Genomic DNA, 54,273 nt, shown 5'->3' with positions numbered 1-54,273 from the left:
CCGCCCGCGCCTGTGTGCCGCAGACACGTCCGCGTGTTCTCAATTACCAGGAGCATCTATAAGTAAAGCTAATATAAATGTGTTAAAAATATAATGAACACGGGACCGGCCTGCGGTTGCTATCTGTAAGGAAGTATGTTATGATATTCCCCGTCACTGTAAAAATGACAAACTCTGGAGAGTCTCAGTAAATGAGCGCCGAAGGTGTAACACAGAAGAGCCGGCGGGGATTTCCCCAAAGCTTTTTTGTCTATCTCTCAGGCAAAAGGACAGGGCTGAAAATGCAAATGTTCTACTCTTTGGAGGAGCTGATTTTTATATCGGCTCTTATTTTTTGCGCTGTAATGAGCCGGGCAGGGCGGCAGATTTTCCGGACATGTAATCCGGATATCGGATATCAGATATTAAGGCCATGCGGAAAGTTTGCGAAAAGCGGCCGCGAGCCTGCCAATGTGGAGCCTGCACACAGCGCAAAACATCATAATTGTATTAATATTATGTGAAAGAGGGAAAGAAAAATGTTGGAACTGATCAAAGCGGTAAATGAATGGATGTGGAGCCTGGGGCTTCTGATTATTCTGTGCGGTACGGGAATTTATTTTACAATCCGCCTGAAGTTTATTCAGGTTAGAAAATTCGGAGAGGGACTGCGTCTGGTGTTCGGTCATTTCCGGATGAATGGCGAGAAACGGGAGCATGGCGAGATGACGCCTTTTCAGTCTCTGGCGACGGCGATTGCGGCCCAGGTGGGGACAGGAAATCTGACCGGCGCGGCGACGGCCCTTGTATCGGGAGGTCCGGGAGCTATTTTCTGGATGTGGGTCAGCGCCTTTTTCGGCATGGCGACCATTTACGGAGAGGCCGTGCTTGCGCAGGAATATAAGACGACGGTAGACGGCGAGGTGACAGGAGGCCCTGTCTACTATATCCGCCAGGCTTTTAAGGGGACGTTTGGAAAGATCCTGGCTGTAGTATTTGCAGTGTTTATTATTCTTGCTCTGGGCTTTATGGGAAATATGGTACAGTCCAATTCTATCGGAGCAGCCTTTGGGCAGGTGTTTGAGGCAAGAAATATCAAGATTCCTCCGGTGGCAGTCGGAATTCTGCTGGCAGTAACTGCGCTGTTTATCTTTGTAGGAGGAACGAAGAGGCTGGCAGCTGTGGTGGAAAAGATGGTTCCCTTTATGGCGGCTGTCTATATTATCGGAAGTCTGATTCTGATTGGGATGAATATTACGGCTCTTCCGGGAGCTCTGAAAATGATTTTCGTAGGCGCTTTTCGTCCGGAGGCGATTCTGGGAGGTGCAGCAGGAATCACGGTGCGGGAGGCGATTCGCTACGGTGTCGCCAGAGGTCTGTTTTCCAATGAGGCAGGCATGGGCTCCACGCCCCACGCCCATGCCCGCGCGGCAGCGAAAAATCCCCATGAGCAGGGTATGACGGCTATGATCAGCGTATTTATTGATACATTTATTATTCTGAATCTGACGGTATTTACGATTCTGACTTCCGGAGTTCTTTCTTCCGGGAAAGAAGGAATTGCTCTGACGCAGGAAGCTTTTGTAAGCAATTTTGGCGGTTTTGGAGATATTTTTGTGGCAGTCTGCCTGCTGTTCTTTGCGTTTTCTACGATTCTTGGCTGGCATTTCTTTGGGGAAATCAACGTCCGGTATCTGTTTGGAAAGAAAGCGGTAAAGGTATATTCTGTGATTGTAGCAGCGTTTATCATTGTGGGTTCCACCCTGAAGGTAGACCTGGTATGGGAGCTGGCAGATTTCTTTAACGGCCTGATGGTGATTCCGAACGCGCTGGCTCTGTTAGCCTTAAGCGGCGTGGTGGTTACGATCAGCAAGAAATTTGGAAAGAAATAAAAGGCAGGAAGGCGGCATTAAGGAGGCGGCGATATGCCGCAGATCAGACCGATTACTGACCTTCGCAACACCAATGAAATTTCGGACATCTGTCATGCCCGGCGTGAGCCGATATTCATCACAAAGAATGGATATGGAGATTTGGTTGTGATGAGTATTGAAACTTATGAAGCAATGGTGGAAAACGCAGCGACGGATACTGCGATTTCAGAGGCAGAGGCTGAATTTGAACGGGATGGACAGCTCCATGATGCAAGAGAGGCGCTTGCTTCTTTAAGGAGGAAGCACTTTGGATAAATACAGCGTTTTCCAAGTGAATTTTGAAGTGAATCATAGATAGCGTCGGTGTACCAAGGGACAATACGGTCAAAAATGGCTGAATTTGCGCCCCTGCTGCGTTACTTTCACTCCGCGTACGCCCTGTACGCGTCGTTCAAGTGCCTTGCAGGGACACAAATCAGCTCATTTTTGACTCTGCGACCTCAGCCCTCGGGAATTCGCCTGTTTTCAAGGCAGACGATGGAAGCGTACTGGACGTACGCTAACTGAGGATAACGCAGAAAACAGGCGAATTTACAGGGCTGAGGCGTATTGCCCCTTGTACACCGACGCTAAGAAGAAGAGCAGCCTGCGACAAACAGACTGCTTTTTTCCTATGTTCCATAAGGCCGGCCCTGCGGCAGCTGAATCGTAAACGTGCTTCCCCCGCCGGGGGTGTCGCTGACGGCCAGCCGGCCCCGGTGGGCTTTTACGATCTCAGACGCGATACAGAGGCCAAGTCCGAAGTGCTCCCGGTCGCTGCGGGAGGGATCAGAGCGGTAGAAGCGCTCGAAGATATGCGTTTTCTCTTCGTCCGGGATGCCGGGACCGTTGTCAGCCACAGAAAAAGAGAAAAGGTTCTGGGAAAAGGAAAGGCTTAAATCTACCCGGCCGCCGGAGAGAGTGTAGCACAGCGCGTTGTCAAGCAGGATTGCGAGTACCTGGCGGATACGCTCCGGATCGCAGAAGCAGGGAGGAAGCAGGTCTTCGGGCAGCCTGACGGAGAGCTGTATCTGACGCTCCTTTGCCAGCGGCAGAAAGGACTCATAGGTGTCAAGAAGCAGGGTATCGATCTGTGCAGGCTCCGGCCGGATGCTCCAGGACTGAGTGTCCGCCTTTGAGAGAAGAAGCATATCTTCAATCAGCCGGGACATCCGTTTTCCTTCTGATTCCGCAGCTTCCAGAAAATGCTGTCGTTCTTCCGGCCTTCCCTTCCGGGAGGCAGAGATACAGGACAGCATCACAGAGAGCGGGGTGCGGAGCTCATGAGAGGCGGAAGCGACGAACCGTGCCTGCTGTCTCTGGCTTTCCTCCAGTGGAAGCAGGAGCCGTTTGGTGAAAAACCAGGAAAACAGCAGCAGGGCGGCGGCTCCGGCCAGGTCGAGGCTGAGAAACAGAAGGCGCTGTCTTCTGATCTGCGCTTCCAGCGAGGTCAGCGGGGCCAGAATCAGCGCCTGGAGCTCGCCCTGTCCCCGTGACAGGGAAGCGCCGCAGACATAATAGTCTGCGCCGGTACTGGGAGAGCGGAAGGTAAATTCTGTATGCGCTGCGGAAACGGAGCCTGTGCTGTCCGCGGCGGCCAGTTTCGGTTCACAGGAAACCCAGGCTTCCTCGTACAGGGTCTGGGCGCTCTGATTCTGGCGGTTGTGGAGGAAGGGCACGCCGTTGTCCAGAAGCCAGATCAGATATTTTCCGTTGTCTTCCATGTTTTTCAGCCATCCGCCTGAGATGACAGGCTGCTGTTCCAGATTTCCCACAAGCGTGTTCATATCATTCTGAAAGGAGATGAAACTGTTGTCCCGCAGGCTTTTTTCCGATACATACAGCCAGCCGCAGGACATGATCAGCAGGATGAAAATGGTGATTCCTGCGCAGAGAAGTGTCAGTCTTATCCGTACTTTTTGAAACATGATGAATGATTCTCCTGTAAGAGGTTTTTGTCCGGTTTCAGCGTTCCAGGCGGTATCCTACGCCCCGCACAGTCTGAAGATGGACGGAGCTGTTCAGATTTTTCAGCCGGCGTCTCAGAAAATGGATGTAATTATCCAGGTTGCCGTCTTCCACGTCGCTGTCCATTCCCCAGACTTTCGTCAGCAGCAGCTCTCTGGAAAGCGTCTGACCGGGATTGCGCAGAAATGCTTCCAGAAGGGCGGCTTCTCTTCCGGACAGGGTACAGCTGCCGGACGGCCCGGTCAGACTGAGCTCGTTCGTGGAAAAGGCCAGATCTTCGAAGAGAAGGGCGGAGGAATCGGAGAGCTTCCGCGGGCGCCGCAGAATCGAGCGGATGCGGGCCATCAGTTCCTCAAAGGCAAAGGGCTTGACCAGATAGTCGTCCGCGCCCAGATCGAGACCCTCGATTTTATCCTCCAGCGCGCCGAGGGCCGTGATGAGAATCACAGGAGTCTGAAAGCCTTCCCTGCGCATCTGAGCGAGCACAGACGCCCCGTCCAGAAGAGGAAGCATCCGGTCCAGCAGAATCAGATCATAGATGCCCTGCCGGATATAGTAAAGGGCTTCTTCGCCGTCCGTACAGGAATCTGTCTCGATTCCTTCCTTCTGAAGCTGGAAGCAGAGGGCTTCCTTCAGTTTTTCATCATCTTCTACCAGCAGTATTCTCATTGCAGGGCCTCCTGTAAACAGTTTTCTATCCTATTATAAACAATGATACCACAGAAGTCTTTAAAAAATCTCTAAAACAGAAGATATGGAACATAAGGGGCATATGAAGGAAAGGGTCAGTTAAAGGTTCCGTTTTACAGAAGAATTTTTCTTTAGAGATTCTTTAGAGACTGCCCTGTTATGATGTGAGAAAATCAGGAAATGAGGAGAATGAAAATGAAAGACAAAGTATGGAATCAAAAAATGAGAACCCGGCTGATGGCGGCAGGACTTGCAGGAGCTCTGGGCCTTGGCATCTGCGGATGCGGAACAGGGGATGCGTCTTCTGCTTCCGGAAGTACAGGCCAGCAGGAGGCAGTACAGGAAGAGACGGCGCAGGAAGACATGACGCAGGGGCTTTCCGGGCAGCAGGAAGAAAAGCAGGCAAATAGCGTTTCTGAAAGCGGAGAGCCGGACCTGTCCGGGGAGATCCGGGAAATATCGGATCAGACCTTCGTCCTCAATGAAATCATAGAAGAGGAAGGAGAAGGCGGCACGGAGATCGCGGCTCTGCCTCTGGATGAGGCGGAGATGAATCTGATTACAGCCGTCTGGGATGAGAATACAAGATTTACCCGGAGAACCATAAAAAACGGCGGAGCGGATTATGAAGACAGTGAAAGCTCTCCGGAGGCCCTGGAGACCGGGGCAATGGTGAATCTGTGGGGCAGCTATGAGGGGGATGTCTTCCGGGCCTCACAGGTGCGTCTGACAGAGGTAGAATAGAAAGGAGAAATGGGAAGACATGAAAAAGCATTCCGTGATTCATAAGATAACAGCCTGGCTGCTGCTCGGGGCCCTTCTGCTGGCCTGCGGCTGTTCCGGAGCTGGTACGGCGGAGAAAGCCGGGGAAAACAGCGGAAACGGTTCTGATGATACGATTATGGGGCGATACGTGGAGCAGGAAACAGCGCTTCCGGAAGCGGTTTCCTCTCGGGAAGAGGGCAGCGCCCCGGTGATGGCGGTGATGGAGGACGGCTCTGTGGGACTTCTGGATCAGCTGTCGGGCCTTTACCGTTCGCAGGACCAGGGAGAGACCTGGGAGCTCCAGGAGACAGCGCAGCTTACGGAGCTTGCCGCCGCAAACTATATTGCCAATTTGGCTCTGGCTCCGGACGGAAGCATTGCAGCGGTATACACCCCTCCCATAGACAATGAGGAGCAGGAGCTTTCCTATCAGTATTTTTATCTGGACGCGGGCGGAGAAGAGCGTGCGGTGCCCTATGACGACGGGGAAGATTATCTGCACCAGCTCTGGTTTGGAAAAGACAGCCGCCTTTACGGCATCAGCATTGGCGGGAAGGTTTATGAACTGGACTGTGAAAACGGAACCGCGAAACAGATTTTTGAGATTACAGGGGTCTCGGATTATGTCTGCTTTACGGATCATTATATGGTGATTCTCGGCTCCCAGGGGCTCAGCCTGTATGACACGGCAAACGGAACGCAGGCACAGACGGATCAGGTGCTGGAGGATTTTGTGAAAGCCCACTATGACACCGGGTCCTTCAGTGCAGACACCCACAATATGGTAGCGGCTTCCAGTGAAGGCGACGTGATTTATCTGGCCTTCAGCGATGGAATCTACCGCCATACCATCGGCGGCTCAGCTATCGAAGAGGTGGCGGATGGAAGCCTGAATTCTCTGGGAAATCCCATGATGCAGCTTCGCGGCATGACGGTGCTGGAGGATGAGGTATTTCTGATTCTCTATTATGGACCGCAGCTTATGAAATATGTGTATGACGCGGATATTGCGGCGACGCCGGAGGAGGAGATCCGTATCTACAGCCTGTATGAGGACTATACGATCCGTCAGGCAGTGAGTCTGTACCAGAAGGAACATCCGGAGGTCTACGTCAATTATGAGGTAGGAGTCAGCGGGGATGACGGCATGACGGAAGAGGACGCCATCCGAAACCTGAATACAAGGCTTGCGTCGGGCAGCGGACCGGACCTGCTTGTGCTGGACGGTCTCCCGGCAAGCTCCTACGAGGACAAAGGCCTGCTGGCAGATCTTACAGAGCTGGAAGCCGGGTTTACCGGGGAGAACAGCCTTTTCTCCAATCTGGTGGATGCTGTACGGACGGGAGATAAGCTCTATTCCCTTCCTGTACGCTTCAGCCTGCCGCTTCTTGTGGGAAGTCCGGAGGTATTAAGCCAGATTTCGGACCTGGCCTCTCTGGCGGCCGCGGCAGAAAATGTCCGCGCGGAACAGCCGTCGGGCGGAATTCTGGGACTTCTGACAGAGGAACAGGTTCTTGAGGCCCTGATGCCCACCTCCTCCGCTTCCTGGCTTACAGAAGACGGGGAGATAGACGAGGCGGTCCTGACCGAGTTCCTGACCCAGGCAAAACGGATTTATGAGGCGGAGCTTGCGGGATACACCGAGGAAGAACTGTCCATACTTCAGGAAACGGACCGGCAGACGATATCCAGCGGGGGAACTGCTGCCAGCAGCAGCGTACTGGCTTCCTCGGAGGCTCTGGACATGGCCATGGGCGGGCAGCTTATGGGAGCCGGTGTGGTGAACAGCATGGAGACAGATTTCAACCTGCTGGCCACGCTTGCGGATCAGGAGGAATCCATGGACTATATGCTTCTTCCGGGACAGACGGCAGACAGCTTCCTGCCGGTGGCCAGTGTGGGCATTCTGGAGACGTCTTTTGACAATACGCAGGTGACCGATTTCTTCTGCTATCTGTTTGGACGGGAGTTTCAGGATCTGGACCTTCCAAACGGCCTTCCGGTAAACAGGGCTTCCTTTGAGCATCTGCAGGAAGCCGGTTCCGGGGACGACAGCGCAGTATCCTTTGTCATTATGACGGAAGGGGGAAATGGGGACGCTTTTTCTGTGGATGTTCAGCAGGCTTCCGCAGAGCAGTTCGCCCGTCTGAAAGAAATGGCGGAGACAGTAACGGCAGTGGGCTCCGGAGAATCTGCGATAGAGGATGCCGTTCTGGAAAGCGGGCCGAAAGCCCTGAACGGCAGTCTGTCCGTGGAGGATACGGTAGCTGAGATTGTACAGAAAGCGGCGATTTATCTTGCGGAGCAGTAGAAAACAGCATGTGCTGCGGAGAAGGAGAGGAGCCGGGAAACGGGCCTGGCTGTGCTTCCTGGCTCCCAGCCTTCTGGGGGTTCTGGTCTTTGTCTGCCTTCCTTTTCTGGATGTGGTGCGGCGGTCGTTTACGACCGCCGTCACCGGCAGATGGACCGGTTTTTCCAATTACCGGGCGGTCTTTGAAAATGAAGCTTTCCGTCTTGCGGTATGGAATACCTTCCGCTTTACGGCTGTCTGCCTGCCGCTTCTGGTGGGACTTGGACTGTTCGTGGCGGTTCAGCTTTCCAGGCTTTCGAATAACCAGAGATTTAAGACCATGTTTCTGTTTCCCATGGCAGTTCCGGCCGCCGCCATCGTGCTGGTCTGGAAAATGGTGTTTTCCTCCGGCGGTTTTCTGAATCTGTTTCTGAACAGAATGGGGATTCTGGCAGATGGAGTGCAGCCGGATTATATGGCCTCGGGAGCGGCCTTCTGGGTGCTGGTATTCAGCTACGTGTGGAAAAATCTCGGCTATACGGTGGTGCTCTGGCTGGCAGGCCTCTCAGCGGTGCCGGACAGCATTCTGGAAGCCGCCCGTGTGGACGGGGCTTCCCAGTGGAAATGCTTCTGGAGGATCACGCTGCCGAATCTGAAGGGAAGCCTTTATACGATCACCGTTCTTTCTTTTTTGAATTCGTTTAAGGTATTCCGGGAGGCTTACCTGGTGGCAGGCTCTTACCCGGACAAGAGTATGTATCTGCTGCAGCATCTGTTTAACAACTGGTTTGTAAACCTGGATCTGGACAAAATGGCTGCGGCCGCAGTCTGTGTCGGCATGGTGCTTTTTATGGCGATACTGCTGCTGCAGAGACTTTGGGACAGGGAGGATTAAGAAATGCGCAGATTCATGAGATATCTGATACTTGCAGCCCTTGGAATTCTTTTTATTGCCCCTGTTTTTCTGCTGGTCTCCGGATCGTTTATGAGCCGCTGGGAGCTGGGGGAATATCTGGGGCCTCTTGAGAGCGGAGAAGGGTTTCTGCGCTGGGCGTGGTTCCCCATGTACCCGACCTTTTCCCATTATGCCAGGCTGCTGTTTGAGACGCCGCAGTTTTTCACCGTGTTCTGGAATTCCATGAAGATAGCGGTGTGTTCTGTGGGCGGCCAGCTCCTTCTTGCGGTTCCGGCGGCCTGGGCCTTCGCGGTCTACCGGTTTCCGTTCCGCAGGCTTTTATTTACGCTTTATGTGGCGCTGATGCTGCTTCCGTTTCAGGTGACGATGCTTTCCAGTTATCTGGTGCTGAATCAGCTGAATCTGGTCAATACCCACTGGGCGGTGATTCTTCCCACAGCGTGCTCCACCTATCCGGTCTTTCTGATTTACCGGGGCTTCTCAAGTATTCCCGGAGCGCTTTTGCAGGCGGCCCGGATTGACGGAGCCGGAGAATGGCGCATTTTCTGGAAAATCGGCCTGCCGCTGGCCTCCAATGGAATCCTGTCGGCGGTGGTGCTGGGCTTTCTGGAATACTGGAGCCTGATTGAACAGCCGCTGGCGTTTCTGGAGGAGCAGTCTCTCTGGCCTCTGTCCCTTTATCTGCCGGAAATCAGTCTAAGCCAGGCCGGATATTCCTTTGCGGCCTCTGTGATTACGCTGATTCCGCCAGCTTTTGTCTTCCTGATAGGACAGGATTATCTGGAAAAGGGAATCGCGGCTTCGGGGCTGAAGGAATAGGACAGGACGTATGGAAGAAGAAAATCGGAGTAGGGAATTATGGAATTGCTGAGACGACAGAAGAACAAAATCAGGGCCTTTGGGATGTTTCTGGCATTTATGCTGCTGTGTACGCTGATTTCCAGATCGGTCTATGCTTCGGGCCTTCCGCAGGTAAGCACGAAGACGCCGGAGGCCTCTGCTCTTTCCCATGAAGTAGAGGTGGAGGGAATCGTGGAAGCGGGACGGGAGACGGCCGTTACGGCTTTGAGCGGACTGCGCTGTGAGACGGTTCTGGTGCATACGGGGGACCATGTGGATACAGAGACTGCGCTTTTTCAGGTAGATCTGGAGGATTTGAAAGAGCAGATAGAGGAAAAGCAGCTTGCGATTTCAAAGCTCCAGCTGGAAATTCAGGCCCAGGAGCAGAACCGACAGCTGGAAGCGGAGCAAAAAGACGAACAGAAGGAGCGCACCCAGGAGGACTATGATGTGGCAGATGCAAGTTCTTCCCAGACAGTAGCCCGGGCAGAGCAGGATCTGGCAGCAGCCGAGGCGGCGCTGAAAGAAGCCGAGGCAGAGTATGAGGCGTGGAAGGCGGAGCAGGCAGCTCAGCCGGAAGAGCCGGAGACGCCGGAAGCTCCAGAGGAACCGGAAGAGCCGGAGACGCCGGAAGAACCAGAAATTCCAGAAACGCCGGAGACGGGAGAATCTGGCGAAGCAGAGACGGCAGGACAGGCGGAAACGGAGCAGTTCACGGCAGCAGAACAGACAAATACACCAGAGACTACAGACACATCGGGGACGGAGGGCGAAAGTTCCGGAGATTCCGAAAACACCGATTCCGGGGGCATGACAGAGGATGCCTGGCAGGAGAAGCTTACGTCGCTCCGGCAGGCCGTGGAGACGGCAAAGCGCGCACTGGAGGACGCTCGGCAGAGCCGGGACAGCGCGCTGGAGACAGCGGAGCGGGCTGTGGAGGATGCGGACAGCGAAAGTACCGCGGATAACAGTCTGGAAATCAACCGCCTGGATCTTTCCTCCCAGCAGAAGGAACTGAAAGAGTATCAGGAGCTTCTGCAGGCGGATGGAATCGTGTATCCGGAAAAGGAAGGGATTGTGACTTCGATTGCAGTGAGTCCCGGCGAACGGATTCCGGACGGCGCGGCGCTGGTGATGGCAGATCTGGACAGCCCGCTGCAGTTTTCAGCTTCTCTGACTGCGGAACAGAAGAAGTATGTCAATCAGGGAGATTCCGTCTCTCTGAAGCTGGGAAGCAGGACCGTAGAGGCCACAGCAGATTATATCGCGGAAAGCGAGCTGAGCCCGGGAACGTACCAGCTGACGGTTTTTCTGGAGGAAGGAGAGGGGGAACTTGGCGAAAGCGGAACCCTTTCGGCGGAAATGAGGACCGACACCTACTCCTGCGTCGTACCGCTGGAAGCTGTCCGTGTGGATGAAAACCAGAGAAAGTATGTGCTTACGGTGGGAGAGAGGTCCGGAATCCTGGGACCGGAGTTTGTGGCCCGGAAAACCTATGTGACGGTCCTGGATCAGAACGATAGTCAGGCGGCGCTGGAAGAAGGAGGATTGAGCGGAGAGGAGGAAGTGATTACGGACTATACTGGGGAGATAGCGGATGGAGATGTGGTGAGATATAAGGAATAGAAAGCTGCCTGAAGCAGCCGGAGAGGAATCCCCCGAAAGCCAGAAAAAATACCGCCAGCCATCACCGGGCTGGCGGCAAAATATACGGAAAATTTGATTTTCTGTTCCGGCAGTTAGTTTTCCTTCTGTGCAGCCTTGACCTCGGCCATCTTCATGGCGCGGACCTTCAGCGGCAGTCCGAACAGGGTAATGAAGCCGTCGGCGTCATGGTGATCGTACAGATCTCCTGTCGTAAAGGAAGCCAGAGACTCATTGTACAGAGAGTAGGGAGAGGTGGTTCCGGCCTTGATGATGTTGCCCTTGTAGAGCTTGAACTTCACTTCTCCGGTCACGTACTCCTGGGTTACTTCCATAAATGCCTGAATGGCTTCCCGGAGCGGAGTGAACCATTTGCCTTCGTACACGATCTGCGCGAACTTGTTGCCCAGGTCTTTCTTTGTCTCCATGGTGGCGCGGTCCAGAACGAGCTCTTCCAGCTGACGGTGAGCCTCCATCAGAATGGTTCCGCCCGGTGTCTCATAGACGCCGCGGGACTTCATGCCGACTACGCGGTTCTCTACGATATCGACGATGCCGATGCCGTGCTTGCCGCCCAGTACGTTCAGCTCACGGATAATATCGGATACCTTCATCTTCTTTCCATTGATGGAGGTGGGAACGCCCTTTTCAAAGGTCATGGTCACATATTCGCCCTCGTCAGGAGCCTTCTCAGGCGTTACGCTCAGAACGAGAAGATGCTCGTAATTCGGCTCGTTGGCCGGGTCCTCAAGCTCCAGTCCCTCGTGGCTGATGTGCCAGAGGTTGCGGTCGCGGCTGTAGCTGGAGTCTGTGGAGAAAGGAAGGTGGATGCCGTGCTTCTCGCAGTAGGCGATCTCGTCCTCACGGGACTGCATGGTCCAGATGTCGGTCATCCTCCAGGGAGCGATAATCTTGATATCGGGAGCCAGGGCCTTGATGCCAAGCTCAAAACGAATCTGGTCGTTGCCCTTTCCGGTAGCGCCGTGGCAGATGGCGACAGCGCCCTCTTTTCTTGCGATCTCAACCAGCTTCTTTGCGATGGCCGGACGCGCCATGGAGGTACCCAGCAGGTATTTGTTCTCATATACGGCGTCAGCCTTTACGCAGGGCATAATGTAGTTATCGGCGAAATCATCTACCAGATCTTCGATGTATAATTTGGAAGCGCCGGACAGCTTTGCTCTCTCGTCAAGTCCTTCCAGCTCATTTCCCTGGCCGCAGTCGATGCAGCAGCAGATAACCTCATAGTCAAAATGTTCTTTCAGCCACGGAATGATGGCTGTGGTGTCCAGTCCGCCGGAATAGGCGAGTACGACTTTTTCTTTCATGATAAGTTCCTCCTCGGTATTTCATCAGCGCAGCAGAGACGGATGTCATACGGCGCGTATTTTCACTGAACATAAATATACATCATCCCGCAGGAAGTTGCAAGTGAAATTTTATACATATTTATAAAATTGAAACAGGGTATTGTTGTTTAATATGCAGATTCATACTGAATAATATGCAATAATAGTGAATAAATATAAAATCAAACAAAGAATTCTGGCTGACGCGGACCGGCAGATTCGCAGGGACGGAGTTCCGGGTCATTACTCATCAAGAAGACGGCTAAGCAGCGCCTCCCGGTGGTTCAGAAACAGCTCTGTTACCTGATAGCATTCCGTCTCCTCGTAAGCGCAGGGATGGACATGCCCTTCGTCAAAAGACAGAATCTGGGCATCCGGGGTACCCAGCAGAATGGGGGAGTGGGACGCAATGAGAAACTGAGAGCCCTGAGCGGCCATTTTTACGATCTGAATCAGCAGGGTGAGCTGCCGCTGGGGTGACAGGGCGGCCTCCGGCTCGTCCATGATGTAAAGTCCCGGCCCCTCAAAGGACAGAAAATAGGAGAGAAAGCTCTCGCCGTGGGACTGTTCGTGAAAGGATTTGCCGCCGCAGCGCGCGTAGTAGATTTCTTTCCGGGTAGAATCCCGGTAGTCCTCTGCCTTGGTTGCCACATTGAAAAAGCTCTCCGCCCGGAAAAAATAGCTGGACGCCGGACGGCGGAAGCCTTTGGAAAAAGTAAGGGCTGTGCAGAGCTCCGACACGTCATCGTAAGTGGAAAAACGGTAGTTCAGAGTGCCGCCCTCCGGGTTGAAGCCGTAGCTTGTGGCGATGGCCTCCAGAAGGGTGGATTTTCCCGTGCCGTTTTCCCCCACAAAAAAAGTAATGTTTTTGGAGAATGAGAGGTCTGTCAGCCCGGACAGGGCCGTGATGCGGTGAAGATAGGAATGTTCGGGAATTTTGTTCCAGTCGATCCGGAGAGCGCGGATGAAGCGGTTTTCAAACATAACAGGCGGTTTCCTTTCGGGCTTGAGAATGCTGATTGATATGATTCTAAATCATTATAGTCAATTCCAGGAAAGCTTTCAATGATTTCAACTTTCAAGTCAAACATATCTTTCATTGGCATATTTTCCATTGTCCGCGGGATTCTGCTAAAAGAGCTGGTCTGGATGATTTTACAGAATATGATAATTTTTACTTTTCCAATGGATATTTCTATGCTTAAATAATAGATATCAGATGATAGAAGGAGGACTCCCTTGCTTCACGAAACAATGTGTGCGGAGCGCCAGCGGCTTGAACGGGAGATTGTGTCTCTCCAGGCCAGGCTGAAGGAGCTGCCGGAAGGAAAGCGTGTCTGTGTCCGCAATGGCTGTTATACCAAATGGTACCGAAGTGATGGCCATGATTCTGTATACATACCTAAAAGGGAAAAAGCATTTGCGGAGCAGCTGGCTGTAAAAAAGTATTTACAGATGCGGCTGAAGGAGCTGCTGCAGGAACAAAGAGCAATTGATTTCTATTTGAGGCATCATAATTCTGATGCCGGCTATGCGGAACACTTACTATCTGAGAATTCTTTATATTCAGAACTTCTTTCGCCCTATTTTACTCCCGAATCACAGGAACTTCAAAAATGGATGGCGCAGCCTTACGAAAGCAATCCGGCTTATCCGGAGCAGCGTATTCATAAGACGAGTGCAGGTATTTTTGTGCGTTCCAAATCAGAAGCGCTGATTGCCATGCTTCTTTATATGAATAAAATTCCATTCCGCTACGAGTGTGCGCTTTCTCTGGGAAATGTTACAGTGTTTCCGGATTTTACCATCCGCCATCCCCACACCGGGCAGTTTTTCTATTGGGAACATTTCGGAATGATGGACAGTTCCGTTTATGCAAAAAATGCCTTTTCAAAGCTTCAGCTCTATACGGAGCATGGAATTGTACCGTCTATACAGCTTCTTACTACATATGAGACAAAAGAGCATCCGCTGGATTCTGCCGCTGCAGAAAATCTTATCAAGTCATACTTTCTGTAAAGATGGAAAGCGCATACGCTTTGCCCGCTGAGAATACCGTATCTGGATATATACAGTTTTTTACTGCCGTGCGCTCCAAAATCACCGGTATCAGGACCAGTTACTGTTTTTCTTGTTCAATATCAGACATGGATTGGACATATAGAGAAAAGTAGTTTGTTATGTCCAAAATTTATTTCATTGTTGGATGTAAACAACGTATTTTCTTGTATATGTAAAATAAGAGCGCTGCGCAGTTGAATTGGCAGGAAAACAGAGTTGTTTTACATTGAAATTGGATGATAGACACAAAATTTTTCGCATATATCCAACACCAGTCATCCGACATCCGCCCGGGACCAGTTCCGGGCGGCTATGCCGCCGGAAGAAGAAATGTCATATAACACCGCTGCCACCAGAAATGTTTTCTTTACAATGCCGGCTTGAAAAAGTATACTGAAAACAAGAGGTGTTGCAGCATGATGGAACAGCTGAGTTTATTTGACGATCGGGAGAGAACGGCCCCTCTGGCGAGCCGCCTCCGCCCGGAGAGTCTGGACGAATATGTGGGACAGAAGCATCTGGTGGGACCGGGAAAGATCCTGCGCCAGCTCATTGAGCGGGATCAGATTTCTTCCATGATCTTCTGGGGGCCGCCCGGTGTGGGAAAGACCACGCTTGCCCGGATTATTGCCCGGCAGACCAGAGCGGAATTTGTGGAATTCAGCGCAGTGACCAGCGGTATCAAGGAAGTGAAAGAGGTCATGGCCCAGGCGGAGCAGAACCGCCGCCTCGGCATCCGAACTCTTCTTTTCGCGGACGAGATACACCGGTTTAACAAGGCCCAGCAGGATGCCTTTCTTCCTTATGTGGAAAAGGGCAGTATCATTCTTGTGGGAGCCACTACGGAAAATCCCTCTTTTGAGATCAATTCCGCTCTGCTGTCCCGGTGCAAGGTGTTTATCCTGAAGGCGCTGGAGGAAAGCGATCTTCTGGAGCTTCTGCACCATGCTCTGAGCAGCTCGAAGGGGTATGGAACCATGAAGATCTCCATCGGGGAGGAGGACCTTGGCGCCATTGCCCGTTTTGCCAATGGGGATGCCAGAACTGCCCTGAATACGCTGGAGATGGCGGTGCTGAATGGGAGAATGGACGAGAATGCGGTGCTCTGCGTGGACAAAGAGATTCTCTCCCAGTGTATGAACCGCCGCTCCCTTTTGTATGACAAGAATGGGGAAGAGCATTACAACCTGATCTCAGCTCTCCACAAATCCATGCGCAACAGCGACCCGGATGCGGCAGTCTATTGGATGTACCGGATGCTGGACGGCGGAGAGGACCCGCTTTATATTGCCAGGCGGCTGATTCGTTTTGCCAGCGAGGATGTGGGTATGGCAGATTCAAACGCGCTTCCGCTTGCAGTGTCTGTATATCAGGCCTGCCATTTCCTGGGGATGCCGGAGTGCGACGTGCATCTGGCCCACGCGGCAGTCTATCTGTCCATGGCGCCCAAGTCCAACGCCCTTTATACGGCCTGTCTGGACTGTAAGAAGGATATCCGGGAGAAGCCCGGGGCTCCGGTGCCCCTGCAGATTCGGAACGCTCCTACACAGCTGATGCAGGATCTGCACTACGGGGAGGGATATATTTACGCCCATGATACAAAAGAAAAGCTCAGCCGTATGAAATGCCTGCCGGAGGAGCTTGCGGGAAGAAGATATTACCAGCCCACGGAGGAAGGCGAGGAGGCCGCGGTGAAACGGCGGCTGGAAGAGATTCTGTGCTGGAAGGAAGAGACGCCGGACGGGGCGGATCAGGACGGCGGAAAAGAATAAAGCAATGGAATAAAGAGAGGTACGGCAGATGGAGGAGAAGGAGCTGTCACAGAACAGGGAGGTACAAAAAGGAAATTCCGGTCCGGAGGAACACAGGGAGAGACTGCAGAGACAGCAGAAAAAGCGGAAGAAAAGAAGAAAGCCTCAGAGCAGGCGGTCACGTAAGGCACAGCGGAAGAGAAAACGGATGCTTCTGCTGCTGGGGGAAGCGGCAGCGGTTCTGATTCTGTTTCTCATGCTTTTTGCAGTCATTTTCAGGGGCTGCGGAGACGGAAACGCGGTGGAGCCTGCGGCCGTCATACAGGGGGCCGGCATGCAGAATCTGGAGCTGTTCCGCCAGGCCACGTCGGAAGTGATGGCAGAAGAAACGGAAGAGGAAGAGGAGAGGGTCAGCACTGTAAAGGTCATAGATACAGAGACCGACGAGGTGACGCTTGGAATCGATGTTTCCGAGTATCAGGGAAATATCGACTGGTCCCAGGCGGCGGAAGGCCAGGATTTCGTGATGGTCCGGGTGGGATACCGAAGCTCGGAGACAGGAGAAATCACAGAAGATGCCTGTGCCAGGTATAATCTTCAGGAAGCCGGAGCGCAGGGACTCTATCTGGGAGCCTATTTCTTTTCCACAGCAGTTTCGGAAGAGGAGGCCAGAGAAGAGGCCGGCTGGGTCTGCGATCTGCTGGACGGTTATTCCATCACCTATCCGGTGGCCTATAACTGCGAGGGCTTTCAGAATCCGGACAGCCGCCAGTATCAGCTGACCATAGAGGAACGGTCCCGGATCGCCCAGGCTTTCCTGGATGAGGTGGAATCACGGGGATATACGGGAATGTTTTACGCGGCCCGCAACGAGCTTCAGGGGAACCAGCTCTGGGATGCGGATACTCTGGAGCTGAAGTACCGGATCTGGGTGGCCCAGTACGGAATCGGAGACTATCCGGATACGGAACGGCCGGAATATTCCGGAGAGCATGTGATGTGGCAGTATACAAATGAGGGAACTGTGGCAGGCATCGACGGAGGAGTGGACCGGAATGTGGCCTACTTTGGATACAGTGAGGCGGCGGAGCCCAAAGCGGCAGGAACGGCCCGGCGGGTAGAAGCCGATCCGGAGGTGGGAGTGGACTTTACCGAAGTGGAAGAACAGGTGACGGCCAAGGAGCTGGCCAATCTCCGGAGCACCATGGATCAGGGAGACGACAGTAATGTGGTCACTCAGCTTCGAAACGGGGAGACGGCTCTGCGTACCGGGACAGGAAACAATGGATGGTCCAGACTGGAGTATAACGGTCAGACTCTCTATGCAGTCTCCAGTCTGCTGACTACGGATTTGAGCTACACGCCTCCTGCCCAGGAACCGGAAAGTGAGTTTAAGACGAAATTTACCACAGTGTCCGAGCAGGTGACAGCCAAGGAGGTGACGAATCTGCGGAACCGTCCCAGTGTGGAGGAGCCTTCCCAGGTCATCGCCCAGCTGTATAATGGCGAAGTCATCACCCGCACGGGAGTCTCTGATGTGGGCTGGTCCCGGGTGGAATACAACGGGCAGACGCTGTACTGCATCAGCAGCTATCTGCAGACAGTAGAATAAGATGCGGTAGAATCAAATCAGAAGCAGGAACAGAGCAGTTCACATCCGTCTCAGGTCTTTCCGGCCGGGATGGATGTGAATTTTTATGTAAAAATTCAATTTATGCTTGCATAATATACATTAAAATGATAATATATCCACTAAACATGAATATTTATGCGAATATAGCGAAAAACACTTGAAAAGCCGTTCAAACAGGTTTAGAATGGAACGGAAATCTTGGACAAAGGCAGGGAAAAATTATGATTAAAGCAGGAATTATCGGAGCTACCGGATATGCGGGAGGAGAGCTGGTGCGCATCCTTACAGGACACAGGGATGTGGAAATCTGCTGGTATGGCTCCAGAAGCTACATAGATAAGAAGTACGCGGAAGTCTATCAGAATATGTTTCAAATCGTAGACGCCAAATGTATGGATGACAATATGGACGAGCTTTCCAGAGAGGCGGACGTGATCTTTACAGCCACGCCCCAGGGCTTTTGCGCTTCTCTGGTAAATGAGGAGATTCTCTCCAGAACAAAGATTGTGGATCTGAGCGCGGATTTCCGGATCAAAGATGTGGATACCTATGAAGAATGGTACAAGATCAAGCATCCCTCTCCTCAGTTTATTCCGGAAGCAGTCTACGGACTCTGCGAAATCAACCGGGAAGCGGTGAAGAAGGCCCGTCTCGTGGCAAATCCGGGCTGTTACCCCACCTGCACCACGCTTTCCATCTATCCTCTTTTGAAGGAAGGGCTGATCGACCCTGCTACCATTATCGTGGATGCCAAATCCGGAACCTCCGGAGCAGGCAGGGGCGCAAAGGTGGACAATCTCTATTGCGAAGTGAATGAGAATATCAAGGCTTACGGAGTCGCCACGCACCGCCATACGCCGGAGATTGAAGAGCAGCTGGGATACGCGGCGGGCTGTCCGGTACTTATCAATTTTACGCCTCATCTGGTACCCATGAACCGGGGAATTCTCATCACGGCTTACGCCTCTCTGAAAAAGGAAGTTTCTTATGAAGAGGTAAAGGCTGTCTACGATAAATATTATGATTCGGAGAAATTTGTGCGCGTACTGGAAAAGGATGTATGCCCTCAGACAAAATGGGTGGAAGGCAGCAACTATGTGGATGTGAATTTCAAAATCGATCCCCGTACCAGGCGCGTGATTATGATGGGAGCCATGGACAACCTGGTAAAGGGAGCGGCCGGACAGGCCGTGCAGAACATGAATCTGATGTTCGGCCTGAAGGAGAGCGAGGGACTGGAGCTGGTCCCCATGTTCCCGTAAAGCCGGGCCGGAAAGGACGAAAAAAATGACTGTACGTACGATGACCATAGAAGATTTTGACCAGGTGCATGCCCTGTGGATGACTATCAGCGGCTTTGCCATCCGAAGCATCGATGATTCCCGGGAAGGCGTAGAGCGCTTCCTGCGCCGGAATCCCACCACCAGCGTGGTGGCGGAAGAAGACGGAAAGATTGTGGGAAGCATTCTCTGCGGCCATGACGGGCGGAGAGGCTGTCTGTACCATGTGTGCGTTCATAAGGACTACCGGATGCGCGGTATCGGAAAGGCCATGGTAGTGTATGCCATGAACGCGCTGAAGGCGGAGGAGATCAGCAAGGTTTCCCTGATAGCCTTCACGAGAAACGATATCGGAAACGCGTTCTGGAACCGGATTGGCTGGACCAGGCGCCTGGATTTGAATTATTATGATTTTACGCTGAATGAGAAAAACATTACGGAGTTTAATAAATAGTTTTGTGCTGATACCAATATCAAACACAAGAATCAGGAAAAAGGCGGAAAAGAATTATGAGTGAGAAGAAGATTACAAGAATCGAAGGAGGCGTGACTGCGGCGGAGGGCTTTGAGGCAGCTGCCGCGGCGGCCGGAATCAAATACCAGGGCCGGGATGATATGGCTCTGATTTACAGCGGAATTCCCTGCCGGGCAGCAGGAACCTTTACCACCAATGTGGTGAAGGCGGCTCCCGTGAAATGGGATCAGAAGATTGTGGCGGAGGCGCCTTACGTACAGGCTGTGGTTGTAAATTCGGGAATCGCCAACGCCTGTACGGGAGCAGAGGGTTACGGTTACTGTAAGGAGACAGCGGAAGAGGCTGCGAAGGTGCTTGGCGTGCCGGAGACGGCAGTGCTGGTGGCTTCCACAGGCGTCATCGGCATGCAGCTTCCCATGGACCGGCTGAAAAAGGGTATTTCCCTTCTGAAGGAAGCAAAGGGAGAAGGCGCGGAAAAAGGCACTGCGGCGGCGAAAGCCATCATGACTACGGATACGATCCATAAGGAGATCGCCGTACAGGTGGAGCTGGGAGGAAAGACGGTGACTATCGGCGGTATGAGTAAAGGTTCCGGCATGATTCATCCGAATATGTGCACGATGCTGGCCTTCGTGACCACCGACGCGGCCATTTCAAAGGAAATGCTGCAGCGGGCAGTCAGCGCGGATGTGAAGGACACCTACAACATGATTTCCGTGGACGGAGACACCTCTACCAACGACACTCTGCTGGTGCTGGCCAACGGTCTGGCGGGCAATCCGGAGATCACGGAGGAAAATGAGGATTACCGGACTTTTGCCGCGGCCCTGAATGAGGTGAATACCTATCTGGCAAAGAAGATGGCGGGAGACGGGGAAGGAGCTACAGCTCTTTTCGAGGTGAAGATCGTGGGAGCCGAGAGCAAGGAGCAGGCGGTGACCCTGAGTAAATCCGTGGTGACCTCCAGTCTGGTGAAGGCGGCCATCTACGGCCATGACGCCAACTGGGGACGGATTCTTTGCGCCATGGGCTATTCCGGCGCCCAGTTTGATCCGGAGAAGGTGGATCTGTTTTTTGAGAGCGCCGCAGGACGCATCCAGATCATTGAAAACGGAGTGGCGGTGGATTACAGCGAAGAGGAGGCCACCCGGATTCTCTCCGAGCCGGAGGTGACAGCCATTGCGGATGTGAAAATGGGAACGGCTTCGGCTGTGGCCTGGGGCTGCGACCTGACCTATGATTATGTGAAGATTAACGCGGATTACCGCTCCTGATAAAGGGAATGGGAAGCGTGTCGGATAAGAGCTGAGAGGAGTACGAAAAATGAGCAGAGAAGAAGAAATGCAGACCTATCTGGAAAAGGCCAAGGTGCTGGTAGAAGCGCTTCCCTACATCCAGAGATTTAACCGGAAAATCATTGTAGTAAAATACGGAGGCAGCGCCATGGTGGACGAGTCTCTGAAGCGCAGCGTGATTCAGGATGTGACCCTTTTGAAGCTGGTAGGCTTCAAGCCCATCATTGTCCACGGCGGAGGAAAGGAAATCAGCCGCTGGGTCGGTAAGGTGGGAATGGAGCCCCACTTCATTAATGGCCTGCGGGTGACGGATGAGGAGACCATGGAGATCGCCGAGATGGTGCTGGGCAAGGTGGGAAAGAGCCTGGTGCAGCTGGTGGAAGAGCTGGGCGTGAAGGCGGTCAGCATCAGCGGAAAGGACGGCGGCCTGCTTCAGGTGGAAAAGAAGTATTCGAACGGACAGGACATCGGTTACGTCGGCGAGATTACGGAGGTTCAGCCGAAAATCCTGTATGATCTGCTGGAAAAGGATTTTCTTCCGATCGTGTGCCCGGTAGGGCTTGACAGGGAGTTCCGCACTTATAATATCAACGCGGACGACGCGGCCTGCGCCATTGCCCGGGCGGTTCACGCGGAGAAGCTGGCCTTCCTGACAGATATCGAGGGCGTGCGCCGGGACCCGGAGGACCCGTCCACGCTGATTTCCGAGCTCCATGTGGCAGAGGCGAAAAAGCTGATTGCAGGCGGCAATATCGGCGGCGGCATGCTGCCCAAGCTGAACAACTGCATTGACGCCATCGAGAACGGCGTGTCCAGAGTCCATATCCTGGATGGACGGATCGCCCATTGCCTGCTTCTGGAAATCTTTACGAACAAGGGAATCGGAACAGCGATTTTAAGCGAAGGAGAGACCAATTATTATGATGGAGAATAAAGAACAGATTATGGAACAGGCCGAAGAGGCCGTCCTTCACACCTATAACCGGTATCCGGTGGTACTGGATCACGGAGAGGGCGTCTACCTTTACGATACGGAAGGAAAGAAATATCTGGATTTTGCGGCCGGAATCGCGGTCCAGGCCCTGGGCTACCACTATCCGGGCTATGACGAGGCCCTGAAAGCCCAGATCGACAAGCTGATGCACACCTCGAATCTTTATTACAATGAACCTGCGGCCCGGGCGGCGGAGAAGCTGGTATCCTTAAGCGGCATGAGCAAGGTCTTCTTTACCAACAGCGGAACCGAGGCCATCGAGGGAGCCCTGAAGGCGGCCCGGAAATATACCTACGCGAAGGGAAGGACGGACGCTTATGAGATCATTGCCATGAACCATTCCTTCCATGGAAGAAGCATGGGAGCCCTGTCCGTGACCGGAAACGAACATTACCAGATTCCGTTCCGCCCTCTGGTGGGCGGCATCCGTTTCGCGGATTACAACGATCTGGAGAGCGTGAAAGCACAGTTCAGTGAGCATACCTGCGCGGTGATTCTGGAGACAGTCCAGGGAGAGGGAGGCATCTACCCGGCCACGGAGGAATTCTTAAAAGGGGTGAAGGCGCTCTGCGAGGAGCATGACGCCCTTCTGATTCTGGATGAGATTCAGTGCGGCATGGGACGTACCGGACATCTGTTTGCATGGCAGGAGTATGGTGTCAGGCCGAATATCATGACCTGCGCCAAGGCTCTGGGCTGCGGCGTTCCGGTAGGAGCCTTCCTGCTGGATGAGAAGACGGCTGCGGCCTCTCTGGCTCCCGGAGATCACGGAACGACCTATGGCGGAAACCCCTTTGTATGCGCGGCTGTGTCCAAGGTTCTGGATATCTTTGAGCAGGACCATATTGTGGAGCATGTGCGGCAGGTGGGCGCATATCTGGAAGAGAAGCTTGACGGCCTTGTAAAGAAATATGATTTTATCGCGGAGCGCCGTGGAAAGGGCCTGATTCAGGGTCTGGAAATCCAGGGTAGACCCGTGAATGAGATTGTGTTAAAATCATTGGAAGAGGGTCTTCTGGTGATTACGGCAGGCAGCAATGTACTTCGTCTGGTGCCGCCGCTGGTGATCACGGAGGCTCATGTGGATGAGATGCTGGAGAAGCTGGAAAAAGCCTTTGCCTGACGGCTTTTTTGGTACGGGCAGAGCGGCCCTTCCGGGATTCCCGGCCGGGTTTTGCAATGTTTCCAGCCTGGAAGTACAGAGATTAGAAAGGATCTTTCATGAGACATAAGATTTACCGGAGAGCAGCGGCTATCTTTGTAGTGCTGCTGGTGTTTGCCCAGATGACGCAGGTGGCCTGGTCTTACCACAGAGAGCAGGTAGAAGCGGCCATGACCGGGCAGGATGCGGAACCGGAGAAGCTTACGCTCTGGTATACGGACGAAAAGCTGAGTCCGTATCTGGTGGAGGCCGCATCTGAGTTTGAAGAGCAGAATCATGTGGAAATTACGCTGCAGCTGGTGACGGCGGTAGATTATATTGAACACATCAATACGGCCAGCATTTCGGATCTGGGAGGTCCGGACCTTTTTATCACCTCCAGCGAGCTTTTGGAAAAAGCGCGTCTGGCAGGCATCACGGTAGAGAATGACAGCTTTACCGATCGGGAGCTGGAGATGTATTTTCCACGGCAGGCGCTGAGCGCAGCCTCCTGCGGCGGAGCGCTGATGGCATATCCGTTTTATTTTGAGACCTGCTGCCTCCTTTACAATAAGAATTATGTAGATACGGCGCCGGCCACCATCGATGACATTCTGGCCTACGCGGACAGCTATGAGGGAAGCGAAGAGACAGCGCAGGTGGAAAACATCTTCAAATGGAATGTGGCGGATATTTTCTCGAACTTTTTCTTCATTGCCAATTATGTGAATCTGGGAGGAGAGACCGGAGACGATCCCTCACAGGTACAGCTGATGGCGGATGAGGTGACGGCCTGCCTGCAGTATTACCAGAGCCTGAACGCGTTCTTTGCCATCGATGCGGAAGAAGTGACCACAGAGAATGTGATACAGGAATTTATCGACGGCAAGACCGTCTATACCATAGCGAAGACAGACGCCATTGCGCAGATTGACGCCGCGATTGCCGCACAGGCCGCGGAAGGCGAAACCTCAGAGGAAGAAGGCGCGGAAGGAGAAGCCTCAGAGACAGAGGGTACTGAGGCGGAAGGATATTTCTACGGGATTGCTCAGGTTCCGGATTTGACCTCAGAACTGGCTACCAAGGGGCTTTCCGTCACGAACTCCGTGGTGGTGAATGCTTATTCCTCCCAGAGGGATCTGGCCAAAAGCTTTGCGCGCTATCTGACCTGCGACAAGGCAGGCGATTTGTATGCGCTGACAGGCAAGATGCCGGTGCGCCTGGATGTGGAGTATGAGAATCCGGAGATGACCGTGCTGCTGGAGCAGTATGAGAATTCCGTAGAGGTTCCGAAACTGACGGATCTGAGCAACTACTGGATTGAGATGGAGATTGCTTTTGCGAATATCTGGCAGGGCAGCGACGCCCAGACTGAGGCGGAGAGCGTGGCCCAGGAGATGATGGCGCAGCTTGGAACTCAGGAATAAGAGCCTTCGGGCTGAGTGAATGAAAATTCCAGTTATGGGAAAACTACTTTCAGCAATTGGAAAGACTGGAGGCAGCGGAACCATGATTGGAATTTTTATTGCATTGATTTCAGGAGCTCTGATGAGCGTTCAGGGTGTCTTTAACACAGAAGTGACGAAGGCCAGCAGCGTCTGGGTATCGGCCAGCTGGGTCCAGCTCTCGGCCCTTGTGACCTGTCTTGCGGTGTGGAGCGTGAAAGAGAGGGAAAATCTTCTGAATGTCTTTCAGGTAAGCCCAAAATACATGCTGCTGGGAGGCGTCATTGGAGCCTTCATCACCTTTACGGTTATCAAGAGCATGGAAAGCCTCGGACCGGCGAAAGCGGCCATGCTGATCGTGATTTCCCAGCTGATTGTGGCCTATCTTATTGAACTGTTCGGTATTTTCGGAGCTGAGAAAGCCGATTTTTCCTGGAGAAAGATGATAGGCATGGCTGTGGCCATTGCCGGAGTGGTTCTGTTCAAATGGGAGTAGAACAGGCAGGATGTTTTCCGGCACCGGCTGAAGCGCCGGCAGCCTGCTTCATGCTGAAAAATACAAAAACCGCTTGTAATCCTTCTCAAACTCCGTTACAATAAAACTGTTCTGTATCGGAGGGGCCTCATCAGAAGGAAAGGATGGGGAAAATGGGATACAGTTGGAAAACTGCTTTTTTATTCATGCTGCTTTTTACAGTCCTGTGTCTGGCCGGCTGCCGGGATACAGCTGTGCTGTATGACAGCGGCGGTGAGGAGACTGGAAATGTTCCGGCCGGTGAGACGGCAGATTCCGGCGAAGCGGCAGAGGAGGCAGCCGGGGAGACGGCTTCCAGAAAGACAGCGGAGAGCGTTATCTGTGTCTATGTCTGCGGAGAAGTGCATGCTCCCGGAGTCTATGAGCTTCCGGAGAGCGCCCGGGTTGTGGACGCCGTTGAAGCGGCAGGCGGAATGACGGAGGAAGCGTCGGATACCTGGCTGAATCTGGCGGAGCTTTTAAGTGACGGCCAGAAGATTGAGGTGCCGTCCGCGGAACGGGCGGAAGAGCTCCTGGAGGAGGAAAAGGAAGCGGAGAGCGGCCTGGTAAACCTGAATACAGCGTCGGCAGAGGAGCTGATGACGCTTACAGGAGTAGGAGAAGCCAAGGCCCGGGCGATCCTCGACTACCGGGAGGAGCATGGAGGGTTTCAGAAGCCGGAAGATTTGATGGAGATTCCGGGGATAAAAGAAGGCGTTTTTCAGAAAATCAAAGATCAGATTACAGTATAGCAGAGGCAGGAAGCATGGGAAAGAAAGTATTGGTAGTAGACGATGAGAAACTGATTGTAAAGGGACTGCGCTTTAGTCTGGAGCAGGAAGGGATGGAAGTAGACTGTGCTTACGATGGGGAGGAAGCCCTGGAGTACGCCAGAGCGAAGGAATACGATATTGTACTTCTGGACGTGATGCTTCCGAAGCTGGACGGCTTTGAGGTATGCCAGCAGATCCGTGAATTTTCCAATATGCCTATCATTATGCTGACAGCCAAAGGCGAGGATATGGATAAGATTCTGGGCCTGGAATACGGAGCGGACGACTATATTACGAAGCCCTTTAATATTCTGGAGATCAAGGCGAGGATCAAGGCGATTATGCGCCGTACCGGCCGGCCGGAAAAGGATCAGAAGAGCAGGGTGGTGGAGGCCGCGGATCTGAAGATGGATCTGGACAGCCGCCGTCTGTTTATCGGCGGCCGGGAGATCAATCTGACAGCCAAGGAATTCGATCTGCTGGAGCTTATGGCGCTCAATCCCGGAAAAGTATACAGCAGAGAGAACCTTCTGAATACAGTCTGGGGGTATGAATATCCCGGAGATGTGCGGACGGTAGATGTGCATATCCGCCGGCTGAGAGAAAAGATTGAGACAAATCCGAGTGAACCGAAATACGTTCATACCAAGTGGGGAGTTGGGTACTATTTCCAGGCATAGAATTGTTTTTACATATTTGAAAAGTCTGAAATTCCGGATTCTTCTGGTGCTTCTTGCGGCGGGGTGGATTCCCATGGCGCTGATGGCGGCCAGCCTTCTGAGCAGTTATCACAGCAGGGCTGTCTCCTCCAGAACTACGGAAGTGCAGAATCAGTGCAGAATACTGGCAAATCAGTTTATCAATTATCATTATCTGGATAACGCGTCTTCGGAGCTCATAGACGGCGAGCTGGCACAGCTGGCCGGCATGTATGACGGCCGGATTATTGTGGTCGATCAGAACTTCCGGGCTATCAAGGATACCTACGATCTGATTGAAGGCCGATACGTGGTATCAGAAGAGGTCATCCGCTGTTTCCAGGGAGAGACTACAAATCAGACCACGGCTGAGGGGTTTATAGAAATTACAGTGCCGGTCAAAAATAATGATACCACGGCCGCGGATGGAGAAAGCACGGGGAAAGACAACAGCTCTCCGGTACTGGGGGTACTGCTGGTCAGTATGTCTACAGACAGCATCAAGGTCAATGTGGAAGCCCTGACAGGAAATGCGGCTGTATTCTTCCTGGTGTACGGAATTCTGGTGACGGCTCTGGCGATTCTGTTTTCTCATCTGCTGGTACGTCCGGTTGACAGGGTGAGATCAGAACTCCATGAGATTTCCAGCGGACATTCCGCGGACGATCTGGCAGTGAAAGCCTATACGGAGACCGAGCAGATTTCGGAAGAGTTTAATAAGATCGTCACACAGATGCGGGTGCTGGATGAATCCAGGCAGGAATTTGTCTCCAATGTGTCCCATGAGCTGAAGACGCCACTGACTTCCATGAAGGTACTGGCGGATTCCCTGCTGATGCAGGAGGAGGCCCCGGTGGAGCTGTACAAGGAATTTATGGGAGACATTGCAGAGGAGATCGAGAGAGAGAACAAGATCATCACAGACCTGCTTTCTCTGGTAAAAATGGACAAAAAGGCGGCCAGCCTGAATATTGAGCCGGTGGATATCAACGATCTGCTGGAGCTGATTTTAAAACGGCTGCGTCCCATTGCTTCCAAAAAGAATATAGAGATGGTGCTGGAGAGCTTCCGGCCGGTGACGGCGGAAGTGGATGAGGGCCGGCTTACGCTGGCTTTTACAAATCTGGTGGAAAACGCCATCAAGTACAATAAGGAAAACGGCTGGGTCCATGTGTCCCTGGACGCGGACCATAAGTTTTTCTATGTGAAGGTGATGGATTCCGGTATGGGAATACCGGAGGAATCTCTGGATTACATCTTTGAGAGATTTTACCGTGTGGATAAGTCCCACTCCAATGAGATTGATGGAACGGGATTGGGACTTGCCATTGCAAAAAGCGCGGTTCTTGTGCATAAGGGGGCCATAAAAGTGTCCAGCCAGCTGGGAGAGGGCACTACATTTTCTGTCCGGATTCCGCTGAATTATATTGCGTAAGAAAGGACCGGCGCGGGAAGAAACTGCCGGGAGGTGTTTCATGAGACGAACAGGACGGCGCGCGGCTGCCGCCATACTGGCGCTGGCGCTTTTGACAGCTCTTCTGTCGGCCTGCCAGGAAGGAAGCAGTACAGAGACGGAAGAAAGTGAAAGCGGTTATAAAATATATTATCTGAATCAGTCTGAGACGGCGGTAGATACTGTAGACTATGAGCCTTCAGGGTCCGGAACGGAGGAGCTGATATCTGAATTTCTGGAGCAGCTTGCGGCCGTTCCCTCGGAGACAGACCTGAAAGCGGTCCTTACACAGGAAGCCGCAGTGGCCAGCTATACGTTGGAAAATGGCCAGCTGTCTCTCAATTTTGGAATAGATTATCAAAAGATGTCCGCGACGAAGGAGATCCTTACCCGTATGGCGGTGGTATGTACCCTTTGTCAGATTCCGGAAGTGGAGTACGTCACCTTTCTGGTAGGGGAGAATCCTCTGACAGACTCGGCGGAGACACCCATCGGCCCCATGAATGCGGAAAGCTTCGTGGAGAATCCGGGCAGCGGAGCGGATGATTACACTGTCACAACGGCAACCCTGTACTTTGCAAATGAAAGTGGAGATAAGCTGGTACGGGAGACGGTGAATATCAGTTACAGCAGCAATGTATCTCTGGAAAAGCTTGTGGTGGAGCAGCTGATCAGCGGCCCGCTTACCCAGGACGCCTATCCGACGATTCCGAAAGAGACAAAGCTTCTGAACATCTCTGTTAAAGACGGCATCTGCTATGTGAATCTGGACAACGGCTTTTTGAGCCAGGGATATGATGTGACGGAAGCTGTTCCGATCTATTCCATTGTCAATTCTCTGACGGATATTCCCGGAATCAGCAGGGTGCAGATTCTGATCAATGGCGAAACCAATCTGGTTTTCCGGGAGAGCATTCGTTTTGATACGATTTTTTCAAGAAATCTGGATATTATAGAGGAAGAATGAGAAAAAGACCTTTATGTCTGACGGCTCTTTTTCTGACACTGCTTCTCCTGATTCTTCCGGCAGACCTGTGGATGCAAGCATCTCCCCTGCCGGAGGGCAGGGGAAGCCCGGAAGTCCTCACCGGGGAGATCTGCGGAATCGAACCGGGAGGAAAGGCCGTCAGCCTGAAAAACACAAATTTATCTGATACCGGAATCATTCTGGTATATTTCGACGCCGAACCCTTATTTTCTATCGGCAATACCATACGAATTGAGAATAATTTTGAATTAAAGGAGCCTGAAAAACCGGCGAATCCGGGTCAGTTTGACGCAAGGCTGTATTATCAGACCAAAAGGATTCTTCTGTTCTGCTATGCGGAAGAAGCGGAAGTGATCGATGGAAGCGTACAGGCTGTCCCACAGTTTTTTTACCGCCTGAGGGAGGAGTTAAGCAGACGATGCCGAGCTCTTTTCGCGGAACAATACAGGGGCGTGATTGGAGCCATGCTGCTGGGGGATAAGTCAGAGCTGTCCAATGAGACGAAAGAGATTTACCAGAAGAGCGGTATGTCCCATCTGCTGGCCATCTCCGGCCTGCATGTGTCCATCTTTGGAATGACGCTGTACCGTCTGTTCCGGAAAGCGGGCCTTCCTTTCTGGGCCGCAGGCGTGCCTTCCATGCTTCTGGTCCTGTCCTATGGAGTTCTTACCGGTATGAGCACTTCGACGGCCAGGGCGGTGATCATGTTCCTGCTTTCGGTAACGGCGGATATCTTCGGAAAAAGCTATGACATGCTCACAGCTCTGGCCTGCGCGGCCCTATTCCTTCTGGTGGAACAGCCGCTGTATGCCAGAAGCGCTTCGTTCCTGCTGTCCTTCGGGGCAGTGCTGGGGATTGGCCTGGTTTACCCGGCGCTTCAGGAACTTTTTCCCGTCCACAGGAAAAGGTTTCAGGCAGTGCTTTTAAGCCTTTCGGTCCAGCTGATGACGCTTCCGATGGTGGAAAGCTTTTACTGTGAGATTCCTCTGTATTCGGTCCCCCTGAATCTGGTGGTGATTCCCCTTATGACAGCTTTGATGTTTTCCGGGATTCTGGCTGTGGGAGTCAGTTTTCTTTTCCCCGGAGCGGCCAGGCTGCTGGCTCTATTCTGCTCTGCCATTATGGAGGTTTACGAGCGTCTGGGAAGCTTTTCCTTACGTCTTCCGGGCTCTGTGATTCACTGTGGAAAGCCGGAGAATTGGAAGCTGCTTTTGTATTATCTGTGCCTTGGGATATTCCTGCTGTGGAGATTCCGGGTAAGAGAAAAGAGGAAAAGAAGTATAGCGGAACAGTACGCGGCTGGAGAAGAGGAGGGGGAAGAGGAAGAAAAGAGGCCGGAGACTCATATCCGCAGAAAACGGCTGGGAAGCGCCGCTGTGCTGATTCTGATGAATATGCTCCTGCTGGCGCGTTTTTCGAATGGATTTCAATTTACCATGCTGGACGTGGGTCAGGGAGACTGCCTCTTTCTCCGGACAGCGTCGGGAACACAGATACTGGTGGACGGAGGAAGCACCAGCGTATCCAAAGCGGGAACCTACAGGATTCTGCCTTTCCTGAAAACAGAGGGAGTGGGGAGACTGGATTATGTGATTCTTACACATATGGATGAGGATCACATATCCGGCGTCCGGGAGCTTCTGGAGCAGAGCAGGAGGCCCGGAAATCTGAAAATCGACACGCTTCTTCTGTCGGAGCCGTCCTTAAAAGAAGAAAAAGGCCAGGAGCTGGCCAATCTTGCAAGAGCCGCCGGCACAAAAATCAGAATCATCAGCAGAGGTATGACGCTGGAGGACCGCTCCGCGAAACTGCATTGTCTTTATCCGGTGCAGGGAGAGGAATACACGGATACCAATGGAGCTTCTGTGACGCTTTACGTTACATACGATGAATTCTCCATGCTGCTGACAGGGGATTTGGGAAAAGAGGGGGAAGCAGAAATCCTGAAAACGGGAACCACTGTGGACTGCGATGTTCTGAAGGCCGGTCATCACGGCTCCGACACGTCCAGCTCCGAAGCATGGCTGACAGCGGCTTCCCCGGCCCTTGCCCTGATTTCCTGCGGGGAGGATAACTCCTACGGACATCCCCACGCGGGGACCCTGGAACGGCTGCGGGCGGCAGGAAGCGGAATCCTGGTTACGATGGACTGGGGAGCGCTGACGGTGCGAAGTGATGGAAAAAATTTTCGGGCAGAAGCTTTCTGCCCGGAGGAAAAGGAGTAAAGAGAAAGGCATATTGCCGTACCTACGCGCTGTACTTCACAATCAGAATCTCTACGCTGAGCACATCTGTCATCCTGCCGGTCTTGACGGCTTCTTCTGCGTCCACGCAGTCCTGTACCGCATTCCGGAGCTGCTGCATGGTAAAGCTTTTGGCCTGGGTCATCAGCCGTCCGGCGATAAAGGGAGCGACCTGGGCTTTGGAAGCGACCGAGGCCCGGTCCATACCTTTGGCGGTCAGGCTCTTTACCAGCAGAAGCTGGTTGAACTGGCGGGCAATCAGAAAAAGAATGCGCATGGGCGGCTCTTTTAAGGCCAGCAGATCATAGTAAAGGTCGAGAGCCAGGCGCTGCTTCTTTTCGGCGATGGCCCGGATCATCTCAAAAATCTGTCCGGTAGTCTGCATGGTGCAGATCTCTTCCACATCTTCAGAGGTAATGACCTCCCGTCCGATGGTATAGCTTAAAAGTTTTTCCAGCTCCATATGGATGTTTTCCATATCAGAGCCGGTGCGCTCCAGAAAAAGCTGAAGAGTGGACTCTGTGATTTTTTTATTTTCCTTTTTGAGCGTGCCGAGAATCCATTTCATCAGAGTACGCTCATCCTGAAGCTGAAATTCGGTCACCCGGCCGTATTTCTGAACGGCCTTGTAAAGCCGGTTCCGCTTGTCCACCTCCGTCTCCACAAAAAGAAGGCAGGTGGTATCCGGCATGTTCGGAAGGTAGTCGGCCAGTTCGTCGCATTTGTTCTTGAAAAATCCACTGTCCTCTATGAGAATCAGCCGCCGCTCTGCGAAAAAGGGCAGGGTCTCAGCCAGACTGATGATTTCAGCCGGATCGATGCCTTTTCCTTCGAAGCGGGAAAAATTCATGGTATCAGATGGGTCGGCCAGAGCGTTTTTCAGCCGGTTCTTATACTGAGTGCGCAGATAGGCCTCCTCTCCGTAAAGGAGATAGGAAGATTTGAAGCTGCCGTTCTTGATATCTTCTGCCAGCATTTTCATAAAGCTCACCTCATGGATTTCTGTGATACATAAAACACGCTGTCAGGATGGAAGAAAGTCTTGTGCATACACTTATACACTTCTTTCCATATGACAAAAAAGACGCCCAACTGACGGTATTGGGCGTCTCTTTTTTTATCTGAATTAAGCGATGCTGTTTACAGCCTTGGTCAGACGGGAAATCTTGCGGGAAGTGGTATTCTTGTGATACACTCCCTTGGAAGTCGCCTTGCTCATGACAGAAATCGCAGCCTTCAGGCAGGCCTTTGCGGTCTCAGCGTCCTTTGCAGCAACTGCAGCATCCACTTTCTTAATCGCAGTCTTAACCTCAGATTTGATTGCCTTATTTCTTGCTGTTCTGGTCTCGGCAATCAGAACTCTCTTCTTTGCAGACTTGATGTTAGCCAATCCGTACACCTCCAAAATTATCATTCATACTGATTTTATCTGTACATGTTCCGTAAAAGCCGGACACGGACGTCTTTACAAAACATACTCATTTATTGTAGGCCACGAAAGCTTTTCTGTCAATACATAATTTGCAAAAAATCGTGAAAACTGAGTGTATGCAGAAGCCGTCGGAGTATGAATGGAGGGCTCAATGGACGCGTTTGTATAACCATATGAAAGGACGGCAGAAAGAATAAGAGGGTGTGAAGATATGGAGCAGTTTCAGGTGCGCACAGATCTGGCTCTGGAGGCCAGAGAGCGGTACGAGGAGGATGTGGAGATCCGGGGAGTTTCTGTGGAAGAGACCTACGATGAAAAGCGGGATATCCGGGCCACCACAGTCCGCATCGAGTCAGAAAACGGGGCAAAAGCCATGGGAAAACCTATCGGTGTCTATATCACGCTGGAAGCGCCGAAGCTTTCAGAGCCGGATAAGGATTATCACAGAGAGGTTTCGGAGGCTCTGGCAGTTTACCTTCAGGAGCTTCTGGGAACGAAGGAGGAACGTTCTGTGCTGGTGGTGGGCCTTGGCAACCGGGAGGTGACCCCGGACGCTCTGGGGCCGGAGGTGGTGGGAAATCTGCGGATTACCCGCCATGTGGTAAAAGAGTATGGAAAAGCGGCTTTTGAGAAAGAAAAGGTTCATATGGTCAGCGGGATCGTGCCGGGGGTCATGGCACAGACGGGAATGGAGACGCTGGAGATCGTCAGGGGCGTCGTGGAGGAGACGCAGCCGGACGTGGTGGTGGCTATCGACGCGCTGGCCGCCCGCAGCAGCAAGCGGCTGAACCGGACCATCCAGATCTCCGACGCGGGGATTCATCCAGGGTCGGGGGTAGGCAATCACCGCCACAGTCTGACACGGGAGACCATAGGGGTTCCCGTCGTGGCCATCGGTGTGCCGACCGTTGTGGACGCGGCGACGATTGTTTATGACGCTGTCAGGGACAGAAACGCTGTTCCGCCAGGGCTGAACAGCATGTTTGTGACCCCTAAGGATATTGATGAAACCATAAAGCATCTGAGCTTTACGATCTCGGAAGCCCTGAATATCGCTCTGTCATAGAAGACTGTCTGCAGGAATATATTGAAGATAGCATTGGCGTTCGGAACCAGCCGGACAAAGGTGCGGTATGGGGTGAAAAGATGAACCGACTGCAGAAAATCATAAATGGAATCGTATGGCTGATTATCGGTATTCTCGGGGTTTACATTCTGGGTTACGGAATCAAAGGCCAGTCTCTGTCAAAAGCTGCTTATACCTGCATGAAGGTACTGACAGGCGCGGAGGGGAGTCTCCAGAACGCCGCGGCAGAATGTCTCTATCCGGGACTTGCCTTTGTGGCCGGGGAGCCCCGGACTTCGTCGGGATTTGACGAGTTTCTGATCAGGAAGGCCATGGGAATCTTTCCGCTGTTTTCTTTTATGGATAGCCAGGAGCTGTATGAGACAGCCACAGAAAGCGCAGTCACTTATGAGATCCTGATTCAGGGCGGGGCTCATGATGAAAATGAGATTGATGCCCAGACAGGGGAGGCCTTCGACATTGCGGAAAAAGTGGAGGAGGAGAACTTGAGAGCAGCCCAGGAAGAGCAGGAGGCGCTGGAACAGGAGCGGAGAGAACAGGAAGCGCTGGCTCAGGAGAATCAGACCGGGGAGGATCAGACGGCGGTGGCGGCGCAGAGCGGAGAAATTTTAGGAATCGAGTATACGATGGAGCAGCTGTCAGATTTTGACTTTCTGAAAAATAATTTTTATATCGTGGAAAGTAATACGGATATCAGCAGCGATCTTCTGAACGCGGAGACGCTGCTGGGAATGGATATGACTATGAAGCAGGACAATTCGGCGCCTCAGATCCTGATTTATCATACCCATTCTCAGGAAGGTTTTGTGGACTCCGTGCCGGGAGACAACAGTACCACGATTGTAGGCGTGGGCGAGTATCTGACCCAGATTCTCCGCGATACCTACGGCTACAACGTCATACATAATACGAATGTCTATGATTTTATCGACGGAGAGCTGGACCGGAATCAGGCTTATACACTGGCGGAAGCGGATGTACAGCAGATTCTGGCGGAAAATCCGACGATAGAAGTTATCATTGACCTGCACCGGGACGGCGTACAGGAGGACACCCATCTGGTGACGGAGGTAAACGGAAAACCCACGGCTCAGATCATGTTTTTCAACGGCCTGAGCTTCAGCAAACGGAACGGTCCCATTGATTATCTGCAGAATCCCTATATCGGAGAGAATCTTTCCCTTTCTCTGCAGCTGAAGCTGGCCTGCGAGAAATATTATCCCGGCTTTACCAGAAAGGTCTATCTGAAAAGCCTGCGCTACAACCTGCATCTGCGGCCCAAGTCGCTTCTTGTGGAGGCGGGAGCGCAGACCAATACGCTTCAGGAGATGCTCAATGCCATGGAGCCTCTGGCCTATGTGCTCAATCAGGTGTTGAAGAATCCCTGAGAATCTGTTTTCCCGGAGAGCCGGAGACAAGCAGCGGCTTGATAAAGCAGCTGCCGATGTAATTGATAAAAATTATCAATATCATTTGCGCCTTTTCCGCCCTTATGGTGATATAATGTGTTCTGAGAAAAAGGAGCGGCACAGAAGAAAGGGGGCGGAAGAATGGAGAGCGCAGTCATTATTCTGATTGTCATAGTTATCTGTATCTTTGGGATCAAAAGCTATGCCAGAAGGCTGACCCAGGGCTGCTGCGGGGCGGGCGGGGACGCTCAAAAGAGGGTCCGTGTCAGAGATAAAAATAAAGAACATTATCCATACTGTGTAAAGATAGGCGTGGATGGAATGACCTGCAGCCACTGCAGAGAGCGTGTGGAAAACGCGTTAAATCAGGAAGAAGGCGTATGGGCCCAGGTGAATCTGAAGGAAGGCTCTGCGGTAGTCCGTATGAAAAGGGAGCTTTCCAGGGAGGAGCTTGAGCGGATTATCCGCCGTGCCGGGTATACGATGAAAGAATGAAAAAGAACGAATCAGAGGAGGAATTGATAAGATGCTGAATTGTTTCAGATGTATTGACTGGAAAAAGACGGGAATTTTTGCGGCAGGGGTGCTGTTTGGAACGGCGGGAATCAAAATCCTGTCCAGTAAGGACGCGAAAAAAGTGTACACAAACTGTACGGCCGCAGCGCTGCGGGCTAAAAAGTGTGTGATGAAGACAGCGGCTGTGATTCAGGAGAACGCAGAGGATATCTATGCGGAAGCGCAGCAGATCAACGAAGAGCGTGAAGCGGCGGAGGCTCCTGCAGCAGACGGGCAGGAGTGAAAACACGTGAGGTTTACGGTTAAGCATGAGATAAAAGGAAGAATCCGGGTCCAGCTCATACAGAGAGAGATGACCTTTGAGGAAGCGGACACGCTCCAGTATTATCTGAGCACACGGGAGAATGTGGTCTCAGCAAAGGTGCAGCGCAGGACGTCCGGCGCAGTCATCTGCTACCGGGGAGACCGGGAAGAAATCATAGAGCTTTTAAAAAACTTTCATTATAAAGAAGTGAAGGTGCCCGAGGCCGTGTTCCAGAGTTCGGGAAGAAAACTGGAAGAGGAATACTGGGAGAAGCTTGTCACGAAGGTGGTGCTCCGGGCAGGAAGCAAGATGTTTATTCCCTATCCGCTCCGGGCAGCGGTTACGGCTGTCCGTTCTCTGAAATATCTGCGGCATGGACTGAAGACTCTGGCAAAGGGGCGCATGGAGGTGCCGGTGCTGGATGCTGCGGCAGTAGGCGTATCTGTATTCCGGGGAGATTTTGACACAGCCGGTTCGATCATGTTCCTTCTGGGAATCGGGGAGATTCTGGAGGAGTGGACCCACAAGAAATCGGTGGGCGATCTGGCACGCAGCATGTCTCTGAATATCGAGAAGGTCTGGCTGCTCTGCGGCGGCCAGGAGATCCTGACAGATTCCGCAAACGTGCGGGAGCAGGATCTGGTCGTGGTACATATGGGCAGCGTGATTCCCTTTGACGGCACAGTGGAGGCCGGAGAGGCGATGGTAAATCAGGCGTCTCTGACCGGTGAAGCTGTTCCTGTGGAGAAGAGCAGGGGTGCTTCCGTCTACGCAGGTACTGTGGTGGAAGAGGGAGAGCTGACTTTCCGGGTCCGGGCAGGCAGCGGGGCCAGCAAATACGATCGGATCGCAGCTATGATTGAGGAATCGGAGAAGCTGAAGTCCTCCGTGGAAGGAAAGGCGGAGCATCTGGCGGACAGGCTGGTGCCCTGGACCCTGGCGGGCTCGGCGCTTACCTGGCTGGCGACCGGAAATGTGACCAAGATGCTGGCGGTGCTGATGGTGGATTTTTCCTGCGCGCTGAAGCTTGCGGTTCCCATTTCCGTGCTCTCGGCTATCCGGGAAGCGGGCAGCTTCCATATCACGGTCAAGGGAGGCAAATACCTGGAGGCTGTGGCAGAGGCCGATACTGTCGTGTTTGACAAGACGGGAACCCTGACCAGGGCCTGCCCTGTGGTGGCAGAGGTGGTATCCTTCAACGGGGATGACCCGGATGAGCTTCTGCGGCTGGCGGCCTGCATGGAGGAGCATTTTCCTCATTCCATGGCGAAAGCTGTGGTGGACGCGGCGAAAGCCAGAGACCTGCAGCATGAAGAGAAGCATACCAAGGTGGAGTATCTGGTGGCCCATGGCATCTCTACCACGATAGAAGGCAAGAGGGCTGTGATCGGAAGCTGGCATTTTGTGTTTGAGGACGAAAAATGTGTGCTTCCGGAAGGCACGCAGGAAAAGTTTGATTCCCTGCCTTCGGAGTATTCCCAGCTGTATCTGGCTGTGGAGGGCGTGCTGGCAGGCGTGATCTGCATTGAGGACCCGCTGCGGGAGGAAGCGCGGGAGGTGGTGCGCGCTTTGAAAGAGAGCGGTATCTCCAAGGTGGTCATGATGACGGGAGACAGCGAGAGAACCGCCTGCGCCGCAGCGGAAAAGGTGGGCGTGGACGAGTATTATTCCGAGGTTCTGCCCGAGGATAAGGCCCGCTTTGTGGAGGAGGAAAAAGCAAAGGGCAGAAAGGTCATGATGATTGGAGACGGCATTAACGATTCTCCTGCGCTGTCAGCCTCCGATGTGGGAATCGCCATCAGCGACGGGGCGGAGCTGGCCCGGGAGATTGCGGATGTGACTATCGGGGCCGAGAACCTGTGGCAGATTCTGGCCTTAAGAAAATTGAGTACCGGCCTGATGAGCAGAATCCAGAAAAATTACCGTACAATCGTAGGTTTCAATACGGCGCTGATCCTTCTGGGAGCAGCCGGAATCCTTCCGCCTTCCACATCGGCCCTGCTTCACAATACCTCTACGCTGGTTATCAGCCTGAAGAGCATGAATCCGATTCTGGGCTGACGGCGTTCTGGACGGGTATCTGTCCGGGCTGTGGAAAAGTGACGCGCAGATTTGATAATGGAAACTGAGAAAACTGAAAAATTTGAAAAAGCTTAAGCGGGGGCTGTCAGATGACAGCCCCCGCAGCCGTCTGTCGGGCTGTCTGTCGGGCCGTCTGTCCGGGCCATACGGCAGGGCCCGGCGGTATCTTCTGTCCGGGCAGCCCCTGCGGCGAAATGAAAAAATGCGCCGGTGGTCTTGATCGCGGGACGATTTAAAGGTAAGATAGAGGGAAAGAACTTTTTGACGGAGGAATATACTGGATGACAAAGACAGAACAGAGCAGAATTCGCAATTTCTGTATTATTGCGCACATTGATCACGGAAAATCTACTCTGGCAGATCGAATTATAGAGATGACGGGACTTCTGACGAGCCGGGAGATGCAGGCTCAGGTCCTTGACAATATGGATTTGGAGAGAGAGCGCGGCATTACCATAAAAGCTCAGGCAGTCCGCACGATTTACAGGGCGAAGGATGGGGAGGAGTATATCTTCAACCTGATCGATACGCCGGGACACGTGGACTTCAATTATGAGGTTTCCAGAAGTCTGGCTGCCTGCGACGGAGCGGTTCTGGTGGTGGACGCTGCTCAGGGAATCGAGGCCCAGACCCTGGCAAACGTATATCTGGCCCTGGATCACGATCTGGACGTGATCCCGGTCATCAATAAGATCGATCTCCCCAGCGCAGACCCTCAGCGGGTCATTGACGAGATTGAGGATGTAATTGGGCTGGAGGCCCAGGACGCTCCCCAGATCTCCGCCAAGACAGGGCTCAACGTGGACCAGGTGCTGGAAGCCATTGTGGAAAAGATTCCGGCGCCGGGCGGAGATCCGGAGGCACCTCTTCAGGCCCTGATTTTTGATTCCCTTTATGATTCCTATAAAGGAGTCATCGTGTTCTGCCGGATTATGGAGGGCACGGTGCGGAAAGGGACCCCGATCCGCATGATGGCTACAGGCGCTGAGGCTGACGTGGTGGAAGTGGGCTACTTCGGAGCAGGACAGTTCATCCCTGCGGAGGAGCTGTCCGCCGGCATGGTAGGCTACCTGACGGCCAGCATCAAGAACGTGCGGGACACCCATGTGGGAGATACGATTACAGACAGGGAGAGGCCCTGTGAAAAGGCCCTTCCCGGTTATAAGAAGGTGCTCCCCATGGTGTACTGCGGTATGTATCCGGCGGACGGAGCCAAATATCCGGATTTAAGAGACGCGCTGGAGAAGCTGCAGCTGAACGATGCGTCTCTGCAGTTTGAGCCGGAGACCTCAGTGGCCTTAGGCTTTGGTTTCCGCTGCGGTTTCCTGGGACTTCTGCATCTTGAGATTATTCAGGAGCGCCTGGAACGGGAATATAATCTGGATCTGGTAACCACGGCTCCCAGCGTAATTTATAAGGTATATAAGACAAATGGAGAAGTGATAGAGCTTACGAATCCCTCCAACCTGCCTGACGCCGCGGAGATAGAGCATATGGAGGAGCCTGTGGTCAGCGCGGAGATCATGGTGACGACGGAATTCATCGGTCCGATTATGGAGCTCTGTCAGGAACGAAGAGGCACTTATCTGGGTATGGAATATATGGAGGCGACCAGAGCGCTTCTGAAATACGAGCTGCCTCTGAACGAAATTATCTATGATTTCTTTGACGCCTTGAAGTCCAGATCCCGGGGCTATGCTTCCTTTGACTATGAGATGAAGGGCTATGTGCCCTCCGAACTGGTGAAGCTGGACATCCTTGTAAATAAGGAAGAGGTGGACGCTCTGTCCTTTATCGTACACAGCAGCACGGCCTACGAGAGAGGACGGAAGATGTGCGAGAAGCTGAAGGAGGAGATTCCGCGGCACCTGTTTGAGATCCCCATCCAGGCGGCTGTGGGAGGAAAGATTATCGCCAGGGAGACCGTAAAGGCTGTGCGCAAGGACGTGCTGGCCAAGTGCTATGGCGGCGACATCACGCGAAAGAAAAAGCTTCTGGAGAAGCAGAAGGAAGGAAAGAAGCGGATGCGCCAGATTGGAAACGTGGAGATTCCGCAGAAGGCCTTCATGAGCGTGCTGAAGCTGGATGATAAATAAGAAACAGGAAAACGGAGCTATGAGAACGGCAGAGCAGAATACTTCAGAAAAAATGGCGGCCGGACCGGCTGCCCGGAAGCAGAGGCTTGGCGTCTACCTCCACATCCCCTTCTGTGTGCGCAAATGCGCCTACTGCGATTTCCTCTCGGCTCCCGCATCCCGGGAGACCAGGGAACAGTATGTGGAGGCTCTGAAAGAGGAAATCCGGAGAGCAGGGGAACTGGGTGAGCGGTACCGGATAGAGACAGTTTTCTTCGGAGGAGGGACGCCCTCCCTTCTGGAAGGAAGACAGACGGCGGAGATCCTGGAGACCCTTTCTCAGGTTATGCTCTTTGCCGGGGATACAGAGATCACGGTGGAATGCAATCCGGGAACTCTCACAGAAGAAAAGCTGGGTGCTTACAGGGCGGCAGGCGTGAACCGTCTAAGCATCGGCCTTCAGTCGGCAGATAACCGGGAGCTTTTGCTTCTGGGAAGAATCCATACCTTTGAAGAATTTCTGGAGAATTATGAGCTTGCGCGAAAGAAAGGGTTCCGGAATCTGAACGTAGATCTGATGTCGGCCCTGCCGGGGCAGACGCGGGAAGGCTGGCTTCGGACACTGGAAAAGGTCACTGATCTGGAGCCGGAGCATATCTCGGCATACAGCCTGATCATCGAGGAGGGAACGCCTTTTTACGACAGGTACCGGGAAGGGGCGCCCGGCTTTCGGGAGCTTCCGGATGAGGATACGGACCGGCGGATGTATGAGGATACGAAACGGTATCTTGGAGAACGGGGCTATGAACGGTATGAGATTTCCAATTACGCAAAGCCGGGCTATGCCTGCCGCCACAATCTTTCTTACTGGGAAAGAGTGGATTATAAGGGCTTTGGAACCGGGGCCGCGTCTCTGCTTGAGGGAGTGCGCTATAAAAACAGCACAGATCTGGCGGCTTACCTGAAAAAAGAGTTTACATACGAGAGCGTGTTTCCTTTAAGCAGGAAGGACGAACTGGAGGAAACCATGTTTCTGGGACTTCGAAAGATGGAAGGCGTGGTTTTGACAGAACTGATGAGAAATATTTACGGGGATACTCTGGACAGGCTTACGCGGGAAGGCGTTCTCGCCTGCGGCGGCGGCCGGATATTTCTGACGGACAGGGGGATAGATGTCAGCAACTATGTGTTATCAGAGTTTCTGCTGGATGAAGAAATATAAATGGAGGCTTCTGCTTGCGGCCGTGTTTCTGATTCTTCTGGCTTTTCCGCCGGCTGTGCTGACCAGAGTGCAGGTGGCTTTTAGGGACAGCAGCTATCCGGAAGCGGAGAATCTGAAGATTCTCGTCTCCAAGAGTGATGAGACCATTCCTTTTTCCGGACTGAAGACGACCTATGGGAAAACAGGAAAAAGCCGGATCTGGTTTTTTGATCCCATTTACCGGAAAGGAACTTATATCAGGCGGCTGGACCCCATTGACTCCGAATACGACGAAGTGATACAGATTCGGTCCATCACAGTGACCTTTAACGGCCTGGGTGGATTTACGCTGGAGGGAGAGGCGCTTGCCCGGGCCTTTTCCGCAAACGATCAGGTGGAAATTCTGGAGACGGGAGAGGAGGGCCTGTCCCTGCGGATTACAGGGTCGGATTCTCAGCTTTTCCCCACGGAAAGCTTCTGCAGGCAGTATGCGGACACGGCAGACCGGTACGCCCGCGCGGGAGTGCTGCTGCTCTTTGCGTTTCTGGCAGCCGTATATGCGGCCAGCCGGCTTTACGGAAGACTTAGAAAAAGCAGGAAAGAGGAGAGGTGCCTTGATCTGGCGGACGTGATCCTGGCCCTTGTGGCAGCCGGAGCGGTTTTCTTTCTGATTCTGGCTGTGATTTATGGAGATTACGGGCTGAATCCGGATGAAAAGGAAAGCCGGAACGCGGTCCGTTATTATGCGGAGGCAGACCACAATCTGCCGCCGGACATCCGGGAGAACGACGTGTCTCCCACGATCGGTACATACGGAACCACGCGGCTGGCGGAAAAGACACCCTATTATTTTTATGCGGGAAAGCTCTTTTCCCTGTTTTCCGGAGAGCACATGGAGAGGCTGTTCGGGCTGTGCCTGGGCATCGGGCTTGCCCTGTTTGTCCTTTCTCAGCTCAGGCGGAACCGGTATCTGGCGGCAGTCTTTTTCCTGACGCCGCAGGTCTGGTATCTGTACTGCTACTGTACTTCGGACGCGCTTGACTATGTGGTTTCCGTGCTGGTGCTGTACCAGCTGGCCTGCGGGAAAAGTATGCTGAACAGCCTTATCCGGCGGGGCGTGAAGAAAAAGGACGCAGGGAGAATTCTGCTGCTTGGAATTCTGTTCGGTCATGTACTGACGGCCAAGGCCAATTATTATGTGATTCTGATTTACGCGTTTTTCATGCTGCTGGTTCCGTTCCTGTCAGCGGACAAAAAAGAGAAGCTCAGGCTTTTGAAGACTTATTTCTGGATTGTGCTGGCCGCATTCCTGTTTGTGGGAGCCCGTCTGTTTATAGACTTCGTCCATTATGGCTTTGATAAAGACGCGGTGGTGATGCAGATCCGGGAGGCAAGGGCCGTGGACGGGCTCAGGCCCCAGGACCCGCCGGAAGAGCAGGCATGGTCCTTTATGATGTACAGGAAGGGTATTTCCTTCTGGAGCTTCCTTAGGGATTACGGCCTGTTTGGAAGCCTTCTGCGTTCGGCTGTGGGCGTGTACGGCGGCATGAAGATTCAGGGGCCGGACTGGTATTATCCTGCCATGGGAGCCGTCTATGCGGCGCTTTATGTTTTGATGACTGTTTCCGTATGGAAAAAGGGGGGCAGGGCCGGCAGGCAGAAATGGGCGCTCCTTCATGTGACAGCTCTGATATCTGTTCTGCTTGTGCTGTATAATGCGTATTTCGTAGATTTTCAGCCCCAGGGCCGTTATCTGCTTCCGGTATTTATCATGGCCGGCCAGGGGCTTTCCCTGGATGGAGAACTGCTTCGGAAGCCTTCCTTCCAGGCATTGATCTGCGCCGCCGCCCTGCTGTCGCTGTATTCTTTTGCATCGGGGACTCCGCAGCTGTGGGAGAGCTGGCCCGGATGATGCTTCGGAAGAGGCGGACAGGCGCCGTTTAAAGATATGATTCAGAAAAACAGAGAGGAAAAAGGGATGATAAGAGAAGTAATATTCGATATCGACGACACGCTTTACAATTATGAGACAGGTCACGCGCTGGGCATGAAAAGGATGGCGGAGTACGCCAGGAAGGAATTCGGCGTGGAGCCGGAGGAATTTGAGAGCATGTATAAAAAGCTGAACCGGGAGATTATAGAGCATCTGGGACGGGACAACGCTGCGATTCACAGCCGGAGCATCCGCCTGCAGAATATGCTGGAGCAATGGGGAAAACCGCTGTTTCCCCACTTGAAGACTCTGTATCATCTGTACTGGGACACGCTTATCGATGAAAGCAGTCCGGAGCCCGGCAGTCTGGAAGCCATGCGGGAGCTCTGTGAGATGGGCATTTCCATCGGTATCGGGACAGATATGACCACTGCCATGCAGTATGAGAAGTTGGAACGCTTTGGATTCGGCCCCTATATCCGGCATATTGTCACCAGCCAGGAGGCGGGATATGAGAAGCCCCATCCGGTTTTCATGTCGCTCTGCCTGCAGAAGGCAGACTGCGCGCCGGAAGAATGTGTCTTTGTGGGCGACACCTTTAAAAAAGATGTGCTGGGAGCGCTGAATACGGGAATGCGTGCGGTCTGGTACAACGCGAAAGGAAAGCAGATTCCGGAGGATGTGGATCTGGCTGGAAAGGAATATAAGGAAATCCGCCATTTTGATGAGCTGGTGCCTTATATCAGGTCTCTGTCACAGGGATAATGAAAGAACGTGAGGAGTAGAAAATGGAAGAGTTGAAGTATTTGGAAGAGCAGCAGGTAAGTCCCGGACTGCTCCGGGAGGTAGAGAAATTCCGGAAGGAATATCCGGTGCCGGAGAAGGTACAATCCCGGGTGGTGAAGCCGCCGGTTCCTTTTTATGGAAAAGAGATTCTGGAGATGGCCATAGCTGCCCTTCTGCAGGGAGAAAATGTGCTGCTGAGCGGTTCCAAGGCCACCGGAAAAAATATTCTGGCGGAAAATCTTGCCTGGATTTTTCACCGGCCTTCTTACAATATTTCCTTTAATGTCAATACAGACAGCAGCTCGCTGATCGGAACAGACACCTTCGTAGATAACGAGGTAAAGCTTCGCAAGGGGCCCGTCTACCAGTGCGCGGAAAACGGCGGATTCGGCATCTTCGACGAGATCAATATGGCGAAAAATGACGCTGTTTCCGTTCTGCATGCCACGCTGGATTACCGGAGGCTCATCGATGTGCCGGGCTATGACAGAATCCAGCTCCACCCGGCTGCGCGGTTTATCGGAACCATGAATTATGGCTACGCGGGCACCCGGGAGCTGAACGAGGCCCTGGTTTCCCGATTCCTGGTGATTGATATGCCGCCTCTTTCTGAGGATACGCTGATGCTGATTCTGCGCTCCAGCTTCCCGGACGCAAAGGAAGAGGGGCTTCGGACCTTTGCGGGCCTGTTTCTGGATCTGCAGCTGAAGGCGTCCAACAGTGAGATTTCCACGAAGCCTCTTGATCTGCGCGGTATGATCGGAGCGCTGAAAACCATTCGCTGCGGCCTTAAGCCCCGGACGGCAGTTACCATGGGAATTACCAATAAGAGCTTTGATATTTTTGAAAAGGAAATTGTCGGGGATATTGTAATGACAAGAGTTCCGGAGGACTGGACCCCGGAGCAGATTTTTTAAATGATGGAAAACAGGGAAAAAGAACAGGTAAAAGAGCAGATAAAAGAGCAGAAATTAGAGCGGGAATTGGAACAGGATTATTTTGAGGAATATCAGTTTGAGATAGAAAACCGAATCCGGAATCTCTGCTGGACGGTCAGCGGCGACTACAGCCTGAATCTGAAGCTGGATACGGTCTCTTTTTCAAAATCTCCCTATATCTCTTTGTATGACGCGGTGAAGCAGGGAGGCTTTTCCAGGTATTTTGACCGGGACGCTTTTGGCCTTTATCTGGTGAAGAAGCTGTACTGCGGGGCGGACGAGCAGCCTTTGACGGTTCTGGCCCAGATGGCTGTGGACAGCGCGGTCTACCGGAAGGTAAGCAGGGAAAGGCCCGGCGTGCTGGAAATCAGGAAGAAGGCCTTTTCGGATACACTGGAATTTGATTTTAACCGGCTTGCGGCCATGTATATCGGGCAGATTAGAATTGCGGTCATGCAGGAGGCCATCCGGGGCGGAATGCCGGTGCAGAGCCGAATGCAGAAGGCCCTGGACATGTTGAAAAGCCTGGAAGAGACGGATGACGTGATGGATATCATCCGGGTGGTGGATGAGCTTTACAACTGGCTGGTGGACCCGTACTTTGAGCGGAATCACGGAGACCTGGATAAGGTGCTTTCCGTCACCATGGAGGAGCTGAAGGAATTCAGCTGGAAGGAGTTTCTGGAAGAGGAGGCCGCGGAGGAAGAGCTTACCCAGGTGCTGAACCGGGTGGAGCAGGCCGTGACGCAGACTGCCGAGGTGCAGACGGACCAGGAGAAGAAGGAAAGACGCATGAAGCGGGTGGTGGTGGACGCCGAATCCGCGGCAAAGATGTACTCCTACATTGAGCTGAATTACGGCCGCTCTTATCTGACACCCGGAGAGCAGGAAAGGCTGAACCGCAGTCTCTGCCGGGGAGCCCATGCGGACTGCAGCCTGTATTTTACCGATGGCATTCTTTCCGGAATGGTGAAGAGAAATTATCAGTCGGAGTACGCAAGACGGGCAAAATCAGACAATCTGAGAGTCTACGGGCATAACATGCGCGTCTCCCGGAGAAACATTGAACAGCTGTCAGACACCCTGCGCCGGGCGCTGACGGTGCGGAGCGAGCGGGAGACGGTGCGCTCGGAATACGGAACCATCGCGCCGGCAAGACTCTGGAAGCTGGGCCGGAGCCGGGACAAAAAACTGTTCGACCGGGAAGTGAAAAAGGACAGCTCAGAATTTGTGGTTTTTGTTCTGATCGACGCCAGCGGTTCCCAGAGAAGCAGGCAGAGCCTGGTGGCCCTCCAGGGGTTTATTATCAGCGAGGCCTTAAGCATTGTGGGAATTCCCCATCGGGTCATGGGCTTCTGTACCTTCTGGGACTATACGGTGATGCAGCGGTACCGGGATTACGACGATCCGAGAGAAGCAAATAAAAAGATTTTTGAGTTTCACGCTTCCTCCAACAACCGGGACGGACTGGCGATCCGGGCGGCGGCGGCCAGTCTCCGGGAGCGTCCGGAGGAAAACAAGGTACTTATCGTCTTAAGCGACGGGCGGCCCAACGATATCATTGTCAACAGGCCCAACAGCCGGAATCCGGCTCCCTATGCGGGAGACTACGCGGTGCGGGATACCGCTTCGGAGGTGCGTAAGGTCCGCGCGGAGGGAATCTCTGTGCTGGGCGTCTTCGCCGGAGAGGAAGAGGATCTGATGGCGGAGCGGAGAATTTTCGGCCGTGACTTTGCCTATATCCGCAATATTATGAATTTTTCCAGCGTGGTGGGTCTGTATCTGCGGCGGCAGCTGGATGATACGCCGTAAGGAGAAAGCCGGGGAACACGCTGTACAGAAATATATACGACAGGAGAAAGAAGCATGAGAGCATGGATAAGAAAATGGTGGAAGCCTCTGCTGCTGGTTTTGATACTGGCAGGCTTCCTTCTGTATCCGCCCGTGGTGCTTACAGAGGTACGGATAGATTTTGAAGATGAAGGTTATGGGGCCGGAAGGCACTGGAAGGCGCTGACTTCCTTTACAGAGCATGCGGGCCTGGACAGTGTGAGGGACACCTACAGCAAGCCGGGAGAGGCAAGGATATTTTTCTGGGACATCCGGTTCCGGGACGGCCGTACTCTGAAGCGGATGGACCCCATCGATTATAATTCAGAGAATGAAATCCGGGTAAAGGAGATGGCGTTCTTTATCAATGGATTTTATGCGGGAAAGCTGGAGGGCGAAGAGCTGCTTGCGGCCTTTGAGCCCAATGAGCAGGTGCAGGTCTATGAGACGGATTCCGGCACCATGGGACTTCTGATACAGGGGGAGGATGCTCAGCTTATTCCCACGGAAGCATTTCAGGAGTTCTACAGCGGGATTGCCAGGCAGTATGCGAGGACGGGTGTTCTCTATCTGATTCCCATACTGGCAGCCGCGGTTTTTGTGGTGGAATTCTACCGGCGGCGTATCTGGCGGCAGAGAGAAGGCCGCTTTTTCCTGGCCGTGGATACGCTGCTTTACGCAGTGGGGGTGGCGGCGATCCTGCTGGTGCTGGCCGGGGCCTTTACCGGCTCATCGGATCTGAATCCGGATGAGTCAGAAAGTATCTATTCTGTCCGGTACTATATCAGCCACTGGGCTGTGCCGGATGCCAGAGAACTTGATCCGGAGGCGTATTCTGCCTTTGGCACAGCGCGCCTTACAGAACTGAATCTGTTTTACATCTTTGCGGCGCAGATTGCAAGGCTGTTTACTTTTGAACACGGAGCCCGGCTTTTCAGTGTCATGATGTTTGCGGGACTGATGTATCTGCTGTTCTGGAATCTGAAGAAGAATCGTTTTCTTCTGTGCGCTTTATATCTGACGCCCCAGGTCTGGTATCTGTATACCTACTGTACTTCAGATGCTCTGGATTTTGCGGTGGGAGTTCTGGCTCTTTATCAGGTGGCAAATCCGGACAGTATGCTGCACAGGCTTACAGAGACCGGCATAAACAGACGGAATTTCTGGAAAGTGCTTCTTCTCGGCTTCCTGTTTTCCAATATTTTCATGTCAAAACAGAATTATTATGTTCTGGCGATTTATGCGGTGTTTATGCTGATGGCGGATCTTTTTGCGCAGCGCAAAGAACAGAGAAGGCAGCAGTTTACAGTATACCTGTGGCTTTCCGGGGCTGCCCTGCTGTTTCTGGGAATTCGGTATATACCGGAATTTCTGCACTACGGATTCCAGCGGGGACAGGTGCTTCTTGAGATGCAGGAGGCAGTCGCGATCCCGAAACTGAATCCGGCTTCGCCCCCGTCTGTGCAGAGCTCTGCCTTCAATCTGTACGGCAAGGGTGTTGCGCTCACGGAAGTACTGTTTGGCATGGGGCTGAACAAGACGCTGTTCCGATCCTTTGTGGGGACCTACGGAAGCCTGCAGTTCCCCAGTCCGGACTGGTACTGTACGCTGATGGGAGTCATTTATCTGATGTTTCTTCTGGGAATCTGCTGGCAGGTTATCCGCGAAAAGGGACATGCGGAGCGGAAGGTGAAGCTGGCGCTCCTGTTCGTCTGCGGGCTGATTTCCTATGCCCTTGTGATTTATAACGCCTGGTTTGTGGATTTTCAGGCTCAGGGACGCTATATGCTTCCGGTGCTGATTTTTGCCGCCCATGCTGCGGGACTGAAGCCGGAAGCCGCCAGGCAGAAATGGTTCCAGATCATAATCTGCGCCACAGCAGTGCTGTCGCTGTATTCCTTTGGGGTATACTGTATTCCGAATATTCAGCCGCCCTATTAAAGACTCATTTGTGGAAGGAGAGAACTGCTCATGAAAGAATATGAAGTAGTACACGAGATTTTCAACCAGTGTTCCAACAATCAGATGCGGGATGTGTTTATCGAAGAAGTGCCTATTGCGGATCTGGAAGCCTATGTGGTCAGCCGCCATCAGGGAGAGCGGGATTTTACCTACGAGCGGGAGGATCTGGCGGACGGTACGGTGATTTATCATGTGAATACTTCCGGTCTGCTGCAGAGATATACGTTTACAGAGATCTGAATCTTACGGAAAACAGAAAGATGCGGAAGCGGCAGAGAGCTGCGCAGGGAAGATTAGGGAAGACAGAAGCTGACAGAGAGCTGCTGCAGGGAAGAAAAGGCCGGCAGGAGATAAAAACGGCAGTTTTTGCTGATCTGTATTGACTGTGAACCTGCTTGATACTTTAGAATGAACGTAAAAAGAAGCCTCCCGGGCAGTCAGAGACGAACCGGAGGGGTGCAGGCAGGAGGAAACGGAGATGACAATTAGAGAGCTGGAACAGAAATCGGGGCTGGAAAGGGCGAATATCCGCTTTTATGAGAAGGAAAAACTTCTGAATCCGGTACGGCGTGAAAATGGATACCGGGATTATTCGGAAGAAGATTTACAGACTCTCCGCAGAATCTGCCTGTTTCGGCGTCTGCAGTTTTCCCTGGAAGAGATCCGTTCTCTGCAGGAAGGGAAAGAGGAGCTTTCGGAAGCTCTGGCGATACAGCTTCAAAGGCTGGAGAGGAGAGAATGGGAGACGGAACGCGCCAGAGAGGTGTGCCGCTCCATGCGGCGGGACAGGGCAGAATTTGAGGGGCTGGACGCGGAAAAATATCTGGCTCAGCTGGAGAAGCCTCTGCGGCAGACAGATGTGGAAGTCCGGAGTTCTGACCATCCGGAGGGGAAAAGCGCGCTGCGGGATATGAGACGGGAGACAGACCGCCTGCCCAGGCTTCGGGCGCCCTGGCGGAGATATTGGGCCCGCATGCTGGACTGGAACCTTTACAGTCTGCTGTGGACTGCTTTCCTTGTCTTTGTTCTGAAAGTCAATCTGTTCAGAACAGAATTACTTCTGACTGTTCTGGGGAATGCGGCGCCTCTTGGCCTGATGCTGTTTCTGGAGCCGGCATTCCTGCGGGGATTCGGGACGACGCCGGGAAAAGCCATTCTGGGATTCCGGCTGGAGCATGAGGATGGAAGAAAGCTTACGTATCTGGAAGGACTGAGCCGTACCTGGCAGGTGGCGCTGTGGGGCATGGGGCTTGGAATTCCCATCTACTCTCTGTACCGCTATTTTAAGAGCTACGGAACCTGTATGAGCGGAGAGCTTCTGAAGTGGGAAGGGCTGGGAGAAGCGGAGCTTACGCTGAAGGATACGAGGGGCCGGAGGACGGTTCTGTATGTGATGGCGGCTCTTCTGATACTGGCGGCAGATATCGGCCTGTGTTTTGTTCTTCCTGCCCCTCCCAACCGGGGAGAGATTACCGTGGAAGAGTTTGCGGAAAACTATAACTTTTACGCGGAATATTATCAGAATGATTTCTGGAACAAAAAACTGAACGAAGAAGGGGAATGGGCAGATGCCTCGACGGATATTGTGTACCAGTTCCCGGCTTCTTTCCGATGGCCGGATTTTATCTTCGAAGAAGAAGACGGAGTTCTGACCGGAGTAACGGTCCGGGTGGAATTGGAAGGCGGCGGAGAGCTGATGGACTCGTTTCAGATGCAGGAGCAGATTGCGGCCCTGGCCTTTGCGGGGGCTTCAAGAAACGCGCCTCTGTCTGTATGGACAGCTGTGAGGCTGGGAAACAGGCTGGCTGTGCAGGAGAACGGAAGCCTTTCTTTCAAGGAGGCAGGAACAGAGTTTTATCTTCATACAGAGATGAAGAATTACAGTCAGTGGTCTTCGGAGTATCTCATGGGCAGCTCAGAGGACGCCTATTATCTGAGAGAATTTTCCATGAGGAAGCAGGCAGCAGCGGGAGGATGAAATTTGGAAGCATTTTTTGAATGGGAAGAACAGTTTCTGATGTTTCTGCAGAACAGTGTGCGCGGTCCTGTTCTGGATACCATCATGCAGTTTATTACTTCTCTGGGTGACGGAGGCTTTCTGGCGATTCTGACCTGCCTGGTACTGCTTCTCGTTCCCCGCTGGCGGAAGGTGGGACTTACGGCTTCTCTTTCTCTGGCCCTGGATTATGTTTTCCTGAATCTTATTCTGAAAAATGTGGTGGCCCGTGTGCGTCCTTATGTGTTGCTGGAAGGACTTCAACTGATCACAAGGGAGTCCTCGGACTATTCGTTTCCTTCCGGACATACCGGAAGTGCGTTTGCAGTGGCGAGCGTACTGTTTCTGTGCATGTCCCCGAAGGCAGGAATTCCCGCTATGATCCTGGCGGCGCTGATTGCGTTTTCCAGGCTGTATCTGGGCGCGCATTTTCCGACGGATGTGATGGGAGGCGCAATTATCGGCTGTCTGACAGGCGTTATAGCGTGGAAGCTTGTCTGGAAAAGAAAAACGGGAACTGTCAGGTAATAAAAGAAAGGGTCTGCGGTCCGGCCGTATTTTTTGGCCGGGCCGCAAACCCTGTTCTCTTTTTATTTCACTTTTGCCTCCAGCTTATCGTCAGCCACATCGATGACGATGGTCTCGCCGGTAGAGATGTCTCCGGCCAGAATCAGCTTGGCAGCCAGTGTTTCCACATATTTCTGCATATACCGCTTCAGCGGCCGCGCGCCGTATACCGGGTCAAAGCCGTGGTCTGCGATATAAGTCTTCGCGCTGGTGGTGAGCTCAATCTGAAGCTCACGTTCTGCCAGACGGCCGTTCAGCTCTGCCAGCAGCAGGTCGATGATAGAGGTAATATTGCTCTTGGTCAGCGGCTTGAAGAGAATGGTCTCATCCAGCCGGTTCAGGAACTCCGGACGGAAATGATTCCGAAGGTCGTTCATAACCAGCTCCTGGGCCTGGGGCGTGATATTGCCGTCTGCGTCGATGCCGTCCAGCAGGTAGGAGGAACCGATGTTGGAAGTCATGATCAGGATTGTGTTCTTAAAATCCACGGTCCGCCCCTGGGAATCGGTGATCCGGCCGTCGTCCAGCACCTGGAGCAGCACATTGAATACGTCCGGGTGGGCCTTTTCAATCTCATCAAACAGTACGACGGAGTAAGGCTTTCTGCGGACAGCTTCCGTCAGCTGGCCGCCCTCCTCGTAGCCCACATATCCGGGCGGCGCTCCGATCAGCCTTGATACGGAGTATTTCTCCATGTATTCGCTCATATCGATCCGCACCATATTCTGTTCGTCGTCAAACAGGCTGGCCGCCAGCGCCTTCGCAAGTTCCGTCTTGCCCACGCCGGTGGGTCCCAGGAACAGGAAGGAACCAATGGGCTTGGTCGGGTCCTTGATGCCGGCCTTGGAACGGATGATGGCCTCGGAAACAAGAGTTACCGCCTCATCCTGGCCGATGACCCGTTTATGGAGCTCGTCGTCCAGGTGGAGCGTCTTGTTCCGCTCGCTCTCGGTCAGCTTCGCCACCGGAATACCGGTCCAGCGGGAGACAATGCGGGCGATCTCGTCCTCTGTGACGGCCTCATGCACCAGAGACAGATCTTCTTTGCTGATGGCCTCTTCTTCCTGTGCCAGCTCCTTCTGCAGCTGGGGCAGGCGGCCGTACTGCAGCTCGGCGGCCTTATTCAGGTCGTAATTTTGCTGGGCGGTCTGAATCTGTTTGTTGATGTCTTCGATTTCCTCACGCAGCTTCTGCAGACGCTCCACAGAGGTCTTTTCGTTGTCCCACTGAGCTTTCTTTGCGTTGAATTCGTCGCGCAGATCAGCCAGTTCTCTCTGCAGATGCTCCAGACGCTCCTGGCTTAAGTGGTCGGTCTCTTTCTTCAGGGCAGCTTCCTCAATTTCCAGCTGCATGATTTTCCGTCTCAACTCATCCAGTTCTGTGGGCATGGAATCCAGCTCCGTCTTAATCAGTGCGCAGGCCTCATCCACCAGGTCGATGGCTTTGTCCGGCAGGAACCGGTCGGAGATGTAACGGTGGGAGAGGGTAGCGGCAGCGACCAGGGCCGCGTCCGTAATCTTCACGCCGTGGAAGACCTCGTAGCGTTCCTTCAGACCACGGAGAATGGAAATGGTATCCTCCACCGTCGGCTCGTCAACCATGACAGGCTGGAACCGGCGCTCCAGGGCCGCGTCCTTTTCGATATACTGGCGGTACTCATCCAGCGTGGTGGCGCCGATGCAGTGGAGCTCGCCCCTTGCAAGCATGGGTTTGAGCATGTTTCCCGCATCCATGGCTCCATCCGTCTTGCCTGCGCCCACGATCAGGTGCAGCTCATCGATGAACAGAATGATCTGTCCCTCGCTCTTGCGGACTTCCTCCAGCACGGCTTTGAGACGTTCTTCAAATTCGCCCCGGTATTTGGCTCCGGCCACCAGAGCGCCCATATCCAGGGAGAAAATCTTCTTATCCTTCAGGCCTTCCGGCACGTCGCCCCGGACAATCCGCTGGGCCAGTCCTTCTACCACAGCCGTTTTGCCGACGCCGGGCTCACCGATGAGCACCGGATTGTTTTTTGTCTTACGGGACAGAATCCGGATCACATTGCGGATCTCGGAATCACGTCCGATGACCGGATCGAGCTTCTGTTCTCTGGCCCGCTCCACCAAATCGGAACCGTACTTATTCAAAGTGTCATACGTGGCTTCCGGGTTATCTGTGGTTACCCGCTGGTTGCCCCGGACTGTGGACAGCGCCTGTAAAAACTTATCCTTTGTAATGCCGTATTCCCGGAACAGCTCTTTGATAGAGGGGCTGGGGTCATTCAGCATGGAGAGAAAGAGATGCTCCACAGAGACATACTCATCCCCCATGTGTTTTGCCACATCCTCGGCGTTTACCAGTACCTTATTTAAGTACTGGCCCACGTAAGGCTGGCCGCCTGATACCTTTACTCTCTTATTTAAAGCCTGTTCCACTCCGTTCATGAACAGATTCTGATCGATGCCCATCTTGGCGATTAACTTCAGAATCAGGCTGTCTTCCTGACGGAGCAGGCTCATCAGAAGGTGTTCCTGTTCGATTTCCTGGTTGCCGTACTCGTATGCCAGCTTTTCCAGGTCATTTACTGCCTGAATTGACTTCTGCGTAAATTTACTGATATTCATAAATCTGACTCCTTTCCTTATATAATATATAGCGTATATAGCATGTCTCCGGTTCGAAAACATGACTGGAAATCCTGTCTCAAACCTGTTTCGGAAAACTGCGGAGACATCAAAAGAAGACCCGTTACCGGATAGTTTCCTATCTGATAAAGGGCCTTATTCTTTCTAATTTAGGGTATACCACCATTATTTTAAAAATGCAAGTATTTTTTTCTAAAAATAAAATGAAAAATATAAACAAAGGATGAAATATAAAAAAATTGAGAAACAGGGTTGACAAAAGGAAGTCATAGTGATATTTTAATGTTAGCACTCAGAGGGGCCGAGTGCTAATAGAGAAAACCAGATGGAAAAGAAGGTGAAGCGGCGGTATGGAACTGGATGAGAGAAAACAGAAAATTTTATACGCTATCATCCGTACTTATATGGAGACGGGAGAGCCGGTAGGTTC

General features: G+C 52.9%; 45 protein-coding genes and 1 riboswitch (1 of these 46 running past the window's edge). Of the genes, 38 read left to right on the top strand and 7 right to left on the bottom strand.

From position 1 onward, the window contains the following. Nucleotides 1–164 precede the first annotated feature (164 nt). Nucleotides 165–283: riboswitch (glycine riboswitch) on the top strand. Between the two features lie 235 nt (nt 284–518). Then, nucleotides 519–1,871 (top strand): alanine/glycine:cation symporter family protein, encoded by a 1,353-nt coding sequence (locus B5E82_RS08330; protein ID WP_087307090.1) that lies wholly within the window; start codon nt 519–521, stop codon nt 1,869–1,871. Nucleotides 1,872–1,904: 33 nt separating this feature from the next. Continuing rightward, the gene (locus tag B5E82_RS08325) at nt 1,905–2,168 is read left to right on the top strand and encodes a type II toxin-antitoxin system prevent-host-death family antitoxin (protein ID WP_087307089.1); all 264 of its coding nucleotides are present in this window, start codon (nt 1,905–1,907) and stop codon (nt 2,166–2,168) included. A gap of 356 nt (nt 2,169–2,524) precedes the next feature. Here B5E82_RS08325 and B5E82_RS08320 read toward each other — a convergent pair whose 3' ends face one another. Both B5E82_RS08320 and B5E82_RS08315 read right to left on the bottom strand, forming a co-directional pair. After that, a complete protein-coding gene (locus tag B5E82_RS08320; protein WP_087307088.1) occupies nt 2,525–3,820 on the bottom strand; it encodes a sensor histidine kinase in 1,296 nt (431 codons plus the stop codon). 37 nt (nt 3,821–3,857) lie between these two features. Beyond that, entirely contained in the window at nt 3,858–4,529 is a 672-nt protein-coding gene (locus B5E82_RS08315; RefSeq protein WP_087307087.1) for a response regulator transcription factor, read from the bottom strand. A gap of 216 nt (nt 4,530–4,745) precedes the next feature. Here B5E82_RS08315 and B5E82_RS08310 point away from each other — a divergent pair, with 216 nt between their 5' ends. Genes B5E82_RS08310 through B5E82_RS08290 form a run of 5 tightly spaced genes read left to right on the top strand, consistent with a single transcriptional unit; the run spans nt 4,746 to nt 10,987 of the window. Next, a complete protein-coding gene (locus B5E82_RS08310) occupies nt 4,746–5,294 on the top strand; it encodes a hypothetical protein (RefSeq protein WP_087307086.1) in 549 nt (182 codons plus the stop codon). 19 nt (nt 5,295–5,313) lie between these two features. Then, nucleotides 5,314–7,626, top strand: a complete 2,313-nt coding sequence (locus B5E82_RS08305; protein ID WP_087307085.1) for an extracellular solute-binding protein — start codon at nt 5,314–5,316, stop codon at nt 7,624–7,626. 10 nt (nt 7,627–7,636) lie between these two features. After that, on the top strand, nt 7,637–8,500 hold the full coding sequence (locus tag B5E82_RS08300) for a carbohydrate ABC transporter permease (protein WP_242966279.1): 864 nt from the start codon (nt 7,637–7,639) through the stop codon (nt 8,498–8,500). 3 nt (nt 8,501–8,503) lie between these two features. Continuing rightward, a complete protein-coding gene (locus B5E82_RS08295; RefSeq protein WP_087307084.1) occupies nt 8,504–9,340 on the top strand; it encodes a carbohydrate ABC transporter permease in 837 nt (278 codons plus the stop codon). 39 nt (nt 9,341–9,379) lie between these two features. Continuing rightward, nucleotides 9,380–10,987 (top strand): efflux RND transporter periplasmic adaptor subunit, encoded by a 1,608-nt coding sequence (locus tag B5E82_RS08290; protein ID WP_087307083.1) that lies wholly within the window; start codon nt 9,380–9,382, stop codon nt 10,985–10,987. Nucleotides 10,988–11,100: 113 nt separating this feature from the next. Here B5E82_RS08290 and B5E82_RS08285 read toward each other — a convergent pair whose 3' ends face one another. Together B5E82_RS08285 and B5E82_RS08280 are read right to left on the bottom strand one after the other, a co-directional pair. Continuing rightward, on the bottom strand, nt 11,101–12,333 hold the full coding sequence (locus tag B5E82_RS08285; protein ID WP_087307082.1) for an argininosuccinate synthase: 1,233 nt from the start codon (nt 12,331–12,333) through the stop codon (nt 11,101–11,103). A gap of 264 nt (nt 12,334–12,597) precedes the next feature. Beyond that, nucleotides 12,598–13,338 (bottom strand): AAA family ATPase, encoded by a 741-nt coding sequence (locus B5E82_RS08280; protein WP_087307081.1) that lies wholly within the window; start codon nt 13,336–13,338, stop codon nt 12,598–12,600. 255 nt (nt 13,339–13,593) lie between these two features. On the opposite strand from B5E82_RS08280, the gene B5E82_RS08275 reads away from it, so the two are divergent. The 15 genes from B5E82_RS08275 to B5E82_RS08205 all read left to right on the top strand — a co-directional run bounded on the left by B5E82_RS08275 (nt 13,594) and on the right by B5E82_RS08205 (nt 31,080). After that, on the top strand, nt 13,594–14,373 hold the full coding sequence (locus tag B5E82_RS08275; RefSeq protein WP_242966278.1) for an ATPase: 780 nt from the start codon (nt 13,594–13,596) through the stop codon (nt 14,371–14,373). 461 nt (nt 14,374–14,834) lie between these two features. Beyond that, complete coding sequence (locus B5E82_RS08270) at nt 14,835–16,187, top strand: replication-associated recombination protein A (RefSeq protein WP_087307110.1); 1,353 nt, start codon at nt 14,835–14,837, stop codon at nt 16,185–16,187. Between the two features lie 28 nt (nt 16,188–16,215). Beyond that, nucleotides 16,216–17,778 carry a GH25 family lysozyme gene (locus B5E82_RS08265; RefSeq protein WP_087307079.1) on the top strand — a complete coding sequence of 521 codons (1,563 nt, stop codon included), beginning with the start codon at nt 16,216–16,218 and terminating at the stop codon, nt 17,776–17,778. Between the two features lie 242 nt (nt 17,779–18,020). Next, entirely contained in the window at nt 18,021–19,061 is a 1,041-nt protein-coding gene (argC, locus tag B5E82_RS08260; RefSeq protein WP_087307078.1) for an N-acetyl-gamma-glutamyl-phosphate reductase, read from the top strand. A 25-nt stretch (nt 19,062–19,086) separates the two neighbouring features. Continuing rightward, complete coding sequence (locus B5E82_RS08255) at nt 19,087–19,533, top strand: GNAT family N-acetyltransferase (protein ID WP_087307077.1); 447 nt, start codon at nt 19,087–19,089, stop codon at nt 19,531–19,533. Nucleotides 19,534–19,604: 71 nt separating this feature from the next. After that, the gene (gene argJ / locus B5E82_RS08250; protein ID WP_087307109.1) at nt 19,605–20,828 is read left to right on the top strand and encodes a bifunctional glutamate N-acetyltransferase/amino-acid acetyltransferase ArgJ; all 1,224 of its coding nucleotides are present in this window, start codon (nt 19,605–19,607) and stop codon (nt 20,826–20,828) included. A gap of 49 nt (nt 20,829–20,877) precedes the next feature. Then, nucleotides 20,878–21,783, top strand: a complete 906-nt coding sequence (gene argB / locus B5E82_RS08245) for an acetylglutamate kinase (protein WP_242966277.1) — start codon at nt 20,878–20,880, stop codon at nt 21,781–21,783. Further along, nucleotides 21,773–22,966: an aspartate aminotransferase family protein gene (locus B5E82_RS08240; RefSeq protein ID WP_087307107.1), complete on the top strand. Its 1,194-nt coding sequence runs from the start codon at nt 21,773–21,775 to the stop codon at nt 22,964–22,966. Before argB ends, B5E82_RS08240 begins: the two co-directional genes overlap by 11 nt. Before the next feature lie 98 nt (nt 22,967–23,064). Further along, nucleotides 23,065–24,411: an extracellular solute-binding protein gene (locus B5E82_RS08235; protein ID WP_087307076.1), complete on the top strand. Its 1,347-nt coding sequence runs from the start codon at nt 23,065–23,067 to the stop codon at nt 24,409–24,411. An 82-nt stretch (nt 24,412–24,493) separates the two neighbouring features. Further along, nucleotides 24,494–24,925: a DMT family transporter gene (locus tag B5E82_RS08230; protein WP_087307075.1), complete on the top strand. Its 432-nt coding sequence runs from the start codon at nt 24,494–24,496 to the stop codon at nt 24,923–24,925. A 152-nt stretch (nt 24,926–25,077) separates the two neighbouring features. Further along, entirely contained in the window at nt 25,078–25,695 is a 618-nt protein-coding gene (locus B5E82_RS08225; RefSeq protein ID WP_242966275.1) for a helix-hairpin-helix domain-containing protein, read from the top strand. A 14-nt stretch (nt 25,696–25,709) separates the two neighbouring features. Then, on the top strand, nt 25,710–26,396 hold the full coding sequence (locus B5E82_RS08220) for a response regulator transcription factor (RefSeq protein WP_087307074.1): 687 nt from the start codon (nt 25,710–25,712) through the stop codon (nt 26,394–26,396). Nucleotides 26,397–26,469: 73 nt separating this feature from the next. Next, on the top strand, nt 26,470–27,849 hold the full coding sequence (locus B5E82_RS08215) for a sensor histidine kinase (protein WP_087307106.1): 1,380 nt from the start codon (nt 26,470–26,472) through the stop codon (nt 27,847–27,849). A gap of 40 nt (nt 27,850–27,889) precedes the next feature. Then, complete coding sequence (locus tag B5E82_RS08210) at nt 27,890–28,834, top strand: GerMN domain-containing protein (RefSeq protein WP_087307073.1); 945 nt, start codon at nt 27,890–27,892, stop codon at nt 28,832–28,834. Further along, nucleotides 28,831–31,080 carry a ComEC/Rec2 family competence protein gene (locus B5E82_RS08205; RefSeq protein ID WP_087307072.1) on the top strand — a complete coding sequence of 750 codons (2,250 nt, stop codon included), beginning with the start codon at nt 28,831–28,833 and terminating at the stop codon, nt 31,078–31,080. The genes B5E82_RS08210 and B5E82_RS08205 overlap by 4 nt, the downstream gene beginning before the upstream one ends. 22 nt (nt 31,081–31,102) lie before the next feature. Here B5E82_RS08205 and holA read toward each other — a convergent pair whose 3' ends face one another. Together holA and rpsT are read right to left on the bottom strand one after the other, a co-directional pair. Beyond that, entirely contained in the window at nt 31,103–32,080 is a 978-nt protein-coding gene (holA, locus tag B5E82_RS08200) for a DNA polymerase III subunit delta (RefSeq protein ID WP_087307071.1), read from the bottom strand. A 144-nt stretch (nt 32,081–32,224) separates the two neighbouring features. Next, on the bottom strand, nt 32,225–32,488 hold the full coding sequence (rpsT, locus tag B5E82_RS08195) for a 30S ribosomal protein S20 (RefSeq protein ID WP_087307070.1): 264 nt from the start codon (nt 32,486–32,488) through the stop codon (nt 32,225–32,227). Between the two features lie 253 nt (nt 32,489–32,741). Here rpsT and gpr point away from each other — a divergent pair, with 253 nt between their 5' ends. The 15 genes from gpr to B5E82_RS08120 all read left to right on the top strand — a co-directional run bounded on the left by gpr (nt 32,742) and on the right by B5E82_RS08120 (nt 51,177). Further along, complete coding sequence (gene gpr, locus B5E82_RS08190; RefSeq protein ID WP_087307069.1) at nt 32,742–33,596, top strand: GPR endopeptidase; 855 nt, start codon at nt 32,742–32,744, stop codon at nt 33,594–33,596. 80 nt (nt 33,597–33,676) lie between these two features. Continuing rightward, nucleotides 33,677–35,005, top strand: a complete 1,329-nt coding sequence (gene spoIIP, locus B5E82_RS08185) for a stage II sporulation protein P (protein WP_242966274.1) — start codon at nt 33,677–33,679, stop codon at nt 35,003–35,005. 162 nt (nt 35,006–35,167) lie between these two features. Further along, nucleotides 35,168–35,521 carry a heavy-metal-associated domain-containing protein gene (locus B5E82_RS08180; protein WP_087307068.1) on the top strand — a complete coding sequence of 118 codons (354 nt, stop codon included), beginning with the start codon at nt 35,168–35,170 and terminating at the stop codon, nt 35,519–35,521. A 31-nt stretch (nt 35,522–35,552) separates the two neighbouring features. Then, nucleotides 35,553–35,825 carry a DUF6110 family protein gene (locus B5E82_RS08175; RefSeq protein ID WP_087307067.1) on the top strand — a complete coding sequence of 91 codons (273 nt, stop codon included), beginning with the start codon at nt 35,553–35,555 and terminating at the stop codon, nt 35,823–35,825. A 6-nt stretch (nt 35,826–35,831) separates the two neighbouring features. Beyond that, the gene (locus B5E82_RS08170) at nt 35,832–37,907 is read left to right on the top strand and encodes a heavy metal translocating P-type ATPase (RefSeq protein WP_087307066.1); all 2,076 of its coding nucleotides are present in this window, start codon (nt 35,832–35,834) and stop codon (nt 37,905–37,907) included. A 302-nt stretch (nt 37,908–38,209) separates the two neighbouring features. Next, nucleotides 38,210–40,024, top strand: a complete 1,815-nt coding sequence (lepA, locus tag B5E82_RS08165; protein WP_087307065.1) for a translation elongation factor 4 — start codon at nt 38,210–38,212, stop codon at nt 40,022–40,024. A 52-nt stretch (nt 40,025–40,076) separates the two neighbouring features. Continuing rightward, nucleotides 40,077–41,225 (top strand): radical SAM family heme chaperone HemW, encoded by a 1,149-nt coding sequence (gene hemW / locus B5E82_RS08160; RefSeq protein WP_087307103.1) that lies wholly within the window; start codon nt 40,077–40,079, stop codon nt 41,223–41,225. Further along, the gene (locus B5E82_RS08155) at nt 41,176–43,116 is read left to right on the top strand and encodes a hypothetical protein (protein WP_140393103.1); all 1,941 of its coding nucleotides are present in this window, start codon (nt 41,176–41,178) and stop codon (nt 43,114–43,116) included. The genes hemW and B5E82_RS08155 overlap by 50 nt, the downstream gene beginning before the upstream one ends. Before the next feature lie 66 nt (nt 43,117–43,182). Beyond that, nucleotides 43,183–43,902, top strand: coding sequence for an HAD family hydrolase (locus tag B5E82_RS08150; protein WP_162610741.1), 720 nt, complete (start codon nt 43,183–43,185; stop codon nt 43,900–43,902). A gap of 23 nt (nt 43,903–43,925) precedes the next feature. Continuing rightward, nucleotides 43,926–44,840, top strand: coding sequence for an AAA family ATPase (locus tag B5E82_RS08145; RefSeq protein ID WP_087307062.1), 915 nt, complete (start codon nt 43,926–43,928; stop codon nt 44,838–44,840). Next, nucleotides 44,841–46,673 carry a cobaltochelatase CobT-related protein gene (locus B5E82_RS08140; protein ID WP_242966272.1) on the top strand — a complete coding sequence of 611 codons (1,833 nt, stop codon included), beginning with the start codon at nt 44,841–44,843 and terminating at the stop codon, nt 46,671–46,673. 54 nt (nt 46,674–46,727) lie between these two features. Then, nucleotides 46,728–48,632, top strand: coding sequence for a DUF2142 domain-containing protein (locus B5E82_RS08135; protein WP_087307061.1), 1,905 nt, complete (start codon nt 46,728–46,730; stop codon nt 48,630–48,632). A gap of 30 nt (nt 48,633–48,662) precedes the next feature. After that, nucleotides 48,663–48,893, top strand: a complete 231-nt coding sequence (locus B5E82_RS08130) for a hypothetical protein (protein WP_087307060.1) — start codon at nt 48,663–48,665, stop codon at nt 48,891–48,893. A 238-nt stretch (nt 48,894–49,131) separates the two neighbouring features. Continuing rightward, entirely contained in the window at nt 49,132–50,631 is a 1,500-nt protein-coding gene (locus B5E82_RS08125; RefSeq protein WP_087307059.1) for a MerR family transcriptional regulator, read from the top strand. 3 nt (nt 50,632–50,634) lie between these two features. Beyond that, entirely contained in the window at nt 50,635–51,177 is a 543-nt protein-coding gene (locus B5E82_RS08120; RefSeq protein ID WP_087307058.1) for a phosphatase PAP2 family protein, read from the top strand. Nucleotides 51,178–51,239: 62 nt separating this feature from the next. Here B5E82_RS08120 and clpB read toward each other — a convergent pair whose 3' ends face one another. After that, nucleotides 51,240–53,822, bottom strand: a complete 2,583-nt coding sequence (gene clpB / locus B5E82_RS08115; RefSeq protein WP_087307057.1) for an ATP-dependent chaperone ClpB — start codon at nt 53,820–53,822, stop codon at nt 51,240–51,242. A 371-nt stretch (nt 53,823–54,193) separates the two neighbouring features. Between clpB and hrcA the strand changes: the two genes are divergently transcribed. Then, nucleotides 54,194–54,273 carry the beginning of a heat-inducible transcriptional repressor HrcA gene (hrcA, locus tag B5E82_RS08110; RefSeq protein ID WP_087307056.1) on the top strand. The gene runs 958 nt beyond the window's last position, so the window shows 80 of its 1,038 coding nt (coding positions 1–80); it begins with the start codon at nt 54,194–54,196; its stop codon lies off the right edge, out of view.

It is taken from the genome of Lachnoclostridium sp. An138 (genome assembly GCF_002160765.1).
Taxonomy (GTDB): domain Bacteria; phylum Bacillota; class Clostridia; order Lachnospirales; family Lachnospiraceae; genus Laedolimicola; species Laedolimicola faecalis.
The sequence above is the reverse complement of the archived record's forward strand: the minus strand, read 5'-3'. Positions and strand labels throughout refer to the sequence as shown.

Bases quoted from the DNA above. Each gene is read 5' to 3' on its own strand.
- B5E82_RS08330 (WP_087307090.1), top strand. From the start codon at position 519: ATGTTGGAACTGATCAAAGCGGTAAATGAATGGATGTGGAGCCTGGGG.
- B5E82_RS08325 (WP_087307089.1), top strand. From the start codon at position 1,905: ATGCCGCAGATCAGACCGATTACTGACCTTCGCAACACCAATGAAATT.
- B5E82_RS08320 (WP_087307088.1), bottom strand. From the start codon at position 3,820: ATGTTTCAAAAAGTACGGATAAGACTGACACTTCTCTGCGCAGGAATC.
- B5E82_RS08315 (WP_087307087.1), bottom strand. From the start codon at position 4,529: ATGAGAATACTGCTGGTAGAAGATGATGAAAAACTGAAGGAAGCCCTC.
- B5E82_RS08310 (WP_087307086.1), top strand. From the start codon at position 4,746: ATGAAAGACAAAGTATGGAATCAAAAAATGAGAACCCGGCTGATGGCG.
- B5E82_RS08305 (WP_087307085.1), top strand. From the start codon at position 5,314: ATGAAAAAGCATTCCGTGATTCATAAGATAACAGCCTGGCTGCTGCTC.
- B5E82_RS08295 (WP_087307084.1), top strand. From the start codon at position 8,504: ATGCGCAGATTCATGAGATATCTGATACTTGCAGCCCTTGGAATTCTT.
- B5E82_RS08290 (WP_087307083.1), top strand. From the start codon at position 9,380: ATGGAATTGCTGAGACGACAGAAGAACAAAATCAGGGCCTTTGGGATG.
- B5E82_RS08285 (WP_087307082.1), bottom strand. From the start codon at position 12,333: ATGAAAGAAAAAGTCGTACTCGCCTATTCCGGCGGACTGGACACCACA.
- B5E82_RS08280 (WP_087307081.1), bottom strand. From the start codon at position 13,338: ATGTTTGAAAACCGCTTCATCCGCGCTCTCCGGATCGACTGGAACAAA.
- B5E82_RS08270 (WP_087307110.1), top strand. From the start codon at position 14,835: ATGGAACAGCTGAGTTTATTTGACGATCGGGAGAGAACGGCCCCTCTG.
- B5E82_RS08265 (WP_087307079.1), top strand. From the start codon at position 16,216: ATGGAGGAGAAGGAGCTGTCACAGAACAGGGAGGTACAAAAAGGAAAT.
- argC (WP_087307078.1), top strand. From the start codon at position 18,021: ATGATTAAAGCAGGAATTATCGGAGCTACCGGATATGCGGGAGGAGAG.
- B5E82_RS08255 (WP_087307077.1), top strand. From the start codon at position 19,087: ATGACTGTACGTACGATGACCATAGAAGATTTTGACCAGGTGCATGCC.
- argB (WP_242966277.1), top strand. From the start codon at position 20,878: ATGAGCAGAGAAGAAGAAATGCAGACCTATCTGGAAAAGGCCAAGGTG.
- B5E82_RS08240 (WP_087307107.1), top strand. From the start codon at position 21,773: ATGGAGAATAAAGAACAGATTATGGAACAGGCCGAAGAGGCCGTCCTT.
- B5E82_RS08235 (WP_087307076.1), top strand. From the start codon at position 23,065: ATGAGACATAAGATTTACCGGAGAGCAGCGGCTATCTTTGTAGTGCTG.
- B5E82_RS08230 (WP_087307075.1), top strand. From the start codon at position 24,494: ATGATTGGAATTTTTATTGCATTGATTTCAGGAGCTCTGATGAGCGTT.
- B5E82_RS08225 (WP_242966275.1), top strand. From the start codon at position 25,078: ATGGGATACAGTTGGAAAACTGCTTTTTTATTCATGCTGCTTTTTACA.
- B5E82_RS08220 (WP_087307074.1), top strand. From the start codon at position 25,710: ATGGGAAAGAAAGTATTGGTAGTAGACGATGAGAAACTGATTGTAAAG.
- B5E82_RS08215 (WP_087307106.1), top strand. From the start codon at position 26,470: ATGGCGCTGATGGCGGCCAGCCTTCTGAGCAGTTATCACAGCAGGGCT.
- B5E82_RS08210 (WP_087307073.1), top strand. From the start codon at position 27,890: ATGAGACGAACAGGACGGCGCGCGGCTGCCGCCATACTGGCGCTGGCG.
- B5E82_RS08205 (WP_087307072.1), top strand. From the start codon at position 28,831: ATGAGAAAAAGACCTTTATGTCTGACGGCTCTTTTTCTGACACTGCTT.
- holA (WP_087307071.1), bottom strand. From the start codon at position 32,080: ATGAAAATGCTGGCAGAAGATATCAAGAACGGCAGCTTCAAATCTTCC.
- gpr (WP_087307069.1), top strand. From the start codon at position 32,742: ATGGAGCAGTTTCAGGTGCGCACAGATCTGGCTCTGGAGGCCAGAGAG.
- spoIIP (WP_242966274.1), top strand. From the start codon at position 33,677: ATGAACCGACTGCAGAAAATCATAAATGGAATCGTATGGCTGATTATC.
- B5E82_RS08180 (WP_087307068.1), top strand. From the start codon at position 35,168: ATGGAGAGCGCAGTCATTATTCTGATTGTCATAGTTATCTGTATCTTT.
- B5E82_RS08175 (WP_087307067.1), top strand. From the start codon at position 35,553: ATGCTGAATTGTTTCAGATGTATTGACTGGAAAAAGACGGGAATTTTT.
- lepA (WP_087307065.1), top strand. From the start codon at position 38,210: ATGACAAAGACAGAACAGAGCAGAATTCGCAATTTCTGTATTATTGCG.
- hemW (WP_087307103.1), top strand. From the start codon at position 40,077: ATGGCGGCCGGACCGGCTGCCCGGAAGCAGAGGCTTGGCGTCTACCTC.
- B5E82_RS08155 (WP_140393103.1), top strand. From the start codon at position 41,176: ATGTCAGCAACTATGTGTTATCAGAGTTTCTGCTGGATGAAGAAATAT.
- B5E82_RS08150 (WP_162610741.1), top strand. From the start codon at position 43,183: ATGATAAGAGAAGTAATATTCGATATCGACGACACGCTTTACAATTAT.
- B5E82_RS08145 (WP_087307062.1), top strand. From the start codon at position 43,926: ATGGAAGAGTTGAAGTATTTGGAAGAGCAGCAGGTAAGTCCCGGACTG.
- B5E82_RS08140 (WP_242966272.1), top strand. From the start codon at position 44,841: ATGATGGAAAACAGGGAAAAAGAACAGGTAAAAGAGCAGATAAAAGAG.
- B5E82_RS08135 (WP_087307061.1), top strand. From the start codon at position 46,728: ATGAGAGCATGGATAAGAAAATGGTGGAAGCCTCTGCTGCTGGTTTTG.
- B5E82_RS08130 (WP_087307060.1), top strand. From the start codon at position 48,663: ATGAAAGAATATGAAGTAGTACACGAGATTTTCAACCAGTGTTCCAAC.
- B5E82_RS08125 (WP_087307059.1), top strand. From the start codon at position 49,132: ATGACAATTAGAGAGCTGGAACAGAAATCGGGGCTGGAAAGGGCGAAT.
- clpB (WP_087307057.1), bottom strand. From the start codon at position 53,822: ATGAATATCAGTAAATTTACGCAGAAGTCAATTCAGGCAGTAAATGAC.